This is a genomic window from Zobellella taiwanensis, from assembly GCF_003012795.1.
Classification (GTDB): Bacteria; Pseudomonadota; Gammaproteobacteria; order Enterobacterales; family Aeromonadaceae; genus Oceanimonas; species Oceanimonas taiwanensis.
Window position 1 is genome coordinate 114516 of the sequence record NZ_PXYH01000001.1, and the last position, 57671, is coordinate 172186.

The 57671-nt window shown below is 54.1% G+C and carries 41 protein-coding genes and 1 pseudogene (2 of these 42 cut by a window edge); 34 read left to right on the forward strand and 8 right to left on the reverse strand.

What is annotated here, in order from left to right:
* A protein-coding gene (locus tag C7I36_RS00530; protein ID WP_106451796.1) for a hypothetical protein crosses the window boundary here: on the forward strand, positions 1-64 show its 3' portion. 350 nt of this gene lie to the left of the window's left edge; 64 of the gene's 414 nt are visible here — the last part of the coding sequence; the start codon falls outside the window, past its left edge; the stop codon is at positions 62-64.
* A gap of 76 nt (positions 65-140) precedes the next feature.
* Here C7I36_RS00530 and hemH read toward each other — a convergent pair whose 3' ends face one another.
* A complete protein-coding gene (gene hemH, locus C7I36_RS00535; protein WP_342749466.1) occupies positions 141-1109 on the reverse strand; it encodes a ferrochelatase in 969 nt (322 codons plus the stop codon).
* A gap of 64 nt (positions 1110-1173) precedes the next feature.
* Entirely contained in the window at positions 1174-1818 is a 645-nt protein-coding gene (gene adk, locus C7I36_RS00540) for an adenylate kinase (RefSeq protein ID WP_106451798.1), read from the reverse strand.
* A gap of 253 nt (positions 1819-2071) precedes the next feature.
* Between adk and C7I36_RS00545 the strand changes: the two genes are divergently transcribed.
* From C7I36_RS00545 to C7I36_RS00700, 32 genes and pseudogenes are all read left to right on the forward strand, one after another.
* Positions 2072-3232 (forward strand): hypothetical protein, encoded by a 1161-nt coding sequence (locus C7I36_RS00545; protein ID WP_106451799.1) that lies wholly within the window; start codon positions 2072-2074, stop codon positions 3230-3232.
* Positions 3229-4638 (forward strand): cytochrome P450, encoded by a 1410-nt coding sequence (locus C7I36_RS00550; protein WP_106451800.1) that lies wholly within the window; start codon positions 3229-3231, stop codon positions 4636-4638. Before C7I36_RS00545 ends, C7I36_RS00550 begins: the two co-directional genes overlap by 4 nt.
* Entirely contained in the window at positions 4635-4982 is a 348-nt protein-coding gene (locus tag C7I36_RS00555; RefSeq protein ID WP_106451801.1) for a hypothetical protein, read from the forward strand. The genes C7I36_RS00550 and C7I36_RS00555 overlap by 4 nt, the downstream gene beginning before the upstream one ends.
* Before the next feature lie 163 nt (positions 4983-5145).
* Positions 5146-6429 (forward strand): capsule biosynthesis protein, encoded by a 1284-nt coding sequence (locus C7I36_RS00560; RefSeq protein WP_106451802.1) that lies wholly within the window; start codon positions 5146-5148, stop codon positions 6427-6429.
* Between the two features lie 431 nt (positions 6430-6860).
* The gene (locus C7I36_RS00565) at positions 6861-7205 is read left to right on the forward strand and encodes a DVU3141 family protein (RefSeq protein ID WP_181256259.1); all 345 of its coding nucleotides are present in this window, start codon (positions 6861-6863) and stop codon (positions 7203-7205) included.
* A gap of 26 nt (positions 7206-7231) precedes the next feature.
* The gene (locus C7I36_RS00570) at positions 7232-8968 is read left to right on the forward strand and encodes a polysaccharide biosynthesis/export family protein (RefSeq protein ID WP_106451804.1); all 1737 of its coding nucleotides are present in this window, start codon (positions 7232-7234) and stop codon (positions 8966-8968) included.
* Positions 8968-9765, forward strand: coding sequence for an ABC transporter permease (locus tag C7I36_RS00575; RefSeq protein WP_106451805.1), 798 nt, complete (start codon positions 8968-8970; stop codon positions 9763-9765). The genes C7I36_RS00570 and C7I36_RS00575 overlap by 1 nt, the downstream gene beginning before the upstream one ends.
* Positions 9762-10442 carry an ABC transporter ATP-binding protein gene (locus C7I36_RS00580; protein WP_106451806.1) on the forward strand — a complete coding sequence of 227 codons (681 nt, stop codon included), beginning with the start codon at positions 9762-9764 and terminating at the stop codon, positions 10440-10442. Before C7I36_RS00575 ends, C7I36_RS00580 begins: the two co-directional genes overlap by 4 nt.
* A 245-nt stretch (positions 10443-10687) precedes the next feature.
* Positions 10688-11770, forward strand: coding sequence for a KpsE/RkpR family capsule polysaccharide export protein (locus C7I36_RS00585; protein ID WP_106451807.1), 1083 nt, complete (start codon positions 10688-10690; stop codon positions 11768-11770).
* A 5-nt stretch (positions 11771-11775) separates the two neighbouring features.
* Positions 11776-13839, forward strand: coding sequence for a hypothetical protein (locus C7I36_RS00590; RefSeq protein ID WP_106451808.1), 2064 nt, complete (start codon positions 11776-11778; stop codon positions 13837-13839).
* An 11-nt stretch (positions 13840-13850) separates the two neighbouring features.
* Positions 13851-14156, forward strand: a complete 306-nt coding sequence (locus tag C7I36_RS00595; RefSeq protein ID WP_146137285.1) for a hypothetical protein — start codon at positions 13851-13853, stop codon at positions 14154-14156.
* Between the two features lie 14 nt (positions 14157-14170).
* Positions 14171-15295 (forward strand): non-hydrolyzing UDP-N-acetylglucosamine 2-epimerase, encoded by a 1125-nt coding sequence (gene wecB, locus C7I36_RS00600; protein WP_106451810.1) that lies wholly within the window; start codon positions 14171-14173, stop codon positions 15293-15295.
* A 105-nt stretch (positions 15296-15400) separates the two neighbouring features.
* Entirely contained in the window at positions 15401-16681 is a 1281-nt protein-coding gene (gene wecC / locus C7I36_RS00605) for a UDP-N-acetyl-D-mannosamine dehydrogenase (RefSeq protein WP_106451811.1), read from the forward strand.
* Between the two features lie 72 nt (positions 16682-16753).
* Entirely contained in the window at positions 16754-21385 is a 4632-nt protein-coding gene (locus C7I36_RS00610) for a glycosyltransferase (protein WP_106451812.1), read from the forward strand.
* 6 nt (positions 21386-21391) lie between these two features.
* The gene (locus C7I36_RS00615; protein WP_219899570.1) at positions 21392-23365 is read left to right on the forward strand and encodes a glycosyltransferase; all 1974 of its coding nucleotides are present in this window, start codon (positions 21392-21394) and stop codon (positions 23363-23365) included.
* A complete protein-coding gene (locus C7I36_RS00620; RefSeq protein ID WP_146137286.1) occupies positions 23362-26469 on the forward strand; it encodes a heparinase II/III domain-containing protein in 3108 nt (1035 codons plus the stop codon). Before C7I36_RS00615 ends, C7I36_RS00620 begins: the two co-directional genes overlap by 4 nt.
* A 27-nt stretch (positions 26470-26496) precedes the next feature.
* Positions 26497-26634 (forward strand): annotated as a pseudogene (locus C7I36_RS17610) (ISAs1 family transposase); the annotation flags it as partial.
* Between the two features lie 86 nt (positions 26635-26720).
* Positions 26721-27632 (forward strand): UTP--glucose-1-phosphate uridylyltransferase GalU, encoded by a 912-nt coding sequence (galU, locus tag C7I36_RS00625; protein WP_106451815.1) that lies wholly within the window; start codon positions 26721-26723, stop codon positions 27630-27632.
* A 17-nt stretch (positions 27633-27649) separates the two neighbouring features.
* Positions 27650-28981, forward strand: coding sequence for a glucose-6-phosphate isomerase (pgi, locus tag C7I36_RS00630; RefSeq protein ID WP_281258105.1), 1332 nt, complete (start codon positions 27650-27652; stop codon positions 28979-28981).
* 282 nt (positions 28982-29263) lie between these two features.
* Complete coding sequence (locus C7I36_RS00635; protein WP_106451953.1) at positions 29264-30394, forward strand: ISAs1 family transposase; 1131 nt, start codon at positions 29264-29266, stop codon at positions 30392-30394.
* Between the two features lie 238 nt (positions 30395-30632).
* Positions 30633-32120 carry a glycosyltransferase family 4 protein gene (locus C7I36_RS00645; protein WP_106451816.1) on the forward strand — a complete coding sequence of 496 codons (1488 nt, stop codon included), beginning with the start codon at positions 30633-30635 and terminating at the stop codon, positions 32118-32120.
* 176 nt (positions 32121-32296) lie between these two features.
* Positions 32297-33619, forward strand: coding sequence for a phosphoglucosamine mutase (gene glmM, locus C7I36_RS00650; RefSeq protein ID WP_106451817.1), 1323 nt, complete (start codon positions 32297-32299; stop codon positions 33617-33619).
* A 26-nt stretch (positions 33620-33645) separates the two neighbouring features.
* On the forward strand, positions 33646-34920 hold the full coding sequence (locus tag C7I36_RS00655) for a hypothetical protein (protein WP_146137287.1): 1275 nt from the start codon (positions 33646-33648) through the stop codon (positions 34918-34920).
* Between the two features lie 71 nt (positions 34921-34991).
* The gene (locus tag C7I36_RS17830; protein ID WP_181256260.1) at positions 34992-37760 is read left to right on the forward strand and encodes a glycosyltransferase; all 2769 of its coding nucleotides are present in this window, start codon (positions 34992-34994) and stop codon (positions 37758-37760) included.
* Between the two features lie 12 nt (positions 37761-37772).
* Positions 37773-39143, forward strand: a complete 1371-nt coding sequence (locus tag C7I36_RS00665) for an alginate O-acetyltransferase AlgX-related protein (RefSeq protein WP_106451820.1) — start codon at positions 37773-37775, stop codon at positions 39141-39143.
* Between the two features lie 61 nt (positions 39144-39204).
* Entirely contained in the window at positions 39205-41283 is a 2079-nt protein-coding gene (locus tag C7I36_RS00670; RefSeq protein ID WP_106451821.1) for a glycosyltransferase family 2 protein, read from the forward strand.
* A gap of 12 nt (positions 41284-41295) precedes the next feature.
* The gene (locus tag C7I36_RS00675; protein ID WP_106451822.1) at positions 41296-42207 is read left to right on the forward strand and encodes a glycosyltransferase family protein; all 912 of its coding nucleotides are present in this window, start codon (positions 41296-41298) and stop codon (positions 42205-42207) included.
* Between the two features lie 107 nt (positions 42208-42314).
* Positions 42315-43388: a dTDP-glucose 4,6-dehydratase gene (gene rfbB / locus C7I36_RS00680; RefSeq protein WP_106451823.1), complete on the forward strand. Its 1074-nt coding sequence runs from the start codon at positions 42315-42317 to the stop codon at positions 43386-43388.
* Positions 43388-44284: a dTDP-4-dehydrorhamnose reductase gene (rfbD, locus tag C7I36_RS00685; RefSeq protein ID WP_106451824.1), complete on the forward strand. Its 897-nt coding sequence runs from the start codon at positions 43388-43390 to the stop codon at positions 44282-44284. The genes rfbB and rfbD overlap by 1 nt, the downstream gene beginning before the upstream one ends.
* Positions 44281-45168, forward strand: a complete 888-nt coding sequence (rfbA, locus tag C7I36_RS00690) for a glucose-1-phosphate thymidylyltransferase RfbA (RefSeq protein ID WP_106451825.1) — start codon at positions 44281-44283, stop codon at positions 45166-45168. Before rfbD ends, rfbA begins: the two co-directional genes overlap by 4 nt.
* A complete protein-coding gene (rfbC, locus tag C7I36_RS00695; RefSeq protein WP_106451826.1) occupies positions 45165-45713 on the forward strand; it encodes a dTDP-4-dehydrorhamnose 3,5-epimerase in 549 nt (182 codons plus the stop codon). The genes rfbA and rfbC overlap by 4 nt, the downstream gene beginning before the upstream one ends.
* A 143-nt stretch (positions 45714-45856) precedes the next feature.
* Positions 45857-47917, forward strand: a complete 2061-nt coding sequence (locus tag C7I36_RS00700; protein ID WP_106451827.1) for a capsular polysaccharide biosynthesis protein — start codon at positions 45857-45859, stop codon at positions 47915-47917.
* A gap of 193 nt (positions 47918-48110) precedes the next feature.
* Here the strand turns inward: C7I36_RS00700 and C7I36_RS00705 are convergent, their stop codons facing one another.
* The 6 genes from C7I36_RS00705 to fadI form a co-directional block, all read right to left on the reverse strand.
* Entirely contained in the window at positions 48111-49205 is a 1095-nt protein-coding gene (locus C7I36_RS00705; protein WP_106451828.1) for an RNA-guided endonuclease InsQ/TnpB family protein, read from the reverse strand.
* A gap of 278 nt (positions 49206-49483) precedes the next feature.
* Positions 49484-49783, reverse strand: a complete 300-nt coding sequence (locus C7I36_RS00710; RefSeq protein WP_106451829.1) for a helix-turn-helix transcriptional regulator — start codon at positions 49781-49783, stop codon at positions 49484-49486.
* Positions 49780-51135, reverse strand: coding sequence for a type II toxin-antitoxin system HipA family toxin (locus C7I36_RS00715; protein ID WP_106451830.1), 1356 nt, complete (start codon positions 51133-51135; stop codon positions 49780-49782). The genes C7I36_RS00710 and C7I36_RS00715 overlap by 4 nt, the downstream gene beginning before the upstream one ends.
* Positions 51136-51308: 173 nt before the next feature.
* Entirely contained in the window at positions 51309-53225 is a 1917-nt protein-coding gene (gene htpG / locus C7I36_RS00720; protein WP_106451831.1) for a molecular chaperone HtpG, read from the reverse strand.
* A 401-nt stretch (positions 53226-53626) separates the two neighbouring features.
* The gene (gene fadJ / locus C7I36_RS00725; protein ID WP_106451832.1) at positions 53627-55741 is read right to left on the reverse strand and encodes a fatty acid oxidation complex subunit alpha FadJ; all 2115 of its coding nucleotides are present in this window, start codon (positions 55739-55741) and stop codon (positions 53627-53629) included.
* Positions 55738-57051, reverse strand: a complete 1314-nt coding sequence (gene fadI / locus C7I36_RS00730; protein WP_106451833.1) for an acetyl-CoA C-acyltransferase FadI — start codon at positions 57049-57051, stop codon at positions 55738-55740. The genes fadJ and fadI overlap by 4 nt, the downstream gene beginning before the upstream one ends.
* A 226-nt stretch (positions 57052-57277) precedes the next feature.
* Between fadI and C7I36_RS00735 the strand changes: the two genes are divergently transcribed.
* Positions 57278-57671: the 5' portion of a sigma-70 family RNA polymerase sigma factor gene (locus C7I36_RS00735; protein WP_245879985.1), read on the forward strand. 122 nt of this gene lie beyond the right edge of the window; only the first 394 of its 516 coding nucleotides appear in the window; its start codon is at positions 57278-57280; its stop codon lies beyond the right edge, outside the window.

Genomic DNA, 57671 nt, shown 5'->3' on the forward strand with positions numbered 1-57671 from the left:
ATGCCAGACAATACCCTTGCTGCTCGAAGGCCGGCACCCGGATGCCCTGCCGGCGCTGCACTAAGCACCAGGCCGGGCCCGGGGTACAAAAAAGGCCGCCGTCCTGCAGGACGGCGGCCTTGCGGGCAACCCCTTAAGCCCTACACCAGTTCACGGCAAACCAGATCCACCAGCATGCGGATATGGGCCGGGTTGTCGTTAAGGGCCGGGATGTACTGATAAGACTCGCCGCCCGCTTCCAGAAACAACTCCCGGTTTTGCTCGGCGATTTCTTCCAGGGTTTCCAGGCAGTCGGCCGAAAAGGCCGGACAAATCACGTCCAGCCGCCGGATGCCCTCGCCCGGCAGCGCCTTCATGGTTTCGTCGGTATAGGGTTGCAGCCACTCCTCGCGGCCAAAACGGGACTGAAACGTGGTGCGCCACTGGTGGCGCTCCAGCCCCAGCTCCGCCGCCAGCAACTCGGAGGTACGGTGGCACTGGCGCCCATAGGGGTCGCCTTCGTCCTCGTAGCGCTTGGGAATACCGTGGTAAGACAGCAGCAGCAAATCGCCCCGGCCGTGCGTTTCCCAGTGCTCGCGCACCGAGGCGGCAAGCGCCTGGATATAACCGCCAAAGTCGTGGTAATCGTGCACAAAACGCAGTGCCGGCACCAGCCGCTCCTGTTTCATCAGCCGGGCCCAGGCATCAAACACCGACGCCGTGGTACTGACCGAATACTGGGGATACAGCGGCAACACTATCACCCGGTCCACCCCCGCCGCCTTCAACTGCTGCCAGCCGCTGGCCATGGACGGCTCGCCATAGCTCATGCCGAGCGCCACCGGAATATCAATGCCCTCGGCCTGCAGCGCCTTGCTCAGGGCCGCCTGCTGGCGTTTGCTCACCACCATCAGGGGCGAACCTTCCTCCCACCAGATGGACTGATACAACTTGGCCACCTTGGGCGAACGAAACGGCAGTATGATGCCGTGCAGCAAGGGGCACCAGAGCGCACGCGGCACATCCACCACCCGGTGGTCGTGCAGAAACTGAGCGAGAAAGGTTTTTACCGCGGCGGCGGTAGGGGCTGAAGGGGTACCCAGGTTAACCAGTAAGACGCCTGTTTTCACCTTGTTACCAATCCTGAATAGTAAAAGGCCGGGCGCCATCGCGCCCGGCCCGGGACCGTGACGATTAAGACAAAATATCAATAAGCTCGCGGCTGACCTGCTCAACCGACTGGGTGCCGTCCACCTTGTAGTGGCGGGTATGGCCGGCCTCGGCTTCCTGCTTGTAGTAATCGATTAACGGCGCGGTTTGCTCATGATAGATGCCCAGGCGCTTGCGCACCGTGCTTTCTTCGTCGTCCGGACGGATCACCAGATCCTCGCCGGTCACGTCGTCCTTGCCTTCCACCTTGGGCGGGTTGTACACCAGGTGATACACCCGGCCGGAGCCCGGATGCACCCGGCGGCCGCTCATGCGCTTAACGATTTCCTCGTCCGGCACCGCGAACTCAAGCACAAAATCCACCGCCACGCCGGCTTCCTTCATGGCATCGGCCTGGGGAATGGTGCGGGGAAAACCGTCCAGCAAAAAGCCCTTGGCGCAGTCGTCCTGGCTGATCCGCTCCTTGACCAGGCCGATGATGAGGTCATCGGACACTAGCTGGCCCTGGTCCATCACTTCCTTGGCCTTCAGCCCCAGGGGGGTGCCGGCCTTGATCGCGGCACGCAGCATGTCACCGGTCGAAATTTGCGGAACACCGAACTTTTCCATAATAAATTGAGCTTGTGTTCCCTTACCCGCGCCCGGAGCACCCAGCAAAACGATGCGCATAACAGCGTCCTCTTCTTTGATTAATCATTCGTAATTGGGGGCTGATTGTGTCATGACACCGGCATCCGGACAAGTAACAGCGCCGGAGCCTTAGACCAATTGCTGATGATACCAGCGCTCCCCCCCAAAAAGGGGTCGGAGTCAATTTTGCAATCTGCAAAATTGACTCCGACCCCTTTTTGGGTGCATTTCAACACCGGGGGAATTAGGGTAACCTGTGCGCCGTTTTACCTCCCAGCGCAGGAACAACGGATTGACGGTTAAACAACGACAGGTATTTTACATCCACGGGTTCGACCCTCGCGGCCCGGGCCATTATCACAGCCTTTATCGTACCCAGTCGGCCCGGCAAAGTGCCGTAAACGGGCTGGATATTGCCGTGTCGCGCCGGCGCCGGCGTTCGGCCCACAGCCACCACTGGCAACTGCACACGCACCACACCCGCACCGATTATTGCTACCTGGGCTGGGATGACATTATCCGCCGCCACTGGGCCAAGGGCTGGTTTGATATTCTCGGCGACCTGGGCTGCTTTTTGTGGGCCTATGTGCTCTCGGGCCGGGTTATCGCCTTTGCCCGGGCCTCGCACAAGCAGCTGATTGCCGGTTTTTACCCGGCCATTTACATCCTGCTCTCGGTCGTGTTCAGCGCCTGGCTGGCCTGGCAACTGCCGGCCCTGTTGCCCTGGCATGCCCTGCCTACAGGCGCCGCCCTGCCCGGGCAGGCGGCGCTTGGCCTGGCGCTGTTCTGGCTGCTGATGCAAGGCGCCAGGCGACTGGGCAACCGGCTGGCGGTGTTCTGGCTGCTGCGTATTTATGCCTTTTCCGCCAAGTGGGCCAAGGGCGGCATTCCGGGCCTGGAAACACGCGCCGCCCGGTTTGCCGACGACATTGCCAACGCCATCCGCAACACCGACAACGACGAAATCCTGGTGGTCGCCCACAGCGTGGGCACCATGGTGGTGATTCCCGCCATGGCGGCGGCCCTGGCGCGGATCACCGACCCGGCCCTGTTTGCCAACAAGCGGGTGGTGCTGATCACCCTCGGCGAATGCATACCGCTTATCAGCTTTCAGCCCCGGGCCCACGAATTCAGGCAGGCCCTGCAGCAACTGGGCCAGGACCCGCGCCTGCTGTGGCTGGACTACACCGCCCCCACCGACGGCGCCTGTTTTCCGCTGCTCGATCCGGTAACCTCCTGCGGCCTGAACAGGGCCCCCAACGCCGGCCCGCACCTGCTCTCGCCCCGCTTTTTTACCCTTTATGAGGCCGGCCACTACAAAAAACTGCGCCGCGCCTGGTATACCATGCACTTTCTTTACCTGATGGCCGCCGACAAACCCGGCCGCTACGACTATTTCGCCTTTACCGCCGGCCCCCGGCCCATTGCCCAGCATCTGGAGACACAGCCATGACCTGTCCGGTATTTCCCAAACCCGCCAAAAGCAAAGCCTCGCTGTGGAAGGTATTTTTCACCAAGCGCCGCTCCTGGCTGGATGCCCTGTACGAACGCAGCTACGGCATGAAAATGGGAGAATACAAACTGCCGGGGCTCAGGCTCTATATGGTCAACCAGCCCGAACTGGTGCGCCGCATCATGGTGCAGGAGGTGGGCAACTTCCCCAAAAACCGCCTGCTCGGGGATATTCTGGAGCCGCTGCTGGGCGAAAGCATCTTCACCACCAACGGCGAGCAATGGCAAAAACAGCGCAACATGCTCGACCCGGCCTTTAAGCACGCCCGGGTGCAACAGGTGTTTGGCCTGATGCAGGACGCCGCCAACGACATGCTGGCCCGGCTCGAACACCACCGGCCGGGGCAGGACATTGATCCGGAAATGACCTATGTCACCGCCGACATCATATTTCGCACCATCATGTCCACCCAGTTGCCGCCCGACCAGGCCAACCGCATCCTCGAAGCCTTTGTGCGCTTTCAGGCCGAATCGCCCAAGCTGGCCCTGCGGAAAATGTTCAACCTGCCCGGCTGGCTGCAACGCGGCCGGAGCGAACGCAAACGGCTGCAGGCCGCCCAGGAAATCCGCACCGCCATTGAAGACATTGTCCGCCCCCGCTACCGGCAGGCCGAAGCCGCCCGCGCCGGTTGCCCCCAAAGCCGGGCGGCCCTTGAACAACAGCAAGACATTTTATCCTCCCTGCTGCTGACCACCGACAATACCACCGGCCAGCCATTCTCCTTCAGCGAGATTGTCGACCAAATCTCCATGCTGTTTTTGGCCGGCCACGAAACCTCGGCCAGCGCCCTGACCTGGTCGCTGTATTTGCTGGCCCTGTATCCCGAAGTGCAGGAAGACGCCCACGCCGAAGTGGTGCGGGTGCTGGAACAACAACCGATGAGCGTGGAAGCCATTCGCAAAATGGTGCTGGTGCGCGACATCTTCCGCGAAGCCCTGCGGCTGTATCCGCCGGTGGGTTTTTTGTCGCGCGAGTGCACCCACGCCACCGACATGCGCGACAAACACATGCCGGCGGGATCGTCGGTGATGATTTCGCCCTGGCTTATTCACCGCCACCAGGAATTTTGGGATAATCCGCACGGATTTGACCCGTACCGTTTTACCGGCAAAAACCTCAAAACTCCCCTGAGCAAATCTTACCTGCCGTTTGGCGCCGGCCCCCGGGTATGCATTGGCGCCGCCTTTGCCCAGCAGGAGGCCAGCCTTATCCTGGCCAGCATCCTCAGGGACTACCGCTTTACCCTGGCCGAGGGCTTTGCCCCCCAGCCGGTGGGCAGGCTCACCATTCGCTCGGAAAACGGACTGCAACTGGTACTGACTCGCAGAGAACAACAACAATCATGAAAGAACGTATTGCCGGATTTATCCTGATGTGCGCCGTGGTCCCCCTGGCCATACTGGGCTACCTCATCATCTGTTATGTAGGCTTTGTGGGCCGGGTAGAGCGCGGCCGCGCCGGGGTGCGCGCCCTCGACCACTTTGTTAACGCCTCGGTATTCAACGGCTACGCCTGGGAATCGGTGTCGTCCCATGCCTGGCGCGAGCGCGAAAACAAATGGTGGGCACGCTTCGTGATTTGGCTGACCGACAAATTCCAGCAGGATCACTGCAAACGCGCCAACAAACGCGAACAACCCCTGGTGGATTTAATGCTGCAAAAGGGCCTGCACAAGCAAACCATCAAATAACCGCCGCGGGCAGCGCCGGCCGCCCGCAGGGAAACGAAGCGGCAAAAAATGACTCCGACCCCATTTTGGGGGGAGATTAGAGGTTAAGTATCCACTGACCCTGTGCTAGTATTCGCCGGTCAGATGGCCACCGATACACCAACCAAAACAAACGGAACCTGTGATGCAATCAGTCTTGCTACTCCAAGGACCGCTGGGGCCCTTTTTTCAGCACTTTTCTCGTTTTTTGGACCGGCAAGGCATCCAGGTACACAAAATCAACTTTAACGGCGGCGACAGCTGCTGGCCCTGCAAGGGGCACAACGTCAATTACACCGGCACCCTGCCCGAATGGCGGCACTTTCTGGACAACTACCTGAAAGCACACCGCATAGACACCGTGTTCTGCTACAGCGACTGCCGCGAATACCACGCGGTGGCGCGCCAGTTTTGCCTGAGCCATGGCGTGCGCTTTTTTGTATTCGAAGAAGGCTACCTGCGCCCCCACTACATTACCCTGGAAGAAAACGGCGTTAATGCCCACAGCCCCTGGTTTGGCAAACTCGACCGCCTGCTGGATGAGGTGTCGCCCGAGCCCCCCCATCACGACTTTAATATCAAGCCCAACTTCAAGCGCCGCATTTACTTTGCCATGCGCTACTACGCCCAAATGCAACTGACCCGCGGGCGTTTTAACCACTACGTACACCACCGCCACCGCCCCTATTGGCAGGAAGGCACCGCCTGGCTGAAAGGCTGGTACACCAAATACAGCCACACCGCCCACGACAAAGGGCTGCAACAGCAACTGATTGACCACCATTCGGGGCATATCCACCTGGTGCCGCTGCAGGTGGCGGACGATTTTCAAATCCGCACCCACTCCCCGTTCCGGGACGTGGCCGAGTCGATAGAGCATATTCTCGAATCCTTTGCCGCCACCGCCCCGCAAAACGACGTGCTGATGTTCAAACATCACCCCATGGATCGCGGCTACACCAACTACAGCCGGCTTATCCACGGCCTGGCGCGCAAGCTCGGCATTAAGGACAGGGTGTTTTACGGCTTTGAAATATCGCTGCCGGACCTTTACCACCATTGCAAAGGCGTGGTAACCGTAAACAGCACCGTGGGGCTGTCTGCCCTGTTTCACCACATTCCCACCCTGACCCTGGGCCAGGCGCTGTATGACATTCCCGGACTCACCAGCCAGTGCAGCCTGGAAGAATTCTGGCACCGGCCGCAACCGGTAAATAAAAAGCGCTTTCGCCAATTGCAGAGCTTTTTGCTGCACAACACCCAGCTCAATGGCAGCTTTTACTGCGAACCCGCCAAAACCTGCCAACAGATATGGCAGCAACTGCAAAACCTGCATCATCAGCGCGCCCCCCAACCCAAGGCCGTACCCCAGCGCCCAACCCAACCCGCCGGCAACCCCGGCTGCGCCACCGCCGAAGAAGTCGCCTGATATCCCCAAAGAGGTAAAAAGGGGTCGGAGTCAATTTTTAATTGACTCCGACCCCTTTTTTTCTGTCATGGTGCGGTAATGAGACTGTCATAACATTACGCGACCAATACCCGCGCAATCGCACGCGCAACGGTCGAAATCGGCCCATGCCGGTGGTATTATCTGGCAGTCAAAAATTAACGCCTTGCAATTTGCAACCGCGTTTTACAAGGAGTGAGTGAAACCAGCAGATTAGGGGCTGTAACCTAAGGGCGGTAGCGTGCCTTTTTTGCCATACAGCAACAGGTAAGTTGTTGTTTTATATGGCTACACATCTCAAGTGAAGCACCATTCACCGTTTTCGCCCCGCTTGCTGCGTTCCGTACACTCATTACCACTGAATTCGTAATCAAAAAGAGCGCAATACACCAATGCAGTTATCCAAAAACAAGATGCTCCTCCCCCTTGTTGCGCTGGGCATCCTCGCCGCCAGCGGCTGTGCCAGCCAGCAAACCGGCAACCCCGCCACATCCCCGGCCCCGGTGGCCGGCAGCAATGAACTCAGCCGCTATCTCAACAGCGCCGCCCCGGGCAGTGCCGCCACCCTGGCCCAAACCCCCTGGGGCAACAACCTCACCGTATTGGCCAACGCGCCCTACTTTGCCGCCAGCGGCCGCACCTGCCGCGAGCTGGAAGTGACCCAGCCCACCGGCAGCGCCGAACTTCATATAGCCTGCAAAGCCAACAACGGCGACTGGACCCTCACCCGTCCGGTAACCCGCCTGCTCAACCGCTGATCCCGCATATTCTTGAGTAATCCAACATGACCAACCGAATTCACGCTTTGGTGAAACAGTCCTGCCTGTTCGCCGTGCTGGCCGTTTCTGCCACCGCCGCCCAAGCCCAGTTGATTGGCGCCAATGCCGGCGCCCTGCCCGCGGAACAACAAAGCCGCTTTAACGCCCCTTCCGAGGCCGACCAAAGCGCCCAAAACAGCCAAACCCAGTGGCAAAGCGGCCGCTACGGCCCGGTTAACCCCCAGGGGCGCCCCGGCCTGGCCCCCCTGCCGCAAGACGAACTGCCCAGCTTTGGCAGCCATTTGTTCAGCGGCGGCTTTAGCGGCATGCGGGCCGATGGCCTTAACCCCGACTATGTGATCACCCCCGGCGACCAGGTTACCCTGCGGGTATGGGGCGCGGTAGAAATAGACCGGGTATTGCCGGTGGATGCCCAGGGCAACATTTTTATTCCCGGCGTGGGCCCCATTAAGGTACAGGGCATCAAGCACGGCCAGCTGGACGCCAAAGTACGCGCCGCCGTTAACTCCATTTATTCCAACAACGTGCAGGTATACACCAACCTGCAGGGCGTGCAGCCCGTGTCGGTGTTTGTAACCGGCTATGTGCAAAACCCCGGCCGCTTTGCCGGCACCCCCAACGACTCGCTGCTGTATTTTCTGGACCAGGCCGGCGGCATAGACGACGCCACCGGCAGCTACCGCAAGGTGCGGGTAGTGCGCGGCGGCAACACCATTGCCACCGCCGACTTATACGCCTTTTTGATTAACGGCACTCTGCCCAACCTGCAATACAAAGACGGCGACACCATAGTGGTGGAAGAGCGCGGCCCCACCGTAACAGTAGAAGGCGACGTAGCCCGCCCCTACCGCTACGAACTGCAGCCCGGCGCCATGACCGGCCAAACCCTGCTCGAACTGGCCCGGCTCAAGTCCAACGTAACCCATGTGCTGCTGCGCGGCGCCCGCGCCAACGGCCCCGTTTCCAGCTATATAGACCTGCCCGATTTTCGCGGCCAGGCACTGCAAAGCGGCGACCAGGTGGTGTTTAGCAGCGACATGCGCGACGACACCATCGTAGTGGAACTGGAAGGCAGCTACTACGGCCCCTCCCGCTTTGCCCTGCCGCGCGATGCCCGCCTGCACGAACTGCTGGATGCCATTGCCGTGCCGCAAAACATGACCGACGTACACAGCATCTCGCTCAAGCGCATTAGCGTGGCCGAGCGGCAAAAACAGGCACTCGAAGAAAGCCTGGCCCGGCTGGAAACCACCTATTTGGGGGCCTCTTCCTCCACCCCGGAAGAAGCGGAAATAAGGGTGCGCGAGGCGGAGCTTATCAGCAACTTTATTGAACGCGCCCGCGAAGTGGAGCCCAACGGCCGCCTGGTGCTGGCCAACGCCGGCACCATTACCGACATCCGCCTGCAGGACGGCGACGTCATTACCATTCCCGAGGTGAGCGACTCCATCCTTATCAGCGGCGAAGTGCTGGTGCCCCAGTCTGTGGTGTTTAGCGCCGGGCGCAGCGCCAAAGACTATATCGCCGGCGCCGGCGGCTTTACCGACCATGCCAATGAAAGCCGCATTTTGGTGGTGCGCCAAAACGGCGAAGTGCGCGAGGCAAACGACGTAACCCTGCGCCCGGGCGACGAAATTCTGGTATTGCCCCAGGCCCCCACCAAAAACCTGCAACTGGCCGGCACCATTACCCAAATTCTGTATCAGATTGCCATTGCGGCCAAAGTGGCGGTGGATCTGTAATGAGCACCCTGCAACGCCGCACGCCCTGGCAGGTAACGCGCAGCGTGTGGTTTGCCATGTTTATGCGGGAGGCCGTGTCCCGCACCATGGCCGACCGCATGGGCTGGTTTTGGATGATTGTAGAGCCAGCATCGGTTATCGCCATTATGGCGTTAATCCGGGCTCAGCTAAGTGGCAGCAACAAACTCATCATGAATGCCGATTTCATTCCCTGGATGATCATTGGCATGATGGGCTTTTTTCTAATCCGCGAAGGGCTAAGCCGCAGCCAGGGGGCTATTGGTTCTGCTCATGCGCTGTTTGCTTACCGCCAGGTTCAACCAATAGACAGCGTGCTGGTGCGTACCTGGGTAGACGGCATGCTGCGCACAGTAGTGTTTGTGCTCTTTGTATTTGGCGGCATGCTGCTGGGGCTGCATATTTTCCCCGATAATGTACTGCTTGGGTTACTGGGCTGGGCCTCACTATGGGCGCTGGCACTGGGCTTTGCTCTGGTCATTTCTGTTACCGCCCGGTTGGTTCCTGAAGTGGGAAAAATCATTAATATGCTCAGCCTGCCACTCATGATTTTAAGCGGTGCTATTTTGCCGCTTAACAGCCTGCCCCACAGCATTCTGGAATATTTAATGCTTAACCCTATAGTGCATGGGCTGGAGCTGCTGCGTGCCGGTTTTTTTGAGCGCTATCATATGGTACCCGGCACCAGCCCGCTTTATTTGTGGCTATGGATATTAGGGCTGAACGCAGCGGGTTTGTTGATGTACCTTCGCTATAAAGAAAGGTTAAAAGCCAAATGATTACGCTCAGTAACCTTTATAAACGCTATAACAACCGGGACGGCCGCGAGGCTCCCTGGGTGCTGAAAGACATTAATCTCACTATTCCTACAAACGTAAGCGTGGGCTTGCTGGGCCGCAATGGTGCCGGCAAAAGTACATTACTGCGCTTAATTGCCGGCATGGACAGCCCGGAAAAAGGCAAAGTAGAACGCCATTGCCGGGTGTCTTGGCCCATAGGCCTTTCCGGTGGCTTTCAAAGCTCCATGACCGGGCGGCAAAACGTAAAGTTTGTAGCGCGGGTGCATGGTGCCGGCATGGACGTGCACCGCATTATAAAATCGGTAGAAGACTTTGCCGAGCTGGGCAGCGCCTTTGACCGCCCCATAAAAACCTACTCATCAGGCATGCGCTCCAGACTTAATTTTGGCTTATCTCTGGCGTTTGATTTTGATGTTTACCTCTCGGACGAAGCCACCGCCGTAGGCGACCGCGCCTTTAAAGACAAAGCAGCCAAAGCCTTTAAAGACAAGGTGGGTCAGTCCAGCCTGATAATGGTGTCGCACTCCGAAGGCATACTTAAAGACCTCTGCCAGGCCGGCATTTACCTTAAAAACGGCCAGGCCCATTGGTATGACGACATAAATGACGCCATAGCGGCTTATCACGAAGAAACGTCCCCGCCTCCGGCGGGGTAAAACCCCCTCCCAACCTCCTCCTTGGAAAGGGGGAGGAGCAAAAACCCCCTCTCCTTATCAAGGGGAGCCAAACGCTTTGCTCCCTCCCCTTTTTAAGGGGAGGGCTGGGGTGGGGTTAAAACAAACAACACAGAACAAACAAGCACAACGCAGAAGCCACAAACAACGCCGCGCAACTTAAAGCTTACAGCTATGTCACCGCTGCTATAGAACATCTTCTTACTCAAATTTAGAACTGAGATCCCATGAAGCACTTTGTTAAACAAAACCCCCATTGGGCACTCGCCCTTGCGGCCATTATCGCCGTTGCCTTCTACTGGTTTGCCTGGGCATCAGACAGGTACGTATCCCGCGCCACCGTAGTACTGGAAAGCCCGCAAATAGCCGCCCCCGAGTTCAGCTTTGCCAGCCTGATTAAAGGCGGCGGTGGCCACAGCGATCTGCTACTGCTGCGCGAACACCTGCTATCTACCGACATGCTTAACACCGTGCTCAAGCAACTGCCTTTTCGTGAGCACTACAGCGAAAACGGCGACCTGTTCGCCAGCCTGTGGAACAAAGATGCTCCCATAGAAGAGCTGCATAAATACTATAAAAAACGCGTAAGCGTAGAGCTGGATGAATACGCCGGCGTATTGAACATAGAAGTGCAGGCCTTTACCCCTCAGTTTGCTCACGATCTGGCTCAATTGCTGTTAAGCGCCGGCGAAAACCACATGAATGCCATGGGCCAGCGCCTGGCAGAAGAGCAGGTTAAATTTCTGGAAAAACAAACCGACCGCCTGGGCGACCGGCTGGACGAAGCCCGGGCCAACCTGCTGGCATTCCAGAACGAACATGGTCTTATCTCGCCCATTCATACCGTAGAAAGCCTTAACCAAGTAGTGGGCACGCTAGAAGGTGAACTGGCCCGCCTGCAGGCGCGCTACACGGCGGCACAAAGCTACCAGAGTGTGCGCTCTGCCGAGCTGGTGCAAATAAAAGCCGAAATAAACGCCCTGCAACAGCAAATTGGCAAAGAGCAAAACCGCCTTGCTAAAGAAACCGGCAGCGCCCTTAACCAAATATCCGCCGGCTATCAGGCCCTTGAGTTAAAAGCCCAATTTGCCCAGCAAACCTACTCCAGCGCCCTGGCCGCACTGGAAAGCACCCGTATAGAAGCCGCCCGCAAGCTCAAGCAGGTAAGCGTGCTGCAAAGCCCGCTGCAGCCGGAATATGCCACTCAGCCCAAGCGGCTTTATAACGCCAGCATGTTTGCCATTATCACCCTGTTCCTGGCCTTTATTGCCAACATGATGATGCTGATCATTCGCGACCACCGGGATTAATCACCATGACCTCAACCTCCACTCACACCCTGGTGCACATAGGTGCCGGCAATGGCAGCCAACTGCTGCAACACCAGGCAATGCAACCGGCCCGCTGGGTGCTGATAGAGCCCGTGCCAACCCATGCCAATAGCCTGCGCCAAAAATATCCCAGCGCAGAAGTATGGGAGCTGGCCATCAGCTGCCAGCACAATAACCAGCCGGCAAACTTAACCGAATTTAACCTGAGTGAAGCCAGCAGCCTGCACCAGCCCAGCGGCCTGCTGCAGCTCTATCCGGGCATAAAAGCAGTGCGGCAGCACCAGGTGCAAACCCAAACTCCAGCCACCATGATGGCCAGGCTGCAACTGCCTGAGGGCGAACAACACAAGCTGGTAATAGAAGCAAATGGCGAAGAAACAGCCATTATAGAGGCATTAACACAAGCCGGCCTGTTACAGCAATTCAAACAAGTGCAGCTGGCCTTGCCTGCTACGCCTCTTTATATACATGAACAACACACAGAGCAGTTACCACAGCTATTGCAAAGCTGTCATTTTGAGCTGACCAAAGAAAACACCGATGATCCCGACATTCACGTGCAGCTATGGCAGTTTAACCAGCACTCATATCAGCTTGCACAGCAGCGCGAAACACTGCTTGCCCAAATTCAGGAACAAGCACAACAAATCACCCAGCTGACCACTCAGCTGCAGCAAGAGCAGACTAAGCACACTGCGGCCAGCCGCCATGCAGACTCTCTTAAGTCCCAACTGGCTGAACTCAAAACCAAAAATGCAGAGTCTGGCCAACAACTTGTCGACTTGCAGCAAAAACTGAACGAGCAGTCCCGACAAAGCCAACAGCTGGCTGAACAACGTGAGACGCTGTTGGCTCGCCAAAACGAGCATAAACGGCAAATAGCCGAGCTGAACACTCAGCTGGAACAAGAACAAAACAAACACGCTGCCGCCAGCCGCCATGCCGAAACCCTTAACAGCCAACAGGCAGAGCTTAATGCCAGGATGGTCACCACGGAACAGGCTCTGGCAGATACACAAACCCAGCTTGCTACCAGCGAAGAAGAGCTCACCAAATATAAAAGCTACTTTCAAAACCGCAAAAAGCAGCACGAAGCTGCCGAGCAGCAAATAGCTGAACTCACTCAACAGCTAAGCAGTGCCAACGAGCAAATAAACCAGCTAACAACACAACTGCAACAGCAGCAACAGGCCGGCAGCAAGCTCAGCGAGCTGGAGCAAAAAATGGAACAGCTGTTTGCCAGCCAGGCCGAGCAGCTGCGGCAAAACACCAACGCCCTGGGCCAGCATGTAACCAAAATGCATGCAAGCAGCAACCGCCAGTGGCAGGCAGCACTGGCCGTGCAACACAGCCTCAGCTTTGGTGAACAACCACTGCAGTTTTCAGACACCAGCATAAGCCCGGAGCTGGCACAGCACCTGATAACACTGGTGCAAAACAATAACTACGATCTGATTATTGAATTTGGCAGCGGCCACTCTACCTCACTGCTGGCACGAGCCTTGTTAGGCCAACACAAACGCTGGCAAGGCAATGGTCAGCTGGCCTTAAAAAACAATGAGCCACAAACACAGCTGGTGCCCAGCGAGCACGACCTGCCCAAACGGGTAATAAGCTTTGAGCACAACAAAAACTACCACCAGCAAACACAGCACAGCCTGCAGCAACAAGGCCTGAGCGAAGTAGTTGAACTGGTGTATGCCCCGCTGGTGAACTGCACCTTTAGCCCGGAACAGTTGTTCTATGACTGTGAACCCAAATTGCAACAACTGGCCAGCTTGCTGCAAAACGAAGAAAAGCACATTCTGGTGCTGGTAGACGGCCCCTCGGCAGAGCCCACAGCACACAGCCGCACGCCTGCTCTGCCTGCCTTGCTCAACCACTTTGCCCGCCACCGGCTGGACGTGGTGCTGGATGACCACCACCGCGACAGCGAACAACAAAGCGCAGAGCAATGGCGCAGCCAGCTGGCTGAACGCAGCCTGAGCTTTAAAGAGCACATCTGGACCGGTGACAAAAGCGCCCTGCTACTTTCCATTAACCCTTAAGTGCAAACATTATGACTACTCAAACTTTGCTGGTTGCACAAGCCGTGCAGCATTACCGCAAGGGCGACTACAAGCAGGCCCTTAAGCACTATCAACAAGCCGCCGCCAAATATGGCCAGCACCTGTTTAAAGCCAATGTGCAGCTGTGCGAGCAAAAGCTGAACGGCAAGCCACCGCAACCTGCTGCCAGCAACACACTGCAAAGCAACGCCTCAAACAGCCAGGCACTGGCGCAGCAACTGGAACAAACCCAGCAGTTGCTGGAGCACTATTACACCCGCACTCAAGAGCTGAAATACCAGCTGCAAGATCGTTAACTACAGGAAGTGTCATGAAAGTTTTAACCGTGTTCGGCACCCGCCCAGAAGCCATAAAAATGGCTCCGCTGGCCTTACAGCTGGCCGCAGATGAGCGCTTTAATGCCAAAGTATGTGTAACCGCCCAGCACCGGGAAATGCTGGACCAGGTGCTGGACTTGTTTGAGCTGAAGCCAGACTTCGACCTGAACCTGATGAAACCCGGCCAGGACTTAACCGACGTAACCACCGGCATTTTGCAGGGCATGAAAAACGTATTTGCCGAATTCAAGCCCGACATTGTGCTGGTGCACGGCGACACTGCCACCACCTTTGCGGCCACCCTGGCAGCTTATTATCAGCAAATTCCGGTAGGCCACGTAGAAGCCGGCCTGCGCACCGGCAACATCTACTCCCCCTGGCCGGAAGAAGGCAACCGCAAGCTAACCGGTGCTCTGGCAGAAAAACACTTTGCTCCCACCAGCAACTCACAGCAAAACCTGCTGAATGAAGGAATAAATGCCAACCGCATTTATGTAACCGGCAATACCGTGATAGATGCGCTGCTGGAAGTCATTAAAAAGCTGGACACCAACCAGCCGCTGGCCGCCGAGCTTGCCGAACGCTTCAGCTTTTTGGATGCAAACAAAAAAATGGTGCTGGTAACCGGCCACCGCCGGGAAAGCTTTGGCGGCGGCTTTGAGCGCATTTGCCAGGCGCTGGCCAACACCGCCAAACAGCACCCGGACGTGCAAATTGTTTACCCTGTGCACCTTAACCCCAACGTGCGTGAGCCGGTAAACCGCCTGTTAAGCGAAGTAAACAACATTCACCTGATAGAGCCGCAAGACTACCTGCCCTTTGTGTATCTGATGAACCGCTCGCACATTATTCTTACCGACTCGGGCGGCATTCAGGAAGAAGCCCCCTCACTGGGCAAGCCGGTACTGGTAATGCGCGACACCACAGAACGCCCCGAAGCCGTAGCAGCCGGCACCGTAAAACTGGTGGGCACAGACACAAACGTGATTACAGAAGCGCTGAACACCCTGCTAACCGACAAAGCCGCCTACCAGCAAATGAGCTTTGCCCACAACCCCTACGGCGACGGCAAAGCCTGCCAGCGCATAATGGACGCTCTCTTAACCGAGCAAGCATAACTATTTACTCTCTCCCGGCTATCGCCCTTTTAGCTCCTCCCCCTTTTTAAGGGGGAGGCCGGGAGGGGGTTAAACAACAAAAAAGCAAAGAACCCAGGAAAAAAAATGCCTTACAACACTATCTCCGTAGTTGGCCTTGGTTACATTGGCCTGCCCACCGCCGCTGTATTTGCCTCACGCAAAAAGAAAGTAATCGGCGTAGACGTAAACCAGCACGCCGTAGACACCATCAACAAAGGTGAAATTCACATTGTTGAACCCGAGCTCGACATAGTAGTGCACGCTGCCGTAACCGAAGGTTACCTGCATGCCACCACCAAACCCGAGCCGGCCGATGCCTTTTTAATTGCCGTGCCCACCCCCTTTATTCACGACGACGCCGGCAACAGCCACAAAGCCGACCTCAGCTACATAGAAGCCGCCAGCAAAGCCCTGGCTCCGGTACTGAAAGCCGGAGATCTGGTAGTGCTGGAGTCCACCAGCCCGGTGGGTGCCACCGAAAGCATGGCCGCCTGGCTGGCGGAAGCTCGCCCCGACCTCACCTTTCCGCAAACCCACGGGGAAGATTCCGACATTCGCATTGCCCACTGCCCCGAGCGGGTGCTGCCCGGCCATGTAATTCGCGAACTGGTAGAAAACGACCGCGTAATTGGTGGCATGACCCCCAAATGCAGCCAGGCCGCAGCAAACCTCTACAAAATTGTGGTAGAAGGCGAATGTGTGATCACCAACGCCCGCACCGCAGAAATGGCCAAGCTCACTGAAAACAGCTTTCGCGATGTAAACATTGCCTTTGCCAACGAGCTGTCCATTATCTGCAGCAAGCTGGATATTAACGTGTGGGAACTCATTGCTCTGGCCAACCGCCACCCGCGGGTAAACATTCTGCAGCCCGGTGCCGGCGTGGGCGGCCACTGCATTGCCGTAGACCCCTGGTTTATTGTGGACAGCTGCCCCGAAGAGGCAAAGCTTATTCACACCGCCCGCCTGGTAAACGACAGCAAACCCCAGTGGGTGCTGGAGCAGGTGCGCAAACAGCTGGATGCCATTCACTGCACCCAGCCGGAAAAAACCCGTAGTGACATTACCGTGGCCTGCTTAGGGATCGCCTTTAAGCCAGACATAGACGACCTGCGTGAAAGCCCGGCTCTTGGCATTGCTCAGCAAGTAGCCGCCCTTGGCTGCAAGGTGCAAATTGTAGAGCCCAACATCGAGGCACTGCCCGCCAAACTGCAGGCCGACAATGTAAGCCTTACTCCGCTGCACCAGGCGCTGACCCAGGCCGATGTGGTCTGTGTGCTGGTAAAACACAAACCCTTTATCAGCCAGGTGGCCGAAGTGGCCGAGTGCAAACATCTGGTGGATGCCGTGGGCCTGACTGGCTAACCAAACCTCACTCCGGCGCAAGCCGGAGTTTTTAAACGCACCGTCATTCCGCCACTAACAAAAAGAACAAGCATGGATCAACTCATAGAACACGCCCTCACGCTTGCCAGCCAACCGGCAACGCCACTTATTGCGCCCATCAAAAACCGCATTGCCTATGTGGTAAGCCATGGCCAAAGCTACGCCAGCCACGGCTACGCCATTCGCACGCAGGGCGTAGCCAAAGCCCTGAACGAACACGGCTTTGATACCCTGTGTTTTGTGCGCCCCGGCCGCCCCTGGGAGCTGGGTGCCACCGCACAGCCAGAAAGCACCATAGATGGCGTGCGCTACATTCACAGCCGCTGGAACACAGTGGCACCAGCCAGTGAACAAGCACACCTGGAGCAAAGCGTGCAGCGGTTTATTGAGTTGTTCCGGGTTTATCGGCCGCAGGTAGTGTTGGCGGCTTCCAACTATATAGTGGGCCTGCCGGCCTGGATTGCTGCCAGGCGGCTGGGCCTGCCTTTTTATAATGAAGTGCGCGGCTTTTGGGAGCTGAGCCGGGATGCCCGTGAACCCGGCTATGCCAAGATCAGCGAATTTAAAGCAGAAGCCCTGCGCGACACCTTTGTAGCCAAACAGGCACAAAAAGTATTTACCCTTAACCAGCCCATGACCGATGAGCTGATTAAGCGAGGCATAAGCGCCAACAACATAGCCATAGTGCCTAATGGAGTGAGCAAGCTTCCAGAAATTAAACCTGCAGACCCGCAATTAAAAAAAAAACTGAGCATAAAAGACAACGACAAAGTCATAGGCTATGTGGGAAGTTTTAATCATTATGAAGGGCTTGAAACCCTACTGGAAGCCTGCGAACATCTAATAAAACAAGGCGAAGCCATTAAGCTGCTGCTGGTAGGCGATGATCAACCCATTACTGCCGCCAGCGGCACAAACAAGGCAATGGCAGACAAACCCTGGCTGACTCAGGTGGGCAGAGTGCCCCATGAACAGATTGCCGACTACTACGCCCTGCTGGATGCGGTGGTGATCTCCCGCAAGCCCCTGACAGTGTGCAATATTGTGCCACCGATGAAGGCCGCCGAGGCCCTGGCCTACGGCAAGCGCCTGGTGGTCTCCGATGTAGCGCCACTCGCCGAATACGCCGACAAGTACGATGGCGTAGTGAGCTTCGAAGCCGACAGTGCCACAAGCCTGGCCACAGCCCTTCAGAGGTCACTGAAGCTGCCGGCGCAGAAACCGAGTACGGAGCTGCTATTCTCGGCGCATACCGAGCCGATGGCCAAGGCTCTGAAAGTAGAGGAGAGTGCTGCGGGTCAGAAGGCATCTCAATCAAACACGCTAAAAAATCATGCACCTTTAGCCAAGGAAAATGCCAGCAAAGCGAAGCGTAGTGATACTTATGTTCTAGCTGAAAGCAGCATAAAGGCAATGCTTTTTGTTGATAGCTCTGAAGACAAAAACGGCTTGTTGTCGCTAAAAGAAAAATCCTTCACAGTGACTATCGACTCTTGGATTGATGATGCAGAAGATCTAGATGTTGAGTTGTTCTGTCGAGTTAACGACGAGGCGCTAATAGAGAAAAATGCAGGCATTGCAAAGGTTAGTTTCCTAGATGCAAAAGGAAAAGCTATAGAAAAGCCAGGCCTCAATAATTTAAGCTGGTCAGAATATCTAGGCTGTTGGTATTTTTATTTCAAACCTGAAAAGGCCAAGGCTGAATCCAAATCTGCACTTTCCTTTATCAAGCCAAAGGGCGTGTCTAAAGTAGAGGTTACGTTCAGCAAGTGGCATGTTGCTGACGTTAGCTTAAAAAACTCAATCACGATAACAAAGCGTCCCTCCATCCAGCACTTTCTGCGAAGCGACTTTTCCAAAATAATTGGCGAGATAGAGAATCCCGTTATTAAAAGCGCTGTTAAAAAGAGCAAGGGCAAGCTTTGCTATATATTAAACCATAGCTTGCCCTATCAGTCGGAGGGGTACGCAACACGAGCACATGGCCTTGCGAAAGCAATAGGTGCTACAGGTGCGGAAGTAGTGTGTATCAGCCGGCCAGGCTTCCCATGGAGCTTTATTAAAGAATATAAGGACCAAACCTTACCAGGAAAAGAAACGATCGAGGGTGTTGAATACCAGCGCCTGCGTGAGCCAAAAGGGTGGAAGGGAACGCACAACTACATCGCCAAAGCCGCTCATGAGTTGGAGAAAAAGCTTGTAGAAATCAAGCCCTCCTGCGTCATGGCAGCCTCTGATTTTAAAAACGCGATGCCGGCCTATTTGGCTGCTCGGCGTTTAGGCATTCCTTTCATATACGAAATGCGCGGTTTCTGGGAAGTAACCCACGAGTCGCGTGATCCTTCAGCCGTACAGACCTCCAATTATCATTTAACGCAGTACCTGGAGACACTGCTAGCACGGCATGCAGATCACGTATTCACGTTGACAAAGGCGATGCAGCAAGCGCTAGTGGGTAGAGGCTTACCAAGCGAGCAAATATCCTTGCTGCCTAATTCGTGCGATCCAGCAACATTTGATCCGAAAAATAACTTAAAAAACAAGGTGCTGCTAAGCCAGCTTAATATCCCCGACAATGTGCCGGTGATTGGCTATATAGGTACGTTCAACGCCTATGAGGGCCTAGACGACTTAATGCATGCCTGCGGTAAGCTTTACCGTGAAGGGGTGGTATTCAGAGCCTTGCTGGTAGGCTCTGAGCCTTCAAGTCGTGCCGGAAAAGGGCCTTGCGCTTCCGAGATAGAGTCTATAGCAACGAGTTACGGGTTCAAAGACTGGTTGATCATGCCGGGACGAATCCCCCATGATCAAGTGAGTGACTATTACTCCTTAATCGATATTGCCCCTTTTACAAGGAAGCCGTTGCCCGTTACGGAGTTGGTCTCCCCCTTGAAGCCATTGGAAGCGATGGCGATGGAAAAAGCGCTGGTAGTGTCATCTGTCGGTGCGCTCGCAGAGATGGTACAGGATGGCAAAACAGGTCTTGTTTATGAGAAGGGGAATATTGACAGTCTAGCAGGCAAGCTAGCGAGCCTGTTGACTGATGCGTCTATCCGGCAGCAGATGGGCAAACATGCCCGCCAATGGGTGATGGGTAACAGAACCTGGAAAATCTGTGCCGAAAGAGTTCGTGAAAAGGCTCACTATTTTGAAGAAAATCCTCCCGCGGTAACGATACCGCCCAAAAAGCAGCTGCCAAGCAAGCTTGCAGCTCAGTATAAAGTGGCCTTCATTGCTGATGAGTTTAGCTACAACAGCTTTAAAGATGAGTTCCAAGCGATTGTCATTGAGCCGTCAAATTGGAAGCAGCTGTTTACAGAGCATAAACCTGATATCTTTTTCTGCGAGTCGGCCTGGTCAGGGGTAGACTCCAAAAGAAGGCCTTGGCAAGGCAAGGTGTATACGAGTGTTAACTGGAAGAATGAAAATCGTACAGTCCTTCTCAGTATCCTCGATCATTGTCGCCAGGAAGGAATTCCAACCGTTTTTTGGAATAAAGAAGACCCGACTCACTTCACGGACCGTGTGCATGACTTCATCGCAACCGCGAAAGAGTTTGACTATGTGTTTACAACGGCTGAGGAGTGCTGTGAGCTCTACAAGCAAGAGTACGGAGTCAAGAATGTCTTCGCACTGCCATTTGCAACAAACCCGAGGCTCTTTAATCCCATAGCTGCAAAGCCCCGCACCAATAAAGTAGTGTTTGCAGGTAGTTGGTATGCGAATCATGAGGAGCGTTCTGCCGTGATGGAGCGCATCATGGATGCGTTACTTGAGAGCGGATATGAATTAGAGGTGTATGACCGGTATCATGGCTCAGGTGACCCACTCCACGAGTGGCCCGAAAAGTACAGGGAATTTATCCGTCCAGGACTGCCACATCAACAGATGCCGGACGTTTACCGGTCAAGCCAACTTGGGCTGAACTTCAATACGGTAACAGACTCAGCAACAATGTTTGCCAGAAGAGTCTTTGAGCTAATGTCTTCTAACACCTTAGTGATTAGCAACTATTCTAAGGGGGTAGACAAGATGTTCGGCGATTTGGTGGTTTTTGCGGATAGAGACGCCGATAGGCTGAAGTCACTTTCGAGTCAGGAGGTAGAAGAACTCAAGGAGCGAAGCCTCCAGCTGGTACTTGAGCAGCATACCTATACAAATCGTTGGCAAGAAATCCTGACCAAGATAGGCGCACCATGGCGACAAGACAATAAGGGCCTCACGTTTGTATGTAGAGTAGCCAGTGATGAGGATGCAAGTAGGGCCATTGATCATTACCAGAATCACTATGCCAGTAATGATGACAACCAGCTTCTATTGTTGGTTGCAGAGAGTGTCGACCCGCTGCAGGTGACGGAGTTCTATAAAAAATACAATAGAGTTGGCATCACTGTTACCTGCATGCATCATATTAAGCACTATGCATTGTCGGGAAGGTACCAGCCCATTGAGACAAAGTACTTTGTCTATGGGACTGCTGAACAGCTCCCATCTGGCGCATGGATCAAGAAGGCAACTCCGCATTTGGCATACGCAATCAACATACCGCTTACACCTCAACAAGGGAGTGCTTACTCACTGGGTAGGGTGAGTAACAGCGATGTTTTTCTAGGCCACGCAACTGACTTCCTTGCCATTATGAAAGAAATCAATAGTGGTTCAGCTAAAGCATTTCAAGTTTGAGGTTTGATGATGATTGCCGTATCGATAATTGTCCCATGCTTTAATGCCTACTCGAAAATAGGGCGCTGTTTAGCATCTTTGCGCTCGATAGACTTCCCTAGCGATGACTACGAAGTGATATTTGTGGATGATAAATCCACCGATGGTACCTACGAAATGCTGAAGGCTGAGTGCGAGACAGTAAAGAACTGGTCGGTGACACAGCTACAAAACAACAGCGGATCGCCATCGAGGCCAAGAAACGAAGGGGTTAAGTTAGCGAAAGGAGAGTACGTATTTTATCTTGACTGTGATGATGAGATTCTCCCTACCACATTAAAAGCCTATTATAATCATGCGGCTAAAAGTGATGCATGTGTAGTGCGCGGGCCATTGTTGGCTGACGATGGAAAAAGAAAGATTTTGATGAACACGATACCAGAGTGGTCTTCAAGATTTTCAAAAAAAGAACGCGTATCGAAGATAATCGAAAAGCAGAGCACTACACCGCCACAGCTTGTTAGAACGCAACTGGTCGTATCAAAAAGAATTGAATGGCCAGAAAAAATAAAAATGGGTGAAGACACCCTTTTTCTAGTTGATGTATTATGCAATGCAGAAAATATTGAGTATTTGGATGAGCCTTGCTATATCTACAATAAAAGGCCTGCATTAACTCTATCAACAACCCAGGCTTATGGCGATAAAGAGCTAAGTGACCACATAACCGTATGGTCGCTGGTACAGTCTAAGCTTGGAGAAGTTGGTGTTGATTATTCGAAAACTCGTTTGTTTGTTGGTTTGTCAACATCGCTAAAGTCGCTGATACACAAAAATAAAAATGATATAAAAAATGAAACCTTTTCTAGGTTTTCATCTTTTTTGAAAGAGCACGAAGCCGTTATCAATGATTATAAACTGAGTGAAAGGTTAAAAGAGATTGTTATCAGTGCTTTAAAAAAAGACTTCAAGGAGTTTAAAAATCTTTGTAGGCCAAGGCTTTTAGTCGCTGGGCATGATCTAAAGTTTATCACACCGGCTGAGACGGCTCTTTCTGAGCACTTTGATATTCGTTACGATAAATGGGAAAGCCATACCGGCCATAATGAAAAACAAAGCAAAGAGCTGTTAGGGTGGGCGGAGGTGATTTGGTGTGAATGGATGCTAGGCAATAGCCTATGGTATTCAAATAACAAAAAAGGAAATCAAAAGTTAGTTATTCGTATGCATAGGCAAGAACTTGGTACCGTCTATGCAGAAAAAATTGATTTTAATAATGTTGACGTTGTTTTCACTGTTTCTACACTTTTCTTCGAGCGTGTTATTGAGAGATTTCCTAATATTCCCCGTCGTAAAGTTAGGGTTTTGCCCAACTATGTTGATGTTGATGCTTATGGAAAAGAATGGCATGATGACCGGCTTTTTACCTTAGGGATGATAGGAATATTGCCTTCCAAGAAAAACTTCCACCTTGCTTTAGAAGCGCTGAGAACTTTAAAGAAAAAAGATAGTCGCTATAAACTTATTGTCTATGGAAAAAAGCCTGAGGATCTTCCCTGGTTGACTAAAAATAAAGAAGAGATGGCATATTTTGAAAGGTGCAATAGTTACATAAGTGAAAATGTCCTTGACGACTCAGTGAGGTTTAGAGGCCACTGCGATATAAAGAAAGCTTTAGCTCATGACCGTGTTGGGTTTGTACTTTCCCTAAGTGAGTCTGTACAGGAGTTGCCCGGATTCGAAAGCTTTCATCTTGCTGTAGCGGACGGTTTTGCTTCAGGTGGAGTTAGTTTGATTAAGAAATGGGCGGGTTGTGAGTATATCTTTCCAGGCACTGTCATCTTTGAAAGCACGTCAGGTCTTGTGGAAGCCATCCTAGATTTCTCAGCGGACAAAGATAGATTTAAAACATTGTCTTATTCTGGCGTCTCTTTCTTAAAAGAAAATTATGCCCTAACCGAGTTTGTGAAAAATATAAAGTCAGAAGTGAGTGCTTTGTGAAATATCTAAAGTATGCCGGATTTGAACCTTTCCCTCTATCGTTGCCGCTCGATTGGACTGCTGACCCTTACAAAAACTTAAACTGGAGACATAATCTGTGCAGTCTTCGTTGGTTGGGAAGTTTTAGTGATGAATTCAAGGTAGACATTATAAAAGACTTTTACAATTTCCATGTTGTAAAAGGAAAGAAGAATCCTCTCTTCTCTGAAAGGAAGGGAGCCCACACTATGTCTATAAGGCTGAAAGTATTAGTTGACTTTTACTTGAGTTCCCTCGGGAAGCTTTCGGTCTCGGATGTTAAGGCTATAAAAGATTTGATTTTTTCCGATATTAAAAATCTTTTATCAGAAGATAATTACAATGCTGGCCATAATCATGGCCTCATGCTTGATTTATCCTTGCTTTATTGTGCAAGTAGCTTTAAAGAAAGTGGTGATTTCTTTGATGTTAAGATGGTTTTTGACAGGGCATCAAAAACGCTTTCTCAGATGTTTAACAGTTCTGGTTTTACAAAAGAGCACTCTATAGTTTACCAACCCTTTAATGCTGCGCTTGCCAATGAGTTGTTTGACTATGCTGCTGATTTCAAGCAAAGTGAGTTGATTGAATTTATACAGAAAATCAATAACGCTACTGATAAACTTTTGGCAATGGCGAAACTGTCTGATGGGCATTATTTGACAGTTGGTGATAGCTTTAGGAAGATCGACCCATCCCTTATTGAGAAGTCGATAAAAAATAAAACTACAAAAAACAAAAATAGCTTAAACGTTGATCATGATTTGCTTTTGGATACCAAAGCAGGGATCTGTTTGTATTCTAAAAAAGATAATAGCTGTCAAATAAAATTAGCTTTTACCTCTTGCTGGCATTCCAATGCCCATAAACAAAACGACGAATTATCATTTATCCTGGAATATAACGGCATCTGTATTTTTGATGATGTTGGCTATACTGAATTTGTTACTGACAAGGGTAGAGAGTGGCACCGCTCTGAGTCTGTCCACTCTAATTTCTCCGTGCAGGCGATTGAGTGGAGCAAACGGCAAAAAACTGACAAAAACTCACTCGTCACCTATGCGGAAAATAATCACAACCATTTAGTGGTTAAGGGGCATCACACCAGGTTTGCAAGCACTCCTGTCGAAAGATTGCTCGCTTTAGATAAAGAACGACAAACCATTTACATTAAAGATTCTTTTTTTACGCTTGAAAAGCTGGGTGGTGTGATTGAAACTCGCTTTGTACTGCATCCGTCCATTAGCGTTAATTTTAATAATAATGACATTGAGTTCCTGTCGAAAGGTGTTTGCATCGCACGGCTTACGGTACAGGAATCTAAAAGCAAAATCTTGGAAATTAAAAAAGAGAGAATTGATTATGTTGAAAACAATCGTTCAAAAGTTTCCAGTACTGACGTCATAAAGATTCTCAGTGAGTGTCCCGAAAGCCAGAGCTATGATGCGACCTACAAAATAGAGCTCATTAGCAACAATGCTTTAACTGTTCGCTATGATGACGAACAATCTGTTGGATACAATATACTAAACAATAATGCCTGGTTTACACCAAGGTTTGGCACTGTTCCTTTTGGTCCAGGTGTCAAAATAGACTGGAGTCTCGATCCATTTAGTAACCGAAGCTGGGTTTGGCTTTTCCATCAATTAGCTTTCATAAAAGACTTGCTCAACTATGACAAAGATGATTCATCGGGAAAAGGCTTAAGCTTTTGTCTTGGTGTATTAAAGAGTTGGTGGGAGAATAATAAAGACGTGCCATTCACGTCTGACGTCGTTTGGCATGATCATGGCTCAGCCTTGCGGTTACGGCGTATACTCGATGTGTTTAACCAGCTTTCTGGGGCAAGGGCTTTAACTAGTGATGAGAGCGGGTTTTTTGATTGCTTAATCAAAAAGCATGCTGATTACTTAGCAGATGAGAAATTTTATTCTCGTGGTAATAATCATGGCTTGGACCAGACTATAACTCTTTTTCTGGCTTGCGTCTCTTTTAAAGAAAAAAACTGGGCGGCAGAATATTTATCTCTGTGTACGGACAGGCTTCGCTATGAAGTTGAGCGTATGTTTGATGGTGATGGTGGGCACTTTGAGAATAGCTGCCATTACCAAGGGTTGGGTATCACTCAGCTTTTAATGGTGTCGAATTTACTTCGTAAGCATAGAGATGTTTTATCTCCAGAAAGTGTCGTGTCTCAAGAGCTCATCGAAAAAGCTACTAAAGTGTTGTGCTTTATGGTTACGCCTCTTGGGAATTTTGCACCTATAGGTGATACAGAAGCGTCAAAGCCGCCTATAATTTTTCCTGACTATAGCAAACCAAATAACTACAGCAATTATCAGTTTGCCTTGAGCTGCGGCACGGAAGGAAAAGCGCTTAAAGATAACTATATGGTTTTACCTGAGTCAGGCTGGGCCTTTTATCGTAATACATGGAAAGATAAAAACGATTTTTATCTTTTGGCTAAGTGTGGTTATAAAAGCGACTACCATCGCCAAGATGATGACACAAGCTTTGTCCTTTATTACAAAGGCGAGGAGTGGATTACTGACGGTGGTCTGTATAACTATCAAGAATCAGATAGTGATCGTAAATTCATTCGCTCGCACCATGCACATAGCATGTCTGCACCAGTTGAAAAATCACCAATACGGAAAAACAAACTCTTAAAAGGCGAGTCGAGCTTATTAGGTGGTATAAATAGCGATGATTTTTTCTATGTAAAGATGAAAACTAACATTTTTGCTGGCTACAAGGTCGCTAGGCAATTGTCGGTTAAAAATGATCTCTCTTTGTCTATTTATGATTGCGTTGAGAATGAAAAAAACCAAGGGTTAACTCAGTATAGGACTCGCTTTGTAGTTCCAGTAGATAAAGAAATTTTAGTCCATGAAGATTGCATTGAAATAAAAAAGGGATCTTTGTCTCTGAGAATATTAATACTCTCTGATATTGCGTATGATGTTGGATTGAGCTCTATTTCAATATCAAGAAGTTTTAATGAGTTGATTGACGCTCAGGCGGTTGATATAAATTATTTCTCATCAGGCTTAACGGTAAATTATAAATGCCTTTGGTCTTTGTAGGTTGAGATTTCGGAGTTTTTATGATAACAGGCCGGTGAAAACATGGCGGCCATTCGCCACATGGCATTAAACGCCCCAAACAGTGATACCAGCTTCAAGGCTGGAATCAAACACAAACAGAAGCGGGCAAGTCGCAATACCGATTACCTGTCGCCAGTCCTGTAGGACTGGCGACAGGTAATCTTGCACTGGCTTAGTCTTTACATTAAAAATCGAATCGCAAGAATTTTAAAAGTCCACTTTGGAGTCTTATGAAAGCCATCATACCCGTTGCTGGGCTCGGTACCCGCATGCTACCTGCCACTAAAGCCATTCCAAAAGAAATGCTGCCCATTGTGGATAAGCCACTTATTCAATATGTGGTAACCGAGGCAGTGGCTGCCGGTTTTAAAGAGATTGTGCTGGTTACTCATTCCAGTAAAAACTCTATTGAAAACCATTTCGACACCAGCTTTGAACTGGAAGCCACCCTGGAAAAACGGGTAAAGCGCCAGCTGCTGGATGAGGTGCGTTCCATTTGCCCGGCCGACGTTACCATTATGCATGTACGCCAGGGTGCCGCCAAAGGGCTGGGCCATGCCGTGCTGTGTGCTCAGCCCATGGTAGGTGATGAGCCGTTTGCCGTTATTTTGCCAGACGTATTAATTGACGATGCCGCCTGCAACCTGGCGAAAGATAACCTGGCCCGTATGCGTGAGCGCTTTGAAGAGGCTGGTAACAGCCAGATTATGGTAGAGCCCGTGCCAGAGCAGCTAGTAAGTCAATATGGCGTGGTAGATTGCATGGGCCACGAGGTGGCGGTTGATCAAAGCAAACCCATGACCGGTATTGTAGAAAAGCCCGCTGCCGAGCAGGCGCCGTCCAACCTGGCAGTAGTGGGGCGTTATGTGCTGAGCAAAGCCATTTGGCCGCTGCTGGCTAAAACACCTCCCGGCGCAGGAGATGAAATTCAGCTTACTGATGCCATTGCCGCGCTGATGCAGCAAGAGCGGGTAGATGCTTATCGCATGGTGGGCAAAAGCCACGACTGCGGCAGCAAGCTGGGCTATATGAAAGCTAATGTAGAATATGCCCTTCGCCACCCCGATCTGGGTGAAGACTTCGCCAGCATGCTTGCAACTTATACCGGCAATAAGGTAGTGCCCTTTGCCGCTGGCGAATAATTAAAGCTGGATTGATTGTGCCGTTATCTACACATCCTTTATTCAAGGCGTTGCAACACAGCGCTGAATCCATGCCCACGCTGGCAGAACGCTTTGCTGAAAATAGCGAACGTGCGCAGCAGCTGACTTTTCATGTTGGTGAGGAGTTGCTGGTGGACCTTTCCCGCCAGCAGGTATGCCCTGCTGTGCTGCAACAGCTGTGCGAGCTGGCCCGGCACATGAATCTGCCTGCGGCCATTGCCGGCCTGTTTGCCGATAACCAGTTTAACCCCACCGAGCAACGCGCCGTGCTGCACACGGCACTGCGTATGCCGGCAGGTAGCACGCTTGAGCATAACGGCGTGAATGTGGTGCCTGCGGTGCATGCAGAGCTGGCTAAAATGCGCCGCTTTTGTGAGCAAGTGCATTCGGGCGAGTGGCATGGCTTTACCGGCCTGGCCATCACCGATGTGGTGAACATTGGCATTGGTGGCTCCGACCTGGGTCCGGCCATGGTATGCGAAGCGCTTAAGCCCTATTGCACCACCGGCATTCGCACGTATTTTGTGTCGAACATAGACCCGGCGCATCTGGCCACCACCCTTGAGCCGCTTAACCCGGCCACCACTTTGTTTGTGGTGTCGTCCAAAAGCTTTGGCACCGACGAGACCATGTCTAACGCGGTGGCTGCCCGCCAGTGGCTGCTGAGTGCCTGTGGTGATGAGAGCCTGATTCAGCAGCATTTTGTGGCCGTGTCTACCAATCACCGCAAGGTGGTGGAGTTTGGCATTGCGGCCGAAAACATGTTTGAGTTCTGGAGCTGGGTAGGCGGGCGCTTTTCTTTGTGGTCTGCCATTGGCCTGCCCATTGCGCTGGCAGTGGGTTTTGAGCGCTTTGAGCAGCTGCTGGCCGGTGCCCATGCCATGGATGAACACCTGCGCACCACGCCCCTTGAGCAGAACATTCCGGTGCTGCTGGCCTTGTTAACCGTGTGGAACCATAACGTGCTGGGCCATGCCAGCGAAGGGGTGTTCCCCTACAGCCAGCTGATGCACCGTTTTCCGGCATTTTTGCAGCAGCTGAATATGGAATCAAATGGCAAGTCGGTTACCTTGAGTGGCGAGCCGGTCAGCTGTGCCACCGGCCCCATTGTGTTTGGTGATGTGGGCTCCAACAGCCAGCATGCGTTTTTTCAGTTGCTGCATCAGGGCACCACTGTGGTGCCGGCGGAGTTTATTGGCTTTGTAAACTCGCCTTATGACTTTGCTGCTCACCGGCACAAGCTGCTGGCTAATATGTTGGCCCAGGCCGAGGCGCTGGCCTTTGGCAAGCCGGCCGCTGAGGTGCAAGCCGAGCTGAGAGCGGAATGATTGAGCGAACAGCGCATTGCCGAGCTGCTGCCCAGTAAGGTGATGCCCGGCAATCGCCCCAGCACAGTAATTTTGTGCAAGGAGCTGACCCCTCATCAGGGTAAGATCATGAAAAAGCCTTATGGGACAAGGCTCTCGGCGGGTTTTAAATTTAAACACTAACAGCCACCTTGTACAGCGGAGCGCACACTTTTTGAAGAAAAATCTCGATTGGGAAGGATCGCTTTGACGATCAATATCAGCTGTGATCATATGCTGTCTTTTCAACGACAGATGATCGCCATGAACGGACTCGGCCTCTTGCAGCACCTCTCCATCATCAGTGATCCACGCCAGCAATGGAAAGTGGAGCACAAGCTCTCGGACATCCTCTTTCTCACCATTGTGGCCGTCATTGGCGGCGCCGAAGGGTGGGAGGAAATCGAGGATTTCGGTGTCGATCATCTCGACTGGCTGCGCCAGTATGGCGACTTCGAGAACGGGGTGCCAGTGCACGATACCATCGCCCGGGTGATGGGCATGCTCTCGGCCACGCAGTTGCAAAAGAGCTTTGCCGCCTGGATGAAAGAGTGCCATGTGGCCACCGCAGGCGAAGTGATTGCCATCGACGGTAAAACCCTGCGGCGCAGCTACGACAAGGGCCGCCGGCAAGGCGCCATCCACATGGTGTCGGCGTTCAGCGCCGCCAATCAGGTGGTGCTGGGCCAGGTCAAAACCGATGACAAATCCAATGAGATCACCGCCATTCCGGAACTGCTGGAGTTGCTGAGCATTCGTGGCTGCCTGGTGACCATCGACGCCATGGGCTGCCAGCGGGCCATCGCCCAGAAGGTGATCAACAAGGGGGCGGACTACCTGCTGGCGGTAAAAGGCAACCAGCCCAGATTAGAGGAAGCCTTTAACAACTACTTCCGCATGGAGATGTTCCAACATCCCGATAGTGACAGCTACAGCACGCAGGAAAGTGGCCATGGCCGCAAGGAAACCCAGCTGAGCCTGGCGGTGGACGACTTGTCCATCCTGGGTGACCTGGTGTTTGAATGGCCGGAGCTGAAAACGCTGGGGATAGTGGCGGCAGTGCGGGAAGTGGGCGGCCAACCGGCCAAGGACATCAAGGTGCGCTACTACATCAGCTCGGCCAGGCTGTCGGCCAAAGAGCTGCTGGAAGCGAGCCGTTCCCACTGGTCGATAGAATCCCAGCTGCACTGGCAACTCGATGTAGGCATGCGGGAAGACGACTGTCGCATCCGCCGTGAACAGGCCGGCGAAAACATGGCCACCATTCGGCATATCGCCTTTAATGCGTTGAGGGGAGAGACCAGCTTCAAGGCCGGCATGAAGCGCAAGCAAAAGCGGGCAAGCCGAAACAACGCCTACCTGTCGCAAGTCTTGGCAGGACTGGGGGTTTCGTAATCTTGCCCTGTGCGGGAAGATGATTGTCGCATTTGCCGTGAGCAGGCTGGTGAAAACATGGCAGCCATTCGTCATATGGCGTTCAATACCCTGAACAGTAATACCAGTTTCAAGGCTGGTATCAAACGTAAATAGAAGCGGGCAAGTCGCAATACCGATTACCTGTCCTAAGTCCTGTCAGGGCTGGGTTTTCGTAATCTTGCCCTGAGTTACAGGAATCATCTCGGAAGAATCATTTATGCATATTCTCACCCCTGTCTTTTTTAACGCACCTATGGGTGGCCTTCATGAAAACATATATGCTAGTGCATGTTTCATGTTATCAAAAGGCCACCAAGTAACTATTATTTGCAAGCCAGGACCCTTTTCAGAAAAACTAAGAAAAAAAGGCATACAGGTTATTGAAACAGATTTTTCCCTCCATTTATTTTCTGAAATACTTACAGCCATTGAAACACTACATAGCAAACAACCAATTGACCTGATACATGCCCACCCATTCATCTCGCGCCAGCTTGGATTTATTACATCACAAATATTAGGACTTCCATTTCTAGTAACGCTACATGGAAAATATATAGATGAATTACCTAAATACATAGGTAAAACTGATGCAATATTTACAGTTTCAGAGGGGATCCGCAACTATTTACTGAATGAGGGAAGAGCCGACTGCCCAGAGAAAATACACATCATTCCCAACACACCAGATTCCAAACTATTTAAGAAAGTTTCAACAACACCAACGTGCAAGAACGAGAAACGTGTAACGATTGCTTTAGTAACCCGACTGGATAAGGATAAATCTTTTATTCTGGAAGTGTTTTATCAGGCAGTGATTTATGCTGCAGAAAAATATCCAGAACGTATCCACTGGTATGTAGTAGGGCAAGGTACCTTGCAAAACGAAATGGCAGAAAAACTAGAAGCCTTGCGAGGAAAGAACCAAGTTACTTTTACAGGCTGGCTGCAGGATGAAGCGCTCCGTGATGCTTACTACCGTAGTGATGCTGCTATCGCTCCTGGCCGTTGCGCACTGGAAGCGATGAGCTGTGGTGTGCCAGTAATAGCTCTGGGAAGCAAGAATTACACTGGATTGATAGGACCTCAAACTTGGCAAAAAGCCGTGTTCACTAATTTTGGCGGGGTAGGCAACAAGCAAGCAGACTATATAGCTGGTAGTATAGAGGCCGATCTCGACACCTTAATGCATTCAGCTAAATCTCGACATCAACTGGGCAAATTTTGCCGGAATATTGTTTTTCAGTTCTTCAATGACAATCAGACACACCAACGTCTGCTAGGCCATTACCAAATAATACGCGATGCTTATCAAGCACAGCCTAGGCCAAAGTTACCACGTAGCAATTTCTTGGAAATGCGCCTTCAAAGAATTCATATTAAAAAATCAACAGCGGACAAACTTCAGATAACACTTGAATGTGAAGAACCTGAAACACTGCAGTTTGCTTGGTATATAGAACGCGACAAAGAAATAATTGAAAAACGCATGTATCAGCCAAACCCTAAACTCGATATTAAATTAGAGCCGCAGGGTCAATATCGGGTGCAGTGTTATATACGCGACCAAACTGGCCAAAAAGCATCCTTGTGGATTTCAAGTGACACACAGTACCAACAACAAGCCAATATAAAAACATACCTTAACCATCAAAAAAACCTCCCAAAGCTGAACTTTAACATTAATAAAGAACAGCTCGGATAAAAGACACCCTATATTTATGAGAGTCCTCCTAATTTAACCACCCAACAATTTCTAACAATAAACTACAAAACTTTGGGAAGGTCAATCATAAACTAAATTATAGCTAGACACTTCTCAGCAAAGCATCAAAAGTTTAACCATTAAAACAACCAAACATATTCACTCGGCAATTATCTATGACCAGAAAATACTTCGGCACCGACGGCGTTCGCGGCAAGGTCGGCAATTACCCTATTACTCCTGAATTTGTCATGAAGCTGGGCTGGGCTGCCGGCAAGGTACTGTCGCAAGCCGGCACCAAAACCGTATTGATTGGAAAAGACACCCGCATTTCCGGCTATATGCTGGAATCGGCGCTGGAGGCAGGTTTGTCTGCCGCTGGCTTAAATGCTGCTCTGCTGGGCCCCATGCCCACCCCGGCCATTGCCTACCTTACCCGCACTTTTCGGGCCGAGGCCGGCATTGTGATCAGTGCCTCACACAACCCTTATTACGATAACGGCATCAAGTTTTTCTCCCACAACGGCACCAAACTGCCGGACGAGGTGGAGCTGGCCATAGAGGCCATGATGGATAAGCCCATGGACTGTGTTGCCTCCAACAAGCTGGGCAAGGCCCGCCGTATTACCGATGCCGCCGGCCGTTATATTGAGTTTTGCAAAAGCACCTTCCCAACCGAGCTCAGCCTTGAGGGCTTGCGCATTGTGCTGGACTGTGCCCATGGTGCCACCTACCACATTGCTCCGGCGGTGTTCCAGGAGCTGGGTGCCGAGGTGATTACCATTGGTGCCAGCCCGGATGGCCTGAACATTAACGACCACGTTGGCTCTACCGCGCCAGATGCATTGGTTGCCGCCGTTAAGCAATACCGGGCCGACCTGGGTATTGCCTTTGATGGTGACGGCGATCGCCTGGCCATGGCGGATCATTCCGGCCAGTTGCTGGATGGCGACGAACTGCTGTTTATTCTGGCGCAACATGCCCGGCAGCTGAACACCCTGGGCGGCGGCGTAGTGGGCACGCTAATGACCAACATGGCGCTGGAACTGGCCCTGGCCAAGCAGGATATTCCCTTTGTGCGCGCCAAGGTGGGCGACCGCTATGTAATGGAGCAGCTGCAGCAGCACGGCTGGAAGCTGGGTGGCGAAAACTCCGGCCACATTATCAGCCTGGATCACAACAGCACCGGAGACGGTATTATCGCCGCCCTGCAGGTGCTGCGCGCCGCCGTAAGCCAGGGGCTGAGCCTAAAAGAGCTGCGTACCGGCCTTGCCCTGTTCCCCCAGCGGCTGGTGAACGTGCGCTTTGCCGCCGGCAGCAATCCGCTGGAAAATAACGAGGTTAAGCAGCGCGTGGCCGAAGCGGAAGCCAAACTCGCCGGCAGCGGCCGGGTGCTGCTGCGCAAATCCGGCACCGAGCCGCTTATTCGCGTGATGGTGGAAGGTGCCGAGGCCCCCTTGGTTAACGAGCTGGCCGAGTATATTGCCGCAGCGGTGTAAGCCCCTATTTTGTTGGCATAACCCCCTTGGGTTGCAGTAAAGTACCCGCCGCTCACTTCCACACAACACTACATTTTGCAGGAGCATGCATGAACCTGACTCTCGCCATCGCGGCATTGTGTAATTGGCGCCTGGCAGAAACCGCTCTGGTGCATATTTCATCTGCCCTGCCGGCAACGGCAACCCCGCTCGAAACCGAGCTCCACCACCAGCAACTGGCCGGCATCTTGGCCAAGGATCATACTGGCGCCGTGGTGCTTTATGCGCCCCTCGAGCTGGCACTGGAACATGCCATGGCGCAGGGTATGGAGCCTTCCCAGGCCATTGCGTTGTGGCAGCATAACGCCACCCTGCTGGTGCGCTTTTGCAAGCAGCACAGGGGCAAAGCGGCATTGTTCAACCTGGCAGACGTAACGGCCTCGCCCGAATTGTTTAAAGCCCTTTGTGCCCAGCTTTGGCCGCAGGTAACGCCCAACAGCGCATTAATACCGGCCGGCCACCACCAGCCCGCCCTGCTTTATCGTTTGCTGGCCGGTTATTGGTTATCCGCCACGCCTTCGTTACTGTCGTTGTCGCAACAGCTTGCTGCCTTGGCGCAGCCGTTGCAGCCTGCCCTGGCTCCCCAGCCGGCCGCCGAAGAGCTCAACCGGCTGGCGGCGGATTATCAGGCAGGGCAAAAGGCCCGGCAGCAGTTGGCTGAGGTGGAGGAGAAACTGGAGTCTGTTACCAAAGAACGTGATCAGGCCTTAGCAAGTATTTCGGCCATCACCAAAGAGCGGGACGCCGCTTTGCAGTCGGTGGCGGAAACCGCCGCGCTGCGGCAAGAAAACAGCCTGCTGCTGGAGCAGTTATTTACCGTGCAGGAGGAGCTGGAAAAACACCTGCTGGCTCAGCAGCCTGTGGCAATAACCACCGCAGTCAAACCAGAACCAACCCATGCGGAACAGCCGGAACACGCCGTTCATCATACCGGACGGCATACTTCCTCGCTTCGCCGCCACTTTAAAAAGCGGGCAGAAAAAAAACGGTTGCAGCAAAAAGCCGCCGAGCTGGCTGCCTCTTCTTTGTTTAATGGTGACTGGTATCTGGCGCAATATCCCGATGTGGCGGCCGACAAACAGTTTGCAACCAACCCGGCACTGCATTACCTGAAGTGTGGCGGCTTTGAAGGGCGCAACCCCAGCCCACAGTTCAACAGCCGTGATTATCTGGATGCCAACCCGGACGTAGCCGCGGCCGGCTTTAACCCGCTTTATCACTACCTGCGCTTTGGCCAGGCTGAAAACAGGCCCTTGTATTAATGGCTACACCTTCCCCTTTGCAGCCGAGTGATGAGGCCGCCCTAAAGACCTTGTTCAATCCGCAGTGGTACTTGGCTCACTATCCTGATGTAGAGGCAGCAGGGATAGAGCCCTGGCAGCATTTTATACGCCATGGTATTCATGAGCAGCGGTTGCCCTGCCCGCTTGAGGTCTGGTCTTTGGATGAAACGCTATGGCAGGGGGATGAATCTGCACTCGGTCGGCTGCATGAGCTTGTACAGGTCCCAGGGCTTGAAGGCTCAGTAGCCGGTTGGCTGCTGGGCCGCTGGTATTTTACGCATGGGGAGATTGATAAAGCAGAAGCCCCTTTACAGTTTTTTTTTAACGAGCCCAAAGCCCGACTGCTGGTTCGCCATGCTGGGCCCTTCCTGCTGTTGTTCAGCATTTTGCATCGCCAACAACGGTTTGATGAGGCCAAGGTCTGGCTGACAGATAGCCGCTGGCCGGTAACCCCAGATAAATCTCTAGCACATGCCATGCTGCCCGGGCCAGAGCGCCTGCTCTGGCTGAACCAGATGTTTGAACAAACTAATCTGCATCCGGTCGCTCTGCTTTCCGAGCAGGCTGGGCCTGTGCTAGATAATCTGGCAGCCTTGCCTTCCCCCCCCGCTGCCCGGGGTTCAGGCTGGTGGCCCCGCTGTCCTTTGGTGAGTGTTATCATTCCTTGCCATAATGCTGCCGCAACCCTGGTTACAGCCTTGCGTAGCCTGCAACAGCAAAGCTGGCGTAATCTGCAAATTCTGGTGGTAGATGATGCCTCCACCGATCATTCCGTTCAACTGGTTACCGACCTGGCCCGTGAAGACAAGCGAATTACCCTGCTGCGTCACTCACGCAACCAAGGAGCCTATTCCGCGCGCAACACCGGTCTGGCGGCCGCCAAAGGCCGGTTTATTACGGTTCATGATGCCGATGACTGGTCCCATCCGCAAAAAATCGAGCAACAGGCCAGGGCTTTGCTGAATAACCGCCATCTTGTAGCCAGTGTCAGCCACTGGGTACGCTGTTCCCCTCGTCTTGATTTTCAGGCTTGGGGAAAAGAGAATGGCTGGACCTACCGTAATGTGTCTTCGCTGATGTTTCGCCGAAATGTGCGCAAGCAGTTGGGATATTGGGATCTGGTCTCGGTAAACGCCGATACTGAGTATTACTACCGCCTTATCCGTTTTTACGGTGCCAAAGCAATCACCGAGGTCATGCCCGGTGTGCCGCTTGCCTTCGCCAGGGTAGGCAGTGGCTCACTCACCCACCAGCAAGCTACCCATCTGTTCAGCCAATACCAGTCCAATGGCCCGCGCCGACGCTATAACGAGGCTGCTTGGCAGTGGCACCAGCAGGTAAGCGGCAAGCAGTTGTATCTTGAGCAGAGGCCTAATCTACGCCCCTTTGCCGTGCCCCACAGTATGTGCCGGGGTAATGAGCAACAACACAGCCATAATCTTGAACTGCTGGCCCGGCAAAGCGGTTTGTTCGACGCGCAATGGTATTTGCGCCGCTATCCGGACGTTGCCCAGGCAGGCATTGATGCCTGGCAGCACTATCTGCGCCATGGTTTTCGTGAAGGGCGCGATCCTGGCCCCAGGTTCAGTACCTCCGGCTACCTTTACCAATATCCTAAATCAGCAGGTATCAATCCGCTGCTACATTTGCAGACCCGGGATAATGCCACTGAATATTGCCTCCCTCAGTTTGGCGGAAAGCTAGGATGGCTGCCCGGTCGGCCGGCCATGTTGGTGTGCGCCCATCAGGTAAGCAACCACAGTTTTGGCGCCGAGCGCAGCCTGCTGGATGTGCTGCAGGCCTTAACGGCACTGGGCTACAATCTTGTGGTCAGCCTGCCCTCGGCTGACTCTAAGGAATATGTTGAACAGGTTGCCAGCCTGTGCCAGCAACTGATGGTCTTGCCTTATCACTGGTGGCATGCAAACCGAGTGGCAGAGCCTGTTACCCAAGCCTTTTTTGAAAGCCTGATTGAGCAATTCGGCATTGGGCTGGTGTATTGCAATACGCTTACCTTACTGGAGCCATTACTGGCCGCCAAGGCGGCCGGGGTGTCTTGTGTTACCCACATTAGGGAATTGCCGGAGCATGATGCCTCGTTATGCTCGTCGCTGGGTGCCAATCCAACGCAAATCCGGCAACATTTGCTGGATAACAGTGATTTTTTTATTGCCAATTCAGGCGTGGTTGCCAACTACCTTGCTTGCCCGGAAAGGGTTACACTGGTGCCCAATGTTATCGACCCGACCTTGTATGCGGTGCCGTTACCCGGCAAATCACGGCTTCAGGTGGGTATGATCAGCAGCAACCTGCCCAAAAAGGGTCTTCATGACTTTGTTAAACTGGCCGCCCTGCTGGAACCCCATAATATGGACTGCCTGTTAATTGGGCCGGAAAACGAACATACCCAAGCCTTGCTAGCACAAGCTCCTCTTCCCGCTAACCTCATCTTTGCAGGATACGTTAGCTCTCCCCAACAAGGGCTTACCTTGCTGGATGTAGTAGTCAACCTGTCGCATTTTCAGGAGTCGTTTGGCCGCACCGTATTGGAGGCCATGGCAGCCGCCCGCCCGGTGGTGTGCTACCGCTGGGGTGCCTTGCCCGAGCTGGTTGTAGATGGTAAAACCGGGTTGATGGCGGATTACCAGGATATTGGTGCTATAGCTAGTCACCTTGTTCGCTTAGCAAACGATCCCTTGTTAAGGGACAATATTGCCAAGGCTGCGCAGTCAAGAGCAAAGCAGTATTATTCCCAGGCATCTATTCAACCTTTGCTGCGCCGGGCTATTGAGCGATATATTGATAACCAACTGATTTAAAGGAAGTCGTTTTTGTCTTCGCTACAGAAAACCCTGAGCTTTATTAAGCACCGAGCCATTGAGAGCAAGATTATTTCTTGGTCCTTGGATTATCCTAACCCCAAAAGAGAGCCTCTATTCGAAAACGACAACATTGTTTTAAGGGGTTGGATTCTATTTAAACGAAAAACCCTCTCAGAATCCCCCTGCATATATATTCCATACTCAGAGTTTGTGGATAGAAAAGTCATCTTAGACAAAGCAAGACCAGATGTGATAGAAGCTATTTTTGGAAAAAAAGACAATAAAAACCCACAACACCACTGTGGATTCAACATTAACATCCCCTGCAGTCAAAAAAAAATCAATATTCGCATTCGCGTGGCAGAAAAAGATTACCTACTAAAAAAAGTCGACCTGTCCGAATATTTAAAAAGGCATACAGAAAATAACAAGCTTAAAGTATTGCAGGGGATAAATGGCTGGCTTTTCCTTGATAATGATACCAATTACAGTGTTGATCAACACTGCGGAAACTTAATATTGAAGAAAAACTGCTTGGAAAACTGGCAGGCTTACATTAATGAATTAACTACAATATCTAATGACAAAATGAAAAAATGTGCCTTTCTCATCACTCCCAGCAAAGAAGAAGTAATGGACAGGTATCATCCCTACCCCAAGGCAGAAACCTCTTTACTAAAACCGATCTTGGAAAAAATACCGCAACACCTTCTTGTCTACCCACTAAACGAACTTAAAGAATTAGGTGATGCTGCTTTTTTAAAAACAGATACACACTGGACTCATCAGGGAGCCAAAACAGCTGCCATTTCCGTTGCCAACAAGTTGAAACTCCCCGAAGACGACATATTAACTCTACTCAGCTCTGATAAATACACACAACGTAAACATGTTGGTGATTTGGGCAACAAGTTAGCGGAGCCACAAAGTGCTACGTCAAACTTTCTTTCTTCTTTTAGCTTTCGCAATTGGGTGGTTTATGATAACGCCTTGCCAAACTTTGGAAGAATAATAGTCACGCATTATCCAAAAGCTTTAACTAACTCAACCTGCCTAATTTTTGGATCTTCTTCAAGTTACTCCATGTTTAATTATTTTTGCCGCTTTTTCTCCAATATGATTTTCATACATACAGCTGGCAACATTGATACCAGTTTAATTACAGCCATTTCACCCAATTATCTTATTACCCAAACCAACGCCCGTTTTATGATACGACCTCCTGTTGCAGACTATGATGTAGATCAAACAATTAGAGATAAAATTAATCTTCTTAGTGAAGAACAGCTGACTATTCAGAAAAAAAACGTGATAATCCGGGATCTGGAAATGATTAGAGCCTTGGGCCTTGAACGATGGCACAACATTATCTCATGTTAACTTATTACTGAATGAAAATTAGTGCTATAGTAAGCCACCTTGTGCAGTAGAAGGCTAAGTTGTGAGCATATCTTCCTTTAATTATCAATATCAACACCAAGCACAGTTGGACTTGACTCTTGCTGCTCGCTGGATGCTTGTTTCGGCTCAGCTGAACCATCAACAACAAAACCTTGAGTGTCTTCTTGTTGTTGATTTTAAAGACGGCTCACGCTCCTCATATCCGCTGCCTGTTACTTTTAAAGGTCGGCTTTATGAGGTTTTTTATCTTGATAAACCGGCAGAGCGGTTACTGGTTGAGTTTCGCAGCCAGGGAGAGATCAGTTTTACATCCCCCCTCAGCATAACACGTATTGGTTTTTTGTCTGCATGGTACATTATGCAGCGTCGGCTTTCTCATACTCCAAAACGGCAAAAATTAGCATTAGGAATCGGCAAGCTAAATCAGCTTTTTAATACTTTCAAAGCATATCGCCTGTCAGCGAACACTCGCTATTACATGCCATCCCCTGGCTATGAAGAGTGGATAAGACTTAATGAAAACTTCAGCAACTCTGTTAAACAGCGTCTGGTCCGTTTTTTTGCAGAAAAGGCCGGTTCCCTGCCCAGCTTGGATATTATCATCGATGCCAGACACAATACCAACCTTCAGGAAATCAACTCGACACTGGCCAGTATCAGCCACCAATTAACTGTGGTGCCAAAGGTGTTCTTACTGGCGAATGATAAGGATGTTGATAACCTGCAGCAGAGCCTAGACCCCAACATCCTGGTCACGGGTATTTCTCGTCTCGGCTCACTGCTGGAGCAAGGCGAAAACGCTTGGTTTTATTTGCTGCAACCCGGCATAACTCTTTCGCCATGGGCACTGGCCTGGATTAGCGCATCGATATGGCATAATAAAGTTAAATTTATTTATAGTGACCATGATCAACTTGTTAGTGGCAAGCGGGTTAAGCCCTGTTTTAAGCCAGATTGGTCGCCAACCTTTGCCAAAAGCTCAGGCTATATAGGGCCGGCATTTGCTATTCAATCCGAACTTTTTTTACGCACCTTGAGTGAAGACGGCTTTCAAACCGCCTATCAACTTATGCTTGATGCCACATCACATATAAAAGATGAGCAGGTCTATCACATTACAGCAATATTGTATCATTCAAGTACCGCTGAATCATCTGCAGCCCCCCAACAAGAACTGTTGAATGCTCACTTGAAAAAAAAAGGAGTAGCTGCTGCAGTCAGCAAGGACGGGGATTTTTTACGAGTTCAGTACCGGCTTCCTTTCCCCCGACCTTTGGTCAGCATTTTGGTGCCAACTCGTGATGCCCTGCGCTATCTGAAGACCAGTATAGACAGTGTGCTGGAAAAAACATCCTGGCCGAGCTACGAAATAATTATTCTCGACAATCAAAGTTCAGATCCAGCCACTCTGGCCTATATGAAAAATGTAGAAGCAAACCCTAAGGTCCGAGTTCTGCGTTATGACCACCCCTTTAATTTTTCTTCCATTAATAATTTTGGTGCGCGTCACGCCCGGGGTGACATTATTTGTTTATTGAATAACGACACCGAGATCATCAGCCCCGATTGGCTGGAGGAAATGGTTTCCCGCTTGCTTCAGCCCAAGGTTGGCGTGGTAGGTGCCCGGCTTTATTTTAGCGATGGCCGTGTTCAGCATGCCGGTGATGTGCTGGGCCCTGGTGGCTGCGCCACCCATTTGCATGGAATATTGGACGCTGATGACCCTGGGTATATGCACAGGGCTGTTTTACCTCAGGATTTATCCGCCGTTACTGCTGCCTGCTTTGTCACTCATCGTTCGTTATTTGAGCAGCTGGGTGGCTTGGACGAAAAACACCTGCCGGTTGCCTTTAATGATGTGGATTATTGCCTGCGGGTGCGGGAGGCCGGCTGGAGGGTAATTTATACGCCTTATGCGGAGCTTTATCATCACGAATCGGTTTCTCGCGGCAAGGATGATTCGCCTGAAAAAATGGCCAGGGCAAAACGAGAGGCCGAATATATGAGAAGTCGCTGGGGGCATATCATAGAAAGAGATCCTTTTTATAACCCTAACCTCAACTACTCCAGAGCAGATTTCACTTTAGGCAAAATTCCGCGCCAGCAGTGGCCATGGTAATTGGTACTGGCAATGGATAAAGTATATATTGTTGAACAAGGAACAAACCCCAGCACTGATTTTTTTGTTCTTGCAGAGCTAAAAAAATGGTCTGCAGAGGTGGTCCGTATTCATCTGAATGACGAACCACCTTCTTTTATTCCTTATGGCACGTCTGTTGTTTTTATTCGCTATATCAACAATCAGTGGCGCTCATGGGTTGACAAAAATTCATCTCAACTCAGCAACATAAGTTTTTTCATGGATGATGATCTGCTTGATATAAGTGTACATCGCCATTTATCTTTACGGTATCGTTGGAAACTATATTATTACGCCTATCGCCACCAATACTGGATGCAAAACAAAAATGTCAACTTTTGGGTTTCCAACAACTGGCTGGCTAATAAATACGCCCACCTTAATCCTATAATCCTCCCCCCCTACTCACCATATACTCAACAGGGTAATCTTAAAACCGTTTTTTATCATGGTTCGGCATCTCACCATCAGGAGGTGGAGTGGTTAAAACCGGTAATACACCATGTTTTAGAACAGGACAAAAATTTATGCTTTGAGCTTATCGGAAATCAAAAAACCAGAAATTTATTTAATGACACCCCAAGGGTTCATGTTTTATTACCCATGAACTGGGAAAGTTACCAAGCATTGATTTCCAGACCCGGCCGCACTATTGGCTTGGCACCGTTACTCAACACTGCATTCAACGACGCTCGCTCGTACACTAAATTTTTTGATATTACGCAAGCCGGTGCGGCAGGTATTTATGCGGATCATGCAGTCTACCGCCCTGTGGTGAATCATGGCGTCAATGGCTTGATGCTGCCAATGGATCAAAAACTGTGGGCAGAGTCTATTTTATTGCTTAGCGAAAATACTTTACTGCGACAACAGCTGGTTACCGCCGCCACAGAACCGCTGTAGCTTTTTTGAACAGTCACGTTGTTTATCCAAGCGCAGGAAGCCTGCCTTTTCCCCATTTGGCTAAAATCCGTTAGAATGGCGCCCATATTGCGCTCGGGAAACACGCCATGACTCAAAGGACCATTCTTGTAACCGGTGGTGCCGGTTTTATCGGCTCCGCCGTGATACGCCACATTATCCGTAACACGTCGGACATTGCCGTCAACGTAGACAAGCTCACCTACGCCGGTAACCTGGCGTCGTTGGCCGGGGTGGCGGATTCTCCCCGTTACCGTTTTGCTCATCTCGACATTTGTGATCGCGCCGGGCTGGATGAACTGTTCACCAAGCACCAGCCCACAGCGGTGATGCACCTGGCGGCGGAAAGCCATGTGGACAGATCCATCAGCGGCCCGGCGGAATTCATCAATACCAACATCGTCGGCACCTACACCCTGCTGGAAGCAGCTCGGCACTACTGGAACGGGCTGGATAACGAACGCAAAACGGCCTTTCGCTTCCATCATATTTCCACCGACGAGGTCTACGGCGACCTGCACGGCACGGACGATCTCTTTACCGAAGCTACGCCCTATGCTCCCAGCAGCCCCTACTCCGCCAGCAAGGCCAGTTCCGATCACCTGGTGCGGGCCTGGCTGCGTACTTATGGCCTGCCCACCCTGGTGACCAACTGCTCAAACAACTACGGGCCCTATCACTTCCCGGAAAAGTTGATCCCGCTTATCCTCCTCAACGCGCTGGAAGGAAAACCCCTGCCCATTTATGGCAAGGGCGACCAGATCCGTGACTGGCTGTATGTGGAAGACCACGCCCGGGCTTTGTACCAGGTGGTAACGGAAGGCAAGCCGGGCGAAACCTACAACATTGGTGGCCATAACGAAAAAACCAACCTGGAGGTAGTGCATGCCATTTGCCGCCTGCTGGATGAGCTTGCCCCTTCGCGCTTCAGCCCTTATGCCTCGCTGATCACCCATGTTACCGACCGCCCCGGCCATGATCTGCGCTACGCCATTGATGCCGGCAAAATAGAGCGGGAGCTGGGCTGGAAACCACAAGAAACGTTTGAATCCGGCTTGCGTAAAACCGTGCTGTGGTATCTGGCCAACCAGGAGTGGGTTAACAATGTAAAAAGCGGTGCCTACCGCCAGTGGCTGGAACAGCATTATGGCGGTGGCCACTGATGCACCTGTTATTGCTGGGCAAGAATGGCCAGGTGGGCTGGGAGCTGCAACGTGCCCTTTCTCCCCTGGGGCGGATAACGGCGCTGGATCGCCACAGCACCCACTATTGCGGCGATCTCACCAAACCGGATGAACTGGCGCAAACCGTCAGGGCCCTTAAACCGGACGTGATTATCAATGCCGCGGCCTATACGGCGGTGGACAACGCGGAAACCGAGCGGGAGCTGGCCACCCTGGTCAATGCCCATGCTGTTAGCGTGCTGGCACGGCAAGCCGAGGCAACAGGCGCCTGGCTGGTGCATTATTCCACCGACTATGTGTTTGATGGCTCGGGCCACACTCCCTGGCGCGAGCAGGACCCCGCCGGCCCCCTTAACCACTATGGTGCCAGCAAGCTGGCCGGCGAGCAGGCCATTGCCCGCTATTGCTCCCGCCACCTGATTTTTCGTACCAGTTGGGTGTATGCCGCGCGAGGGAACAATTTTGCCAAAACCATGCTGCGCCTGGCCCAAGCACGCAGCACGCTGGGTGTCATTAACGATCAGTTTGGTGCCCCCACCGGTGCCGACTTGATTGCCGATGTAACCGCCCATGCCTTGCGCCAGGCCATGGCAAAACCGGTCCTCTCGGGGCTTTATCACCTGGCGGCGGCGGGCGAAACCAACTGGCACGACTATGCGGATTTTGTGTTTAACGCTGCCCGTAGAGCGGGGGTTTCACTGGCGCTGGAACAACTGGAACCCATTCCTTCCCGTGCCTGGCCTACCCCTGCGGCACGCCCGGCAAACTCGCGGCTGGATTGCAGCAAACTCCGGCATGGCTTTGGGCTGCACCTGCCCCCTTGGCAACAAGGCGTTTTACATATGCTGAATGAGACTTTGGAGCCGCTTAAATGAGCCAGCGCAAGGGCATTATCCTGGCCGGAGGATCAGGCACCCGCCTGTACCCGGTGACCATGGCGGTGAGCAAACAACTGCTGCCGGTTTACGACAAACCCATGATCTACTACCCGCTTTGCACGCTTATGTTGGCGGGCATTCGCGATATTTTGATTATCAGCACCCCTCAGGATACTCCGCGCTTTGAGCAATTGCTGGGTGATGGCAGCCAGTGGGGAGTTTCCCTGCGGTATGCGGTGCAACCCAGCCCCGACGGGCTGGCCCAGGCTTTTGTTATTGGTGCCGACTTTATCGGCAATGGCCCCTGTGCCCTGATATTGGGCGACAATATTTTCTTTGGCCACGACCTGCAAAAAGCCCTGGTGGATGCCAACCGCTGTGAGCATGGCGCCACTGTTTTTGCCTACCATGTTCACGATCCCGAGCGTTATGGCGTTATCGAGTTTGACGAACAAGGCCGGGCACTTAGCCTGGAAGAAAAACCAGCCCACCCCAAAAGTCAATATGCCGTTACCGGGCTGTATTTTTACGATAACCAGGTGGTTGATATTGCTCGCCGGTTAACGCCTTCCGCCCGGGGAGAACTTGAAATTACCGATGTTAACAAGGCCTACCTGGCTCGTGGAGAGCTTGCCGTCACAACCATGGGCCGGGGCTATGCCTGGCTGGACACCGGCACCCACGACAGCCTGATGGAAGCCGGCAGCTTTATTCAAACCATTGAGCACCGCCAGGGGCTCAAGGTTGCCTGCCCGGAAGAGATTGCCTATCGCAAGGGGTTTATCAACGCACAGCAGGTTCAGCAGTTGGCCGAACCTCTGGCCAAGAGTGCCTATGGTCAATACCTGCTGAAAATGCTTAAACCAGGATACCGTTCATGAAGGTTATCGATACCGCCATTCCCGATGTTCTCATCATGGAGCCCACCGTATTCGGTGATGAACGCGGTTTTTTCCTCGAAAGCTTTAACCAGCGCAGGTTTAACGACGCGGTTGGCCGGGAGGTGAATTTTGTACAGGACAATCATTCGCGCTCGGCGCAGGGGGTTTTGAGAGGCTTGCATTATCAAGTGGTTCAGCCCCAGGGCAAGCTGGTGCGTTGTACTGTTGGCGAGGTATTCGATGTGGCGGTGGATATTCGCGCCAACTCCAGCACTTTTGGCCAGTGGGTAGGTGTGCATCTCTCGGCCGAAAACAAGCGGCAACTGTGGATACCCGAAGGCTTCGCCCATGGTTTTGTGGTGCTCTCGGAAATAGCGGATTTTCAGTATAAAGCCACGGATTACTACGCTCCCGAACACGAACGCGCCATCCGCTGGGACGACCCAGCCCTGGCGATTGAATGGCCTTTGTCCAGCCCTCCCCTGTTATCGGAAAAGGACAAAAAAGCCCCATTATTTGCCGATGCCGAGCTACCGGTTATTTGAAGCCCATGCCCCGTTTTTGGTTGCCGTAGGCATCACTCGTCAGTGCCGTTCGTAGGCTTGCGCCACGTAAACGGGCGCCTACAGTCTGGCCGGCGGCTGATGCGCCGGCTACAATGGCCCACTTTCTTTTTATTCAACTTCTTATGCTGCTAACCACTTCATTCGGTATCTGGCGCCAGCACCGGGTACTGAATAAATTTTTGTCTCCTTACCGCCTTTGCCGACAGCAGCATGCCCCGTTAACGGCCGTGGTGGGCTGGGGCTTAAAGCCCAATACCGCAAGGGCCCGCCGGCTGGCCGAGCGCCGCGGCCTGCCTTTTTGGCAGCTGGAAGACGGTTTTGTTGGCTATATTGGCCACCCCGCCACCGGCGCTACCCGGCTGTCGCTGATTGTGGACGAGCTGGGCGTGTATTACGACGCCACCCGTCCCAGCCAGCTTGAGCAAATGCTGCAAAACATCGACTGGTGGAACGATAGCTGGCAGCAGCGGGCGACCGCGCTGCAGCAGGTGCTGGCCGGCCAGGGCATTACCAAATACAACTGCTATGCCGATAACCGCCTGCCGGCGGCGGTGGCGGCACAACTGGATGCCACCCGCCCCCGGGTGCTGGTGATTGACCAGACCCGGGGCGATCAGTCGGTGCGGCTGGGGCTGGCCGGCGAGGCGTCGTTTACCCATATGCTGGCGGCGGCACAGGCCGAAAACCCCGGCGCCCAGATTATTGTGCGCACCCATCCGGATGTGCTGCTGGGCAAAAAGCAGGGCTATTTAACCGACGTGGCCGGTAGCGATGTGTTGCTGCTGGCCAACAGCCTTAACCCCTTTGCGCTGATGGCCGAGGTGGACAAGGTGTATACCGTAACTTCCCAGCTGGGGTTTGAGGCCCTGCTGGCCGGCAAGCCGGTGGTGTGCTTTGGCGCGCCCTTTTATGCCGGCTGGGGAATAACGGACGATCGCCTTGCCGTGCCCCGCCGGGGCAAGACCCGCACTGTGCCGCAACTGCTGGCGGCGGCCTATTTGCGTTATTGCCGCTATGTGGACCCGATAACCGGTGAGCGCTGCGAGCTGGAGGATCTGCTGGATCTCATCCTGGCCCAGCGCCCGCCGTTGGCGCGGGTGGATACGCTGTATGCGGTGGGATTTTCGCTGTGGCGGCGGCGTTTTGCGCCGCGCTTTTTGCAGCGTTATGCCAATAAGGTGTGCTTTGTTAAGCATTTGCCCCCGGCCCCGGAGGCGCCCGGCCGTGCTGGCTCTGCTGGCGCTTCTCCTGCCGCCGCGGTGCTGGTGTGGGGCCGCCGGTTTGAACAGGCGCTGGCCGGTTGTGCGCTGCCGGTGTGGCGCATGGAAGACGGCTTTTTGCGCTCGGTGGGGCTGGGCTCCGATTTGCGCCGCCCCGGCTCCCTGGTGGTGGACCCCCTGGGCATGTATTACGATCCGCGCACGCCCAGCGCCATTGAGCATTTTCTTGGCCGGCACCCGTTTGCGCCCCACGAGCTGGCCCAGGGCGAACGGCTGTTGCAGCACTTTAGGGAGCAGGCGCTCACCAAATACAATGTGGGCACCCGGGCCAGCCTGAGCTGGCGCCGCCAGGCCGGCGAACGCCCGGTGCTCCTGGTGCCGGGCCAGGTGGACGACGACGCCTCCATTCAGCTGGGCAGCCCCTTTGTGGCGGGCAACGCCGCCCTGCTGCAGGCGGTGCGGGCCGAGCATCCCAATGCTTTTATTGTGTTTAAGCCCCATCCGGATGTGGTGAGCGGCAACCGCAGGGGCACGGTGCCGGACCCGGTGCTGGCCCGCTGTGCCGATGTGGTGGAATCCGCCGCCGGCATTGTGGACTGCCTGGATGCCTGCGACGCAGTGCACACCCTCACCTCCCTCACCGGGCTGGAGGCGCTTATCCGCGGCAAACCGGTTACGGTGTGGGGCCAGCCGTTTTATGCGGGCTGGGGGCTGACTACCGACATGCACCCCGTTTCCCGCCGGGGCCGCACCCTGCCCCTGGCGGCGCTGGTGTACGCCACCTACGCCTGGTATCCCACCTATGTGGATTATCCAACGGGGCTGTACAGCACCCCGCTGCGCATGGCCTGGCGCCTGGCCCGGGAACGGGAGCAATTCAGCGAGCCCAACAACGCTCTGCTGCGCTGGGCCCACCGCCGGCTGCGCAAGGTATGGTTTTTGTGGGAAGCACTAAAAGGGTAAGCACCGATGTTGCCGCCACTACAGCCACAGTTGGCAGTTGGTCGAAACTGACCGCAATCCAGCCACAACGGTGGTAGCCCGTCCTGAGCCCTCTTGTATTGCCTCTACTCCACAGGCATGATTGTGCTGTTTTATCGAAGGCACAGGCCCCTTTTGAGAACGGTTTTTCGGATGAATTGACATCCTCCCCGCCCTAAAGGACGGGGATTCCTACAGCTAGACGGCAATGCCCTGCCGCGAGAATGTTCATGGCCGCGTTCACATCGCGGTCGTGCTCTGCTCCGCACTCAGAGCATGTCCATTCTCTTATTCCAAGACCTGCGATACCTTTCGGCCTCGAATCGGGCAGGGTGCCGCAACTCGAACAGGTTTGGGTGGAGTAGGATTCGTTAACGACTTCAAACACCACTGACCGCGCTATCGCTTTGTATTCCAGTTGTGTTTTGAGCATGGCCCAGCCCGCATCCAGTACCGATTTGGCCATGCGGGTTTGGGTCAGCTTGGTGCTGCTCACGTCACCAACGAAAATCGCGGCGTGGCTGTTTACCAGCCGCGTGCTGAATTTGTGCAAGGCGTCCTTGCGTCGGTTTTTGATCTTGGCGTGGATCGCCTTGACTCGTTGCTTCTTGTTGGCCCGCTGGGCCTTGCCCAGGGCGCTTTCCAGATCACGGTAAAACCGCCCAGCTGACAGCTTGGTGCCGTCACTACAGGTAGCCGCATCCTTCAGGCCCAAATCAATGCCCACGGCGCTTTTGCCAGCCGTTACCGGCTGCGCGGCCACCTGCACACAGATATTGAAGTACCAGCGGCCCCGCGCATCTTCTGAAAAACTGCCAGCCCGGAACTGGTATTTGGATAAGCCATAGCTGTCCCACACCTTGAAGTGGTGCCCGGCAAATTTAACCTGGCCGTTGCGCCATTGGGCCGCCCGGCTCTTGAAGGGGATAAAGCCAAGGGAGCGTTTTGAGCCGGAGCTGACCCGCCAGCGCAGCTTGGCCCGCTTGAACTGCTTGCGGGCCTTGGCATGAACGGCAATCACTTCCTGCACGGTGGCCGAGCCGATCAGATAACCGCGTTCTTTCTGAATGCCCGCCGTTAATTTCTGAACATCAAACGCTGACAACCACTCAGGCTTAACCGGGCCAAGGTCGCTGTGGTTGCGATTAGCCTTCATGGTCAGTTCGTTGGCGTGGTTAAAGACTTGGTTTACTTCGAACGCCATCTGCCGGAGCAATTTGGCGTGCTTGTCTTTAACGCGAACGCTGAGTGTTTTGGTCTGAATGCTCATAGTGGTTTACTATAAACGGCTATATCGCGTAGGCTCGCGTCCTCTCGACAGCACCATAGAGGATGTGAAACGGCTCGCACAGGCCGTTTGGTACCTTCCCCTGCAAACGCGCACCTACGCTGATTTAACAGGCCATAAACACGGTCTGCAGAAAGTGGCTGACACCGGGCCCAATGCCTACCTGAATGCGCAAAAGGAACATGTCGACCGGTGCAAACTGAGAGGATAGCCCCCTAAAAAGGGGTCGGAGTCAATTTAAAAATGACTCCGACCCCTTTTTATTGTTGCAGCATTTTCTTCATTAATGTCGGGCTTCTGGGCAGCAGGCCGGCTTTGAGCCCAAAGGGTTTGAACACGGCGTTCACCACCGCCAGGGTGGGGCTGCCAACATTGCGCTCTATGTCCGACAGGGTGCGCCGGCTTACTCCCACCAGGCTGGCGTACTCGGTTTGCGACATATTCAGCAGGTCTTTGCGCAGCGTACGCAACAATTCACCCTCGGTGATTGTCCCGTCAAACAACCGGGTCAGCAACGAAATAAGCAACGCTTCCCGCTCGGCAGGGCTTGGTTTGTTCATAGCAGCTCCCACCTTTTGAGCTTGTCGTCCAGATAATCAAAACCCATGGCTGGCATGTTCAGAATCGACTCGGGAACACCCCGGGCCTGCAGCCGTTGCTTCAAGCCTGCCAGCTTGCCGGCAAGCGCCTTTAACTCCGCCAGCACCCGCGCCGGCTCTGCCAGATCTGCCAGCTCGTTGGCAATGGCTCGCCAGTTATACTGTCCTCCCTCTTCCAGCGGGCTGCCCCAGCTGGTAGAGCGCGGCACCATTTCCGGATCTGCCTTCATCGGCGCGAAGTCGTATACGGGCGCCAGCCAGATCTTTTCCGGTGTTTTCAGCAGGGCCGTGTTGCGGCCATGATTGTCGGAATTGCCAAAAGCCACATTCAGCAGATCCCGCTTAACCCATTCAATCACAAAGGCCTGCCGGTCAAAGCTTTCTCCCAGCTCAAGCACCCGGTATTGATGCTCCAGCAATCTGATCAGGCTGCGCAGTGTATGCTGATGCTTTAAATAGCTGCCCGGTGCCTTGTGAAGCACCGAATACACCGACTCCAGCCCATAGCGAGTCAGCTGACCTTCACACATGGCCACATCAAAGCGGGGCAGCCAGAGGGAAGGAAAACGCTCCCCTTCCAGCAGCCGCATGCCATTGGTACTGATGGTGCTCACGCCCAGACTTTGCAGTTCGTGGTAATAGTGGTACTCCGCTCGCAGAATGTCGCAGTCAATGGGACCTCTGTTGTTGCGCGGAAATTTAACCAGGTAATGGGTGTCAGGATTGTGTACGTCATCCTGAAAGGTGTCTATCCACACTTCGTCGTTTGCCGAGCAGCGCAGCAGCAGCTTGGGAGCTTCCCCGCCGGCACCGGTCGCACCTCCGCTGGCCGCCCCCATTTGCTGGGCATATTCCAGAAAGTCGGTATTACGCTCCACCACTTCCTGTATGGCAAAGCGACGCTGCCTGAGTGTGCTGCCGGCAGGTAACTCAGGTAAAGCCTCCTTGATGCGCAAATTCCCCACCGGCGCTATGGTGCCTCGGCACAGCAGTTCGGTGTCTTGCCTCTCCGGAGTGGCATTGCTCAACCCAAGCTGGTTGACCCAGTAGCGGCGAGCAGCTCCTGCGGGCATGATGTCGTCAAGAAAGCCAAACCAGGTAGGGGAGTCGTGGGGAACCATCAACTCAATGGGCAAAACCAGGCTGCAGGCATGTTCATCATCCCGTTGCAGCCATTCAAGAGCGTAATCAAAGTCATAGCCCAGCCGGGCCGGCCCGCTTCTGCCCAGTTGTGGCTGTTGAAGAGTCAGCTCGGCCGCATCATGCCAGGCTCCTTGGTGGAAAATCTGGATGGTCAGCTTGATCGGGTTCATATCACACCAATGAGAAAATAAGTGCTCAAAAATAACGTGAACCGGTTTTTTTGAGCAGATTAACGCTCACAATGTAATATCAAAAGCAAAAATGAGCAAATTAACGCTCAAGAAAAAGAAAAAAAGGGGTCGGAGTCAATTTAAAAATGACTCCGACCCCTTTTTAGGGGGGGTTAGCCCAGCAGCAGGCGGTTAATGCGGGCTACGAAGGCGGCGGGGTCTTTCAGGCCGCCTTGCTCGGCGAGCTGGGCCTGCTCCAGCAGCAGCTGGGACCATTCGTTGAACTGCTCGCCCTCGCCCAGGCTTTCGAGCTTTTTCACCAGGCTGTGCTCGGGGTTGAGCTCCAGGATGTACTTTTGCTCGGGCACCGGCTGGCCGGCGGCGCGCATCAGCTTGATCATCTGGGTGCTCATGTCGTGCTCGCCCGCCACCACGCAGGAGGGCGTGCTGGTGAGGCGGTGAGTCAGGCGCACTTCCTTCACCTCGTCGCCGAGGGCGGTTTTCACCCGCTCCAGCAGCGGCGCCAGGGCCTCTTTGGCTTCTTCCTGGGCCTTTTTGGTTTCTTCGTCTTCCAGCTCGCCCAGGTCCAGCGCCCCCTTGGTGACCGACACAAACTGCTTGTCTTTGTAGTCGCTGAGGTGGTTCATCAGCCATTCGTCCACCCGCTCCCACATCAGCAGCACTTCTATGCCCTTTTTGCGGAAAATTTCCAGGTGCGGGCTGTGGCTGGCGGCGGCGTAGCTGTCGGCGGTGATGTAGTAGATCTTGTCCTGGCCTTCCTTCATGCGCTCGAGGTAGTCATCCAGCGACACGGTCTGGGCGTCGGAGTCGGTGTGGGTGCTGGCAAAACGCAGCAGGCCGGCAATCTGCTCCCGGTGGGCGTAGTCTTCCGCCGGGCCTTCCTTCAGCACGTTGCCGAATTCTTCCCAAAAGCCCTGGTATTTTTCGGCTTCGTTTTTCGCCATCTGCTCCAGCATGGACAGCACCCGCTTGGTGCAGGCCTTGCGCAGCTGGGCGGTGACCTTGTTGTCCTGCAGGATCTCGCGGGACACGTTGAGCGGCAGATCGTTGGAGTCGAGCACGCCCTTCACAAAGCGCAGGTAGGTGGGCATAAACTGCTCGGCGTCGTCCATAATGAACACCCGCTGCACATACAGCTTGAGGCCGTGCTTCTGCTCCCGGTTCCACATGTCCCAGGGGGCCTTGGCGGGCACATAGAGCAGGCTGGTGTATTCCTGGTTGCCTTCCACCTTGTTGTGGCTCCAGGCCAGGGCGTCCTGCCAGTCGTGGGAGATGTGCTTGTAGAACTCCTGGTATTCCTCGTCACTCACCTCGCCCTTGGCGCGGGTCCACAGGGCAGTGGCCTTGTTCACCTGCTCCCACTCGCCCTCGGTGGCCGGTGACGTGACATTGCCGTCTTCGTCGGTCTGCTCCGGCTCGCCGTCCTTCCACATTTCCACGGCGATGCTGATATGGTCGGAATACTTGCCGATGATGCTGCGCAGGCGCCAGTCGTCGAGAAATTCCTGTTCACTGTCGCGCAGGTGCAGGATCACGTCGGTGCCCCGGCCGGTTTTTTCGATGTCGGCCACGGTGAAGGTGCCGTCGCCGTCGGATTCCCAGCGCACGCCCCGATCACTGCCTTCGCCGGCGGCGCGGCTCAGCACGGTGACCTTGTCGGCCACGATAAAGGCGGAGTAAAAGCCCACGCCAAACTGGCCGATCAGCTGGGAGTCCTTGGCCTGGTCGCCGGACAGCTGGCTGAAAAACGCCTTGGTGCCCGACTTGGCAATGGTGCCCAGGTGCTCGATCACCTCGTCCCGGGTCATGCCGATGCCGTTGTCGGAAATGGTCAGGGTCTTGTTGTCCTTGTCCAGGATCAGGCGCACCCGCAGGTTGCCGTCGTTTTCGTACAGATTGCTGTCAGAAAGGGCCCTGAAGCGCAGCTTGTCGGCGGCGTCGGCGGCGTTGGACACCAGCTCGCGCAGAAACACCTCTTTGTTGGAATACAGGCTGTGCGCCATCAGGTTGAGCAGTTGCTTGACTTCGGTTTGAAAACCATGAGTTTCGGTATGCACGGCTTCTGACATGATTAGTTCCTTGCTTGGGTTAACCTACAGCCAGAAAGATGGGGTTGGATACGGGGATTTCAACCCCCGAAAAAGGGGTCGGAGTCATTTATTTGCCCGTTGCAGCCGACGGCGTCCGTACGGCCGGTTTTAAGCGCTCTTACGAGCGCTGATGCAGGCGGGCCGCCTGCGCTCCACAAGACCAATATGCCGGCATTTGGGAGCGCGGGCCGCCTGCGCTCCACAAGACCAATACGCCGGCATTTGGGAGTGCGGGCCGCCTGCGCTCCACAAGACCAATACGCCGGCATTTGGGAGTGCGGGCCGCCTGCGCTCCACAAGACCAATACGCCGGCATTTGGGAGCGCGGGCGGGCCGCCCGCTATTTGACGCGAAGCGGCAACGGGATTCGGCAAATGGGCTCAGTAATAGCTACCGCCTTGTTCGGCCATTTGCCGCAGCGGCCCGCAGGGGGCGAAGCGTTCGCCGTATTTGCGGGCGTATTCCTCCATTTTGGCGACGATGGCGCCAATGCCCTGCTGGTGCATGTAATGGAATGGCCCGCCGGTAAAGGGCGGGAAGCCAATGCCGAACACGGCGCCGATGTCGCCGTCCCGGGCCGAGGCCACCACGCCTTCGTCCAGCGCCAGGGCCGCTTCGTTGAGCATCATCAGCACGCAGCGCTCGGCCAGATCCTGGGCCGGCAGCCGGGTATGGGGCGACACCCCGAGCAGGGCATACACACTCGGGTCCACCGGTTTGCCTTTTTTGTTGAAGCGGTAAAAGCCGCGGCCGTTCTTCTTGCCAAAGCGCTGGTCGTCCAGCAGCTTGCCAAAGGCGTCCGGCGCCTTGAAGCGCGCCCCCAGCTCCCGCTCCAGGATGGGCGAGATTTTGGCGGCCACGTCGATGCCCACTTCATCCAGCAGGGTAATGGGCCCCACCGGAAAGCCGTAGTCCACCAGGGCCTGGTCAATGGCTTCTATCGGCTCGCCCTCCAGCAGCAGGCGGGCGGCTTCGTTCAGGTAGGGTGCAAGGATGCGGTTAACGTAAAAACCGGCCCTGTCCTGCACTACTATAGGGGTTTTGCCCTGGGCGCGGGCCAGCCGGATGGCGGTGGCCACCGTTTCATTGCTGGTGCCCGCATGGGGGATAATTTCCGCCAGGGGCATTTTATCCACCGGGCTGAAGTAGTGCAGGCCCACCACCCGCTCCGGCCGCGCCGCCCGCTCGGCAATCCGGTGAATGGGCAGCGACGAGGTGTTGCTGGCAAACACCGCCTGGGCCGGGCAGTGGCGCTCCACGTCCGCCACCATCTGCTGCTTGATGTCCAGATCTTCAAACACCGCCTCCACCACCATGTCGGCCCGTTCAAAGCCGTTGTAATCCAGGCTGCCGGTCATCAGCGCCAGCTGGCGGTCCCGTTCGGTCGCCCTCAGTTGCCGCTTTTTCACCCGGGAGGACAACAGCCTGTGCGCCATGGCCATGGCCTGGCCGATGCCATTATGGGAAATGTCCTTGATGCGCACCGGCAGCCCGGCCCTGGTGGCGGTCACAAAGGCGATGCCGCCGCCCATCAGGCCGCCGCCCAGCACGCCAATGCGCTTGAGCGCCAGGGGCTCGGCGCCCTGGAAGGCGGTTTCCTTTTTCATCTCGGTGGTGGCAAAGAACAGGTGGCGCAGGGCCGCCGACTCGGGCGTCATCACCAGCTCGCCAAAGGCGCTGGCCTCTGCCTCCAGCCCTTTTTTCATGCCCTGCTCGTAACCGGTGCGCACCACCTCCAGCAGCCGCTCGGGTGCTGGATAGTTGCCCCGGGTTTTGTGGCGCAGGGCACTCAGCGCCTTGTCGAACACCAGTTTGCGCCCCAGCGGGTTGGCCTCCAGCGCCAGGGCCTTGAGATCCTGCTTGCGCTTGTGCTTCGGCTTGCCCTGGCGGGCCAGGGCGATGGCGGTGTCGAGCAAAATGCTCTGCGGCACCATATCGTCCACCAGGCCGGCCTTGAGTGCCTGTTTGGGCCGCAGCTGCTTGCCGGTGAGCATCATGTCCAGGGCCCTGGTCAGCCCCACCCGCCGGGGCAGGCGCTGGGTGCCGCCGGAGCCGGGCAGCAGGCCAAGCTGCACTTCCGGCAGCCCCAGCCGGGTGAGGTCGTCGTCGCTGCATACCCGGCCGTGGCAGGCCAGTGCCAGCTCCAGGCCGCCGCCCAGGCAGGGCCCGTGGATGGCGGCGATCAGCGGCAGTTCGAGCTGTTCCAGCTCGTTGAACAAGGTCTGCCCGGCGCGGGCCAGGGCCGCGGCTTCGTCGGCACTGCGGCAGGCGGCCAGCATGTTGACGTCGGCACCGGCCACAAAGGAGTCGGGCTTGCCCGAGCACAGCACCAGCCCCTTGAGTTCGCCGTCGGCACGGATCTGCTCCAGCAGGGCGCGAATGTCGTCGACAAAGCTCGCCCTCAGGGTGTTCATGCGCTCGCCCGGCACGTCCATGGTAATAATGCCGATGTCGTCGTCTTTACGCAGGGTAAAGGTGGGTTGTTGTTCGCTCATTGTGCTGCCTCCAGTACCATGGCCGCGCCCAGTCCGCCGGCGGCGCAGGCGGTGGTCAGGGCCAGGCCGCCGCCACGGCGGTTAAGCTCTCTCAGGGTTTGGGTGATCATGCGCGCGCCGGTGGCGGCAAAGGGATGGCCATAGGCCAGGGAGCCGCCCAGCACGTTGAACCTGGCCATGTCCACCTGGCCTATGGCCCGGCTCAGGCCCAGTTCGCGCTCGGCAAAGGCCTGGCTTTCGAACATCCTGAGGTTGGCCAGGGTCTGGGCGGCGAAGGCCTCGTGCATGTCGACCAAATCCATGTCCGCCAGGGTGCAGCCGGCGCGCGCCAGCGCCAGCGGCGTGGCATAGCTCGGCCCCAGCAGCATGTCCTGGCGGACATCAATGGCGGCGTAGGCGTAGCTGCGCAGGTAACCGAGCGGCTTGAGCCCCAGCTCCCGGGCGCGGGTTTCGGTCATCATCAGCACACAGGCGGCGCCGTCGGTCAGCGGGGTGCTGTTGGCGGCGGTCACGCTGCCGTGGCGCTTGTCGAAGGCGGGTTTCAGTTTGGCGTAATCGGCCAGTTCGGACTGGCTGCGAATGTTGTTGTCCTGCTCGAAAGGCGCCTTGAACGGCGGCACATGGGCGGTCATCACTTCGTCGGCCAGCCAGCCCCGCTGCCAGGCCTTGCCGGCCAGCTGGTGCGAGCGGTGGGCCAGCTCGTCCTGCTCCCGGCGGCCAATGCCGTGGCTTTTGGCCATCTGCTCGGCGGTCTGGCCCATGGACAACCCGGTAGAATACTCCGCCACCGCCGGCGGCACCGGCGCCAAATCCTTCAGTTTGAGCCGGCGCAATATGGCCAGCCGGGCACCGAGCGACCTGGCCTTGCTTAAATCGAGCAGCGCCTCGGCCAGCCGGCCGGAGACGCCGATGGGCAGCACCGAGGAGGAGTCGGCCCCGCCGGCAATGCCCACCCGGATCTGGCCGGCCATCATCGCCTCGGCAACGTTGGACACCGCCTGAAAGCTGGTGGCGCAGGCGCGGGTTACGCTGTAGGCGTCGGTGGCCGCGGGCAGCTCGGTGCCGAGCACGATTTCCCGCGCTATGTTGGGGGCCTTGGGCATCTGGATCACCTGGCCGAACACCAGCTGCTGCACCTCGGCCGGATCCATGGGGGTGCGGGCCAGCAGTTCGGCCACCACCATGCGACCCAAATCCAGGGCGGGAATGCCACGATAGGCGGTGGCCTGGCGGGCGAAGGGGGTTCTCAGGCCGGCAACGATGGCAATGCGATCGCCGGCTCGGGTGGTTAAGGGATTAGTCAGCGACATGTTTGCTCCTTGTTGGCAAGAGGTCTGACCTCACCCGCATCTTAACAATGGCCCTACAAGTTTTAAACAGGTGATTGAAATTTTCCCGGGCCCAGGCCGGGCAAAACTCCCTGTCGCGCGGCGTGCCAAGAGCGGGTAGACTGAAATCAGCCCCCACTAGCGACGGTGAACAATGATTTCTGTATTCAAGCGAAAGAAGCCCGAGCAGGATGCGGTCTCTAAAAGCATGATGATAAAACAAAAGCGTTACGAGGCCCTGGTATACGCCCTGCATGGCGATTTGTTCCGCTATGCCTACTGGCTGTGCCACGACCGACAGGTGGCCGAAGACCTGGTGCAGGAAACCTTTTTGCGTGCCTGGAAGGCGCTCGACAGCCTGAAGGACGAAAAGGCCGCCAAGGCCTGGCTTATCACTATTTTGCGGCGCGAGAACGCCCGCCGCTTTGAACGCAAGCAGTTCGACCTGGTGGATATCGACACCACCCCCGTGGCCGATAAACAAAGCCTGGGGCTTGAACAGGACATGGAAAACGAGTGGCTGCGCCGGCATATTGCCGAGCTGGCCGTGGAATATCGCGAACCGCTGCTGCTGCAGGTGATCGGCGGCTTCAGCGGGGAAG

Excerpts from the sequence above, each read along its gene's own strand:
- C7I36_RS00560 (WP_106451802.1), top strand. The coding sequence starts at position 5,146 with ATGCAATCAGTCTTGCTACTCCAAGGACCGCTGGGGCCCTTTTTTCAG.
- fadJ (WP_106451832.1), bottom strand. The coding sequence starts at position 55,741 with ATGAGCGAACAACAACCCACCTTTACCCTGCGTAAAGACGACGACATC.
- wecC (WP_106451811.1), top strand. The coding sequence starts at position 15,401 with ATGCCTTACAACACTATCTCCGTAGTTGGCCTTGGTTACATTGGCCTG.
- C7I36_RS00710 (WP_106451829.1), bottom strand. The coding sequence starts at position 49,783 with ATGAACAAACCAAGCCCTGCCGAGCGGGAAGCGTTGCTTATTTCGTTG.
- C7I36_RS00645 (WP_106451816.1), top strand. The coding sequence starts at position 30,633 with ATGCATATTCTCACCCCTGTCTTTTTTAACGCACCTATGGGTGGCCTT.
- adk (WP_106451798.1), bottom strand. The coding sequence starts at position 1,818 with ATGCGCATCGTTTTGCTGGGTGCTCCGGGCGCGGGTAAGGGAACACAA.
- wecB (WP_106451810.1), top strand. The coding sequence starts at position 14,171 with ATGAAAGTTTTAACCGTGTTCGGCACCCGCCCAGAAGCCATAAAAATG.
- C7I36_RS00550 (WP_106451800.1), top strand. The coding sequence starts at position 3,229 with ATGACCTGTCCGGTATTTCCCAAACCCGCCAAAAGCAAAGCCTCGCTG.
- C7I36_RS00700 (WP_106451827.1), top strand. The coding sequence starts at position 45,857 with ATGCTGCTAACCACTTCATTCGGTATCTGGCGCCAGCACCGGGTACTG.
- rfbA (WP_106451825.1), top strand. The coding sequence starts at position 44,281 with ATGAGCCAGCGCAAGGGCATTATCCTGGCCGGAGGATCAGGCACCCGC.
- rfbD (WP_106451824.1), top strand. The coding sequence starts at position 43,388 with ATGCACCTGTTATTGCTGGGCAAGAATGGCCAGGTGGGCTGGGAGCTG.
- C7I36_RS00705 (WP_106451828.1), bottom strand. The coding sequence starts at position 49,205 with ATGAGCATTCAGACCAAAACACTCAGCGTTCGCGTTAAAGACAAGCAC.
- C7I36_RS00570 (WP_106451804.1), top strand. The coding sequence starts at position 7,232 with ATGACCAACCGAATTCACGCTTTGGTGAAACAGTCCTGCCTGTTCGCC.
- C7I36_RS00580 (WP_106451806.1), top strand. The coding sequence starts at position 9,762 with ATGATTACGCTCAGTAACCTTTATAAACGCTATAACAACCGGGACGGC.
- galU (WP_106451815.1), top strand. The coding sequence starts at position 26,721 with ATGAAAGCCATCATACCCGTTGCTGGGCTCGGTACCCGCATGCTACCT.
- C7I36_RS00715 (WP_106451830.1), bottom strand. The coding sequence starts at position 51,135 with ATGAACCCGATCAAGCTGACCATCCAGATTTTCCACCAAGGAGCCTGG.
- rfbC (WP_106451826.1), top strand. The coding sequence starts at position 45,165 with ATGAAGGTTATCGATACCGCCATTCCCGATGTTCTCATCATGGAGCCC.
- C7I36_RS00615 (WP_219899570.1), top strand. The coding sequence starts at position 21,392 with ATGATGATTGCCGTATCGATAATTGTCCCATGCTTTAATGCCTACTCG.
- C7I36_RS00565 (WP_181256259.1), top strand. The coding sequence starts at position 6,861 with ATGCTCCTCCCCCTTGTTGCGCTGGGCATCCTCGCCGCCAGCGGCTGT.
- C7I36_RS00595 (WP_146137285.1), top strand. The coding sequence starts at position 13,851 with ATGACTACTCAAACTTTGCTGGTTGCACAAGCCGTGCAGCATTACCGC.
- C7I36_RS00610 (WP_106451812.1), top strand. The coding sequence starts at position 16,754 with ATGGATCAACTCATAGAACACGCCCTCACGCTTGCCAGCCAACCGGCA.
- C7I36_RS00575 (WP_106451805.1), top strand. The coding sequence starts at position 8,968 with ATGAGCACCCTGCAACGCCGCACGCCCTGGCAGGTAACGCGCAGCGTG.
- C7I36_RS00590 (WP_106451808.1), top strand. The coding sequence starts at position 11,776 with ATGACCTCAACCTCCACTCACACCCTGGTGCACATAGGTGCCGGCAAT.
- C7I36_RS00555 (WP_106451801.1), top strand. The coding sequence starts at position 4,635 with ATGAAAGAACGTATTGCCGGATTTATCCTGATGTGCGCCGTGGTCCCC.
- htpG (WP_106451831.1), bottom strand. The coding sequence starts at position 53,225 with ATGTCAGAAGCCGTGCATACCGAAACTCATGGTTTTCAAACCGAAGTC.
- fadI (WP_106451833.1), bottom strand. The coding sequence starts at position 57,051 with ATGTCGCTGACTAATCCCTTAACCACCCGAGCCGGCGATCGCATTGCC.
- glmM (WP_106451817.1), top strand. The coding sequence starts at position 32,297 with ATGACCAGAAAATACTTCGGCACCGACGGCGTTCGCGGCAAGGTCGGC.
- C7I36_RS00585 (WP_106451807.1), top strand. The coding sequence starts at position 10,688 with ATGAAGCACTTTGTTAAACAAAACCCCCATTGGGCACTCGCCCTTGCG.
- rfbB (WP_106451823.1), top strand. The coding sequence starts at position 42,315 with ATGACTCAAAGGACCATTCTTGTAACCGGTGGTGCCGGTTTTATCGGC.
- C7I36_RS00635 (WP_106451953.1), top strand. The coding sequence starts at position 29,264 with ATGAACGGACTCGGCCTCTTGCAGCACCTCTCCATCATCAGTGATCCA.
- C7I36_RS00675 (WP_106451822.1), top strand. The coding sequence starts at position 41,296 with ATGGATAAAGTATATATTGTTGAACAAGGAACAAACCCCAGCACTGAT.